Source organism: Vibrio sp. 14N.309.X.WAT.E.F5, assembly GCF_030397615.1.
In the GTDB taxonomy this organism is placed as follows: Bacteria; Pseudomonadota; Gammaproteobacteria; order Enterobacterales; family Vibrionaceae; genus Vibrio; species Vibrio lentus.
Map to the genome: position 1 here is coordinate 1 of NZ_JAPNXR010000014.1, position 57,671 is coordinate 57,671.

Annotated in this window: 45 protein-coding genes; 19 read left to right on the forward strand and 26 right to left on the reverse strand. The window is 45.0% G+C overall.

Annotated elements, in window-relative coordinates; all coding sequences use genetic code 11:
- Positions 1-55: 55 nt before the first annotated feature.
- The 8 genes from yacG to nadC form a co-directional block, all read right to left on the reverse strand.
- A complete protein-coding gene (yacG, locus tag OW495_RS15400; protein WP_017056605.1) occupies positions 56-253 on the reverse strand; it encodes a DNA gyrase inhibitor YacG in 198 nt (65 codons plus the stop codon).
- Positions 254-334: 81 nt separating this feature from the next.
- Positions 335-1,075 (reverse strand): cell division protein ZapD, encoded by a 741-nt coding sequence (gene zapD / locus OW495_RS15405; protein ID WP_017108712.1) that lies wholly within the window; start codon positions 1,073-1,075, stop codon positions 335-337.
- A 26-nt stretch (positions 1,076-1,101) separates the two neighbouring features.
- Positions 1,102-1,716, reverse strand: a complete 615-nt coding sequence (coaE, locus tag OW495_RS15410) for a dephospho-CoA kinase (RefSeq protein ID WP_102339829.1) — start codon at positions 1,714-1,716, stop codon at positions 1,102-1,104.
- Between the two features lie 2 nt (positions 1,717-1,718).
- Positions 1,719-2,588 (reverse strand): A24 family peptidase, encoded by an 870-nt coding sequence (locus OW495_RS15415; protein ID WP_017106882.1) that lies wholly within the window; start codon positions 2,586-2,588, stop codon positions 1,719-1,721.
- Between the two features lie 68 nt (positions 2,589-2,656).
- Entirely contained in the window at positions 2,657-3,886 is a 1,230-nt protein-coding gene (locus OW495_RS15420) for a type II secretion system F family protein (RefSeq protein ID WP_289887313.1), read from the reverse strand.
- 14 nt (positions 3,887-3,900) lie between these two features.
- The gene (gene pilB, locus OW495_RS15425; RefSeq protein WP_289887314.1) at positions 3,901-5,586 is read right to left on the reverse strand and encodes a type IV-A pilus assembly ATPase PilB; all 1,686 of its coding nucleotides are present in this window, start codon (positions 5,584-5,586) and stop codon (positions 3,901-3,903) included.
- A complete protein-coding gene (locus OW495_RS15430; protein WP_289887316.1) occupies positions 5,586-5,999 on the reverse strand; it encodes a prepilin-type N-terminal cleavage/methylation domain-containing protein in 414 nt (137 codons plus the stop codon). Before OW495_RS15430 ends, pilB begins: the two co-directional genes overlap by 1 nt.
- Positions 6,000-6,254: 255 nt before the next feature.
- Positions 6,255-7,145, reverse strand: a complete 891-nt coding sequence (gene nadC / locus OW495_RS15435) for a carboxylating nicotinate-nucleotide diphosphorylase (RefSeq protein WP_289887321.1) — start codon at positions 7,143-7,145, stop codon at positions 6,255-6,257.
- Positions 7,146-7,228: 83 nt separating this feature from the next.
- Here nadC and ampD point away from each other — a divergent pair, with 83 nt between their 5' ends.
- The 5 genes from ampD (at position 7,229) to lpdA (ending at position 15,385) form a co-directional block, all read left to right on the forward strand.
- On the forward strand, positions 7,229-7,828 hold the full coding sequence (gene ampD / locus OW495_RS15440) for a 1,6-anhydro-N-acetylmuramyl-L-alanine amidase AmpD (protein WP_289887322.1): 600 nt from the start codon (positions 7,229-7,231) through the stop codon (positions 7,826-7,828).
- 483 nt (positions 7,829-8,311) lie between these two features.
- Positions 8,312-9,073 (forward strand): pyruvate dehydrogenase complex transcriptional repressor PdhR, encoded by a 762-nt coding sequence (pdhR, locus tag OW495_RS15445; RefSeq protein ID WP_009847596.1) that lies wholly within the window; start codon positions 8,312-8,314, stop codon positions 9,071-9,073.
- Positions 9,074-9,135: 62 nt separating this feature from the next.
- Positions 9,136-11,799: a pyruvate dehydrogenase (acetyl-transferring), homodimeric type gene (gene aceE, locus OW495_RS15450; RefSeq protein ID WP_017108719.1), complete on the forward strand. Its 2,664-nt coding sequence runs from the start codon at positions 9,136-9,138 to the stop codon at positions 11,797-11,799.
- 26 nt (positions 11,800-11,825) lie between these two features.
- Positions 11,826-13,715 carry a pyruvate dehydrogenase complex dihydrolipoyllysine-residue acetyltransferase gene (gene aceF / locus OW495_RS15455; RefSeq protein WP_289887326.1) on the forward strand — a complete coding sequence of 630 codons (1,890 nt, stop codon included), beginning with the start codon at positions 11,826-11,828 and terminating at the stop codon, positions 13,713-13,715.
- Positions 13,716-13,957: 242 nt separating this feature from the next.
- Positions 13,958-15,385, forward strand: a complete 1,428-nt coding sequence (gene lpdA / locus OW495_RS15460) for a dihydrolipoyl dehydrogenase (protein WP_017106891.1) — start codon at positions 13,958-13,960, stop codon at positions 15,383-15,385.
- Between the two features lie 218 nt (positions 15,386-15,603).
- On the opposite strand, the gene OW495_RS15465 is transcribed toward lpdA, so the two are convergent.
- Positions 15,604-16,209: a LuxR/HapR/OpaR family quorum-sensing transcriptional regulator gene (locus OW495_RS15465; protein ID WP_017108721.1), complete on the reverse strand. Its 606-nt coding sequence runs from the start codon at positions 16,207-16,209 to the stop codon at positions 15,604-15,606.
- A 335-nt stretch (positions 16,210-16,544) separates the two neighbouring features.
- On the opposite strand from OW495_RS15465, the gene hpt reads away from it, so the two are divergent.
- Positions 16,545-17,075, forward strand: a complete 531-nt coding sequence (gene hpt, locus OW495_RS15470; RefSeq protein WP_010435974.1) for a hypoxanthine phosphoribosyltransferase — start codon at positions 16,545-16,547, stop codon at positions 17,073-17,075.
- 102 nt (positions 17,076-17,177) lie between these two features.
- On the opposite strand, the gene can is transcribed toward hpt, so the two are convergent.
- Positions 17,178-17,837, reverse strand: a complete 660-nt coding sequence (gene can, locus OW495_RS15475; protein ID WP_017108722.1) for a carbonate dehydratase — start codon at positions 17,835-17,837, stop codon at positions 17,178-17,180.
- A gap of 286 nt (positions 17,838-18,123) precedes the next feature.
- Here can and OW495_RS15480 point away from each other — a divergent pair, with 286 nt between their 5' ends.
- The 3 genes from OW495_RS15480 to OW495_RS15490 all read left to right on the forward strand — a co-directional run bounded on the left by OW495_RS15480 (position 18,124) and on the right by OW495_RS15490 (position 21,765).
- Complete coding sequence (locus tag OW495_RS15480; RefSeq protein ID WP_289887330.1) at positions 18,124-19,755, forward strand: SulP family inorganic anion transporter; 1,632 nt, start codon at positions 18,124-18,126, stop codon at positions 19,753-19,755.
- A gap of 320 nt (positions 19,756-20,075) precedes the next feature.
- Positions 20,076-20,993 carry an ABC transporter ATP-binding protein gene (locus tag OW495_RS15485; protein ID WP_017106896.1) on the forward strand — a complete coding sequence of 306 codons (918 nt, stop codon included), beginning with the start codon at positions 20,076-20,078 and terminating at the stop codon, positions 20,991-20,993.
- A gap of 1 nt (position 20,994) precedes the next feature.
- Positions 20,995-21,765, forward strand: a complete 771-nt coding sequence (locus OW495_RS15490) for an ABC transporter permease (RefSeq protein WP_029223246.1) — start codon at positions 20,995-20,997, stop codon at positions 21,763-21,765.
- 111 nt (positions 21,766-21,876) lie between these two features.
- Here the strand turns inward: OW495_RS15490 and panC are convergent, their stop codons facing one another.
- The 7 genes from panC to sfsA form a co-directional block, all read right to left on the reverse strand.
- Positions 21,877-22,767, reverse strand: a complete 891-nt coding sequence (panC, locus tag OW495_RS15495) for a pantoate--beta-alanine ligase (RefSeq protein WP_017106898.1) — start codon at positions 22,765-22,767, stop codon at positions 21,877-21,879.
- Between the two features lie 8 nt (positions 22,768-22,775).
- Positions 22,776-23,570 carry a 3-methyl-2-oxobutanoate hydroxymethyltransferase gene (panB, locus tag OW495_RS15500; protein ID WP_017106899.1) on the reverse strand — a complete coding sequence of 265 codons (795 nt, stop codon included), beginning with the start codon at positions 23,568-23,570 and terminating at the stop codon, positions 22,776-22,778.
- Between the two features lie 22 nt (positions 23,571-23,592).
- Entirely contained in the window at positions 23,593-24,078 is a 486-nt protein-coding gene (gene folK, locus OW495_RS15505) for a 2-amino-4-hydroxy-6-hydroxymethyldihydropteridine diphosphokinase (RefSeq protein ID WP_289887332.1), read from the reverse strand.
- Entirely contained in the window at positions 24,075-25,430 is a 1,356-nt protein-coding gene (gene pcnB, locus OW495_RS15510; protein ID WP_289887334.1) for a polynucleotide adenylyltransferase PcnB, read from the reverse strand. Before pcnB ends, folK begins: the two co-directional genes overlap by 4 nt.
- 183 nt (positions 25,431-25,613) lie before the next feature.
- On the reverse strand, positions 25,614-26,489 hold the full coding sequence (gene gluQRS / locus OW495_RS15515) for a tRNA glutamyl-Q(34) synthetase GluQRS (protein WP_289887335.1): 876 nt from the start codon (positions 26,487-26,489) through the stop codon (positions 25,614-25,616).
- A gap of 147 nt (positions 26,490-26,636) precedes the next feature.
- A complete protein-coding gene (dksA, locus tag OW495_RS15520; RefSeq protein WP_017108728.1) occupies positions 26,637-27,083 on the reverse strand; it encodes an RNA polymerase-binding protein DksA in 447 nt (148 codons plus the stop codon).
- Positions 27,084-27,218: 135 nt separating this feature from the next.
- Positions 27,219-27,962, reverse strand: a complete 744-nt coding sequence (gene sfsA / locus OW495_RS15525; protein WP_065102980.1) for a DNA/RNA nuclease SfsA — start codon at positions 27,960-27,962, stop codon at positions 27,219-27,221.
- A 34-nt stretch (positions 27,963-27,996) separates the two neighbouring features.
- Between sfsA and hrpB the strand changes: the two genes are divergently transcribed.
- The 10 genes from hrpB (at position 27,997) to OW495_RS15575 (ending at position 44,742) form a co-directional block, all read left to right on the forward strand.
- Positions 27,997-30,495, forward strand: coding sequence for an ATP-dependent helicase HrpB (gene hrpB, locus OW495_RS15530; RefSeq protein WP_289887342.1), 2,499 nt, complete (start codon positions 27,997-27,999; stop codon positions 30,493-30,495).
- Positions 30,492-32,891 (forward strand): penicillin-binding protein 1B, encoded by a 2,400-nt coding sequence (mrcB, locus tag OW495_RS15535; protein ID WP_102314200.1) that lies wholly within the window; start codon positions 30,492-30,494, stop codon positions 32,889-32,891. Before hrpB ends, mrcB begins: the two co-directional genes overlap by 4 nt.
- Positions 32,892-32,929: 38 nt before the next feature.
- On the forward strand, positions 32,930-35,266 hold the full coding sequence (locus tag OW495_RS15540) for a patatin-like phospholipase family protein (protein WP_289887345.1): 2,337 nt from the start codon (positions 32,930-32,932) through the stop codon (positions 35,264-35,266).
- Between the two features lie 274 nt (positions 35,267-35,540).
- Complete coding sequence (gene acnB, locus OW495_RS15545; protein ID WP_289887347.1) at positions 35,541-38,129, forward strand: bifunctional aconitate hydratase 2/2-methylisocitrate dehydratase; 2,589 nt, start codon at positions 35,541-35,543, stop codon at positions 38,127-38,129.
- Between the two features lie 210 nt (positions 38,130-38,339).
- Positions 38,340-38,708 carry a YacL family protein gene (locus OW495_RS15550; RefSeq protein ID WP_029223248.1) on the forward strand — a complete coding sequence of 123 codons (369 nt, stop codon included), beginning with the start codon at positions 38,340-38,342 and terminating at the stop codon, positions 38,706-38,708.
- A gap of 227 nt (positions 38,709-38,935) precedes the next feature.
- Positions 38,936-39,274 carry a P-II family nitrogen regulator gene (glnK, locus tag OW495_RS15555; protein WP_102513035.1) on the forward strand — a complete coding sequence of 113 codons (339 nt, stop codon included), beginning with the start codon at positions 38,936-38,938 and terminating at the stop codon, positions 39,272-39,274.
- Positions 39,275-39,301: 27 nt separating this feature from the next.
- Positions 39,302-40,531, forward strand: coding sequence for an ammonium transporter (locus OW495_RS15560; RefSeq protein WP_102513036.1), 1,230 nt, complete (start codon positions 39,302-39,304; stop codon positions 40,529-40,531).
- Between the two features lie 297 nt (positions 40,532-40,828).
- Positions 40,829-41,842 (forward strand): Fe(3+) ABC transporter substrate-binding protein, encoded by a 1,014-nt coding sequence (locus OW495_RS15565; protein WP_017106911.1) that lies wholly within the window; start codon positions 40,829-40,831, stop codon positions 41,840-41,842.
- A 246-nt stretch (positions 41,843-42,088) separates the two neighbouring features.
- On the forward strand, positions 42,089-43,714 hold the full coding sequence (locus OW495_RS15570; RefSeq protein ID WP_102513037.1) for an iron ABC transporter permease: 1,626 nt from the start codon (positions 42,089-42,091) through the stop codon (positions 43,712-43,714).
- Positions 43,714-44,742: an ABC transporter ATP-binding protein gene (locus tag OW495_RS15575; protein ID WP_102306400.1), complete on the forward strand. Its 1,029-nt coding sequence runs from the start codon at positions 43,714-43,716 to the stop codon at positions 44,740-44,742. Before OW495_RS15570 ends, OW495_RS15575 begins: the two co-directional genes overlap by 1 nt.
- 134 nt (positions 44,743-44,876) lie before the next feature.
- Here the strand turns inward: OW495_RS15575 and OW495_RS15580 are convergent, their stop codons facing one another.
- From OW495_RS15580 to OW495_RS15620, 9 genes are all read right to left on the reverse strand, one after another.
- Complete coding sequence (locus tag OW495_RS15580; protein WP_102513039.1) at positions 44,877-46,289, reverse strand: phosphoglucomutase/phosphomannomutase family protein; 1,413 nt, start codon at positions 46,287-46,289, stop codon at positions 44,877-44,879.
- Positions 46,290-46,363: 74 nt separating this feature from the next.
- On the reverse strand, positions 46,364-48,769 hold the full coding sequence (locus OW495_RS15585; RefSeq protein ID WP_102353248.1) for a N,N'-diacetylchitobiose phosphorylase: 2,406 nt from the start codon (positions 48,767-48,769) through the stop codon (positions 46,364-46,366).
- A gap of 148 nt (positions 48,770-48,917) precedes the next feature.
- Positions 48,918-50,864 carry a family 20 glycosylhydrolase gene (locus tag OW495_RS15590; protein WP_102513040.1) on the reverse strand — a complete coding sequence of 649 codons (1,947 nt, stop codon included), beginning with the start codon at positions 50,862-50,864 and terminating at the stop codon, positions 48,918-48,920.
- Between the two features lie 12 nt (positions 50,865-50,876).
- Positions 50,877-51,761 (reverse strand): N-acetylglucosamine kinase, encoded by an 885-nt coding sequence (locus OW495_RS15595; protein ID WP_102513041.1) that lies wholly within the window; start codon positions 51,759-51,761, stop codon positions 50,877-50,879.
- Positions 51,762-51,763: 2 nt separating this feature from the next.
- A complete protein-coding gene (locus OW495_RS15600; RefSeq protein WP_102513042.1) occupies positions 51,764-53,485 on the reverse strand; it encodes a glycoside hydrolase family 9 protein in 1,722 nt (573 codons plus the stop codon).
- Between the two features lie 97 nt (positions 53,486-53,582).
- Positions 53,583-54,578, reverse strand: coding sequence for an ABC transporter ATP-binding protein (locus OW495_RS15605; RefSeq protein ID WP_017108741.1), 996 nt, complete (start codon positions 54,576-54,578; stop codon positions 53,583-53,585).
- 87 nt (positions 54,579-54,665) lie between these two features.
- The gene (locus OW495_RS15610; RefSeq protein WP_017106919.1) at positions 54,666-55,649 is read right to left on the reverse strand and encodes an ABC transporter ATP-binding protein; all 984 of its coding nucleotides are present in this window, start codon (positions 55,647-55,649) and stop codon (positions 54,666-54,668) included.
- Positions 55,650-55,651: 2 nt separating this feature from the next.
- Positions 55,652-56,677: an ABC transporter permease gene (locus tag OW495_RS15615; RefSeq protein WP_065102991.1), complete on the reverse strand. Its 1,026-nt coding sequence runs from the start codon at positions 56,675-56,677 to the stop codon at positions 55,652-55,654.
- A gap of 2 nt (positions 56,678-56,679) precedes the next feature.
- On the reverse strand, positions 56,680-57,666 hold the full coding sequence (locus OW495_RS15620) for an ABC transporter permease (RefSeq protein ID WP_004734532.1): 987 nt from the start codon (positions 57,664-57,666) through the stop codon (positions 56,680-56,682).
- Between the last annotated feature and the right edge of the window lie 5 nt (positions 57,667-57,671).

The window sequence follows — 57,671 nt, forward strand, 5'->3', positions numbered from 1 at the left end:
TACTCGCTACTCGCTACTCGCTACTCGCTACTCGCTACTCGCTACTCGCTACTCGCTAGTGCGGGTCTTCCGACCAACCATCGCTATCTGACATGTCTGGTGCGCCAGCGATGCTGTTCTCTTCGTCTGCCCATTCACCGAAATCAATCATCTGACATTGCTTGCTGCAAAACGGGCGATGTGGGCTTTGTTCGCCCCATTCAACGTCGGTATTACATTGAGGGCATTTTACGATGGTGATTTTTTTCGACATAGTGATTCTTAATTTGAAGGTGTAATAATACTGAGTTTAGGCTCGAGTGAGGACTCAAGCCAAACTATAAAAGGAAATTAATTATGTGCAGATAGCCAATTCAAATTCGATATCTTGAGTACAGGCTTGGCCGGTTTCAAAACTCATGAATTTAACAGCAAAACGGTTCTTATGGCCCGAGATCATCGGGTAGGCGCCGTATTGCATTGGAATAGAAAGGCGAAGGATATTTGCTTCATCGGCATCGCTCTGGAAGAAGCCAGCACGAGCAATTTGCTCTTTAAAGTGACCAGTCTCTCTGGTGAGCTTTAACCACAGTGTCAGTGCTTCATACAGCGGTTGTAGGCTGTCCATCCATGCTTTGGCATCTCTCATTTTTTTATCGAGAGGTAGGTGCAGCCAATAATGCAGTGCGGGTAAATCAAAGCAGCACGAACCACCGGGTAAATTAAAGCGTTGACGAATTGCGCTCAGGAAGCGGTCTTCTTTTAGAGATTGCCCAAAACGTTCGGCCTGCATCAGTTCGCGATAGATGTTGCCAATATCATTGAGTAATGACGTTAACATCTCTTGATCGACACCTTCAACATCTAACCAACTCTTGTAGGTTACACGTTGTTTCTCAATGTCTTTCGCCAGTTCACTCTTAAGTTGGATCTGTTCGAATATTTCAATCAGATCAAAGATTGAACGGAAAAAGAGTTGATACTGTTGAGCATCAGAAAATGTAGAAGACAGGTGGAGCTGCCTCAAGAGTGATTCAACTCTTAAGTAGATTCTTGTTTTCTCATTTAGAGGATGTTCAAATTTATGGGTGATCATCAAGCAAACCTTCATTCAACATAGTTCTATTCTGACCCATCTACTGTACTGATTGCCAGATACTTTTGATGTAAATCTGTGATTTGAGGCAAAAGTTCTTGGTTTTTAGTATGGTTTTTAATCACGTCATCTGCAACCGCTAAGCGCTGTTCTCTTGAAGCTTGTGATTTTAAAATTGCTGTAACCTGTTCTTTTGAAACATTGTCACGACTCATTGTGCGTTCTATTTGTACTTCTGCCGGCACATCAACGATTAAAACGCGATCGGCCATACCTTGCATTTGGTTTTCAACCAATAGCGGTGCGACTAATAAAGCATAAGGGGATGTGACTTTAGACAGGTCACTGTCAATTTTGTTGCGGATCATTGGGTGAAGTAGTTCATTGAGCCAATGTTTTTCTGTGGGATCAGTGAAGATCACTTCGCGCAGTTTAGCTCGGTTTAGCGCTCCATCTTCGAGCAATACCTCTTCACCAAAATGAGTAGCAATCTGTTTTAGACCTTCACTGCCCAACGCCACCACTTCGCGTGCCACGATATCAGCATCGACAATATCAATATTGAAATGCTCATGGAATAGGTTGGCTACCGTCGTTTTGCCACTGGCGATGCCACCACTTAATCCGATAATGATTGCCATGATTAAATCCCTAGAACAGAAGTGAAATACCAACCCATGATGTCATTGCCCCACAATAGGCTTACCCAACCAGCAATCGCTAGGTATGGGCCAAACGGGAAGGCTTTGTCTATGCCTTGTTGTTTCAAGCGAAGTTGAATCAAGCCGAAAACTAAACCGACCAGCGACGACAAAAGAATGATCATTGGTAGGTGTTGCCAGCCAAGCCATGCACCAAGCGCAGCCAGAAGTTTGAAATCGCCGTAACCCATCCCTTCTTTGCCTGTTAGTAGCTTGAACAGCCAATAAACGGACCACAAGGCTAGGTAGCCAGCCATTGCACCAATCACTGAATCTTGAAGCGATACTGGACTGACGTTAAATAGAGCTAAAGCGATACCAGACCAAACTAAAGGTAAGGTGATTTGATCAGGCAGCAGCATGGTATCGAGATCGATAAAGGTTGCGGTAATCAATGCAAACGTGAAAAAGATCAGAGCGATGGCGTAATAACTGAAACCAAAATGACTAGCGACTGCGGTACAAAGGATTGCGGTAAGCAGTTCGACTAAAGGGTAGCGAGCACTGATTGGGTTAGCACAGCTATGGCATTTGCCTTTTAAGAACAACCAGCTTAATACAGGAATATTGTCGATTACCCTTAATTGGGTTTTGCATTTTGGGCAGGTCGAACGAGGAATGCTGAGATTAAACTTTCCCTCTGGCGCTGGAATTTTATATTGGGAGAAATACTCCGAGCACTCTTGTTGCCATTCTCGTTCCATCATAATCGGTAAACGGTGTATGACGACGTTGAGAAAACTGCCGATGAGAAGGCTAAAAATGAAAGCTAATACGGGGAATAGCCAAGGATAGTAGTGAAATACTTCCATAGTGTCCTTTTACCACTTGATCTATATGAGTAGAGATTGGCTACTCATGGGTGTTTGGTTGCTTTTGGCTATCCTAACACACTCATAAGATTAAAGATCGGTAAGTACATCGCGACAACAAGGCCACCAACAACCGTACCCAAAAAGACAATAATCAGTGGTTCGAGAATTTTACCTAGATTATCGACGGTGTTGTCTACTTCAAACTCGTAAATTGAAGCGACTTTATTGAGCATATCATCGAGGTTTCCGGACTCTTCTCCAATCATCACCATCTGTAAAACCATCTCAGGAAAGGCGTTGGTATTGCGCATTGCAATGTACATCGGCATGCCTGCGGCAGTCTCACGGTGAACCTCGATGATTGCCGATTCATAATGTAGATTACCCACCGTTTTCGCTGTGGTTTTTAGGCTCGTTAAGATAGGGATCCCAGAACTAAAGCTGGTTGATAGCGTCCGGCTGAACTTTGCAATCGATGCCTTGGTGATGACAGCTCCCAAGATAGGAAAGCGTAAACCAAGACGACTGGTTGAAAGTCGAATCGAGTAAGATCTTTGACGTAATTGCTGAATAGATAAAATTAATAAACCAATACCGATGGCAGTATAGAAACTGTAGGCCAGCATCCAATGGGAAAGATAAAGCACTTGCTGAGTGAACCAAGGCAGGTCGGCGCCAAAGCCTGAAAACATCGATTCAAATTCCGGGATGACCATGGTCAGCATTAAATAGGAAACGGTAAGGGCGACCGCAACAACCATAGCGGGGTAGATGAGAGCCTTTATAACCTTAGACTTTAGTTGCTCACTCTTTTCACGGTATGTCGCCAAGCGTTCAAAGACTTGCGCTAGGTTACCTGAGAGTTCTCCCGTCGCAACTAAGTCGGTATACAGTTCATCAAAGTGACGGCTTGCGGTGCGCATGGCTTTTGAAATCGGAGTGCCTGCTTCCACGCCTTTACAGATGCGCGACAGGATAGATTTCATCTCAGCTTTACGATGGTTGTCTGAGACTAACTTGATGGCCTGCACGATAGGGACACCTGTTGCTAACATAGTCGCGAGCTGTCGAGTCAGTACTGTGATGTCTTTGGCCTTAACTCGGTGCGTTAAACGAGTCAGTGCTGAGATGCTCTTCTTTTTGATTTTCTTTATTTGGATATGCTGGTCTTTGAGCTTTTCTCGTACCTCTAATTCCGTCAAGGCTAAGGTTTGCCCTGATACTTTCTTTCCGGAGCTGTTTATTCCCTTCCAATGGTAGTTTTTTAGTTGTGATTGTTTGTTTTTACTACTCATTTTCGCTCCGTGAATTATAGGTACAGAACACGTTGTAGTTCTTGATAGCTGGTGGTGCCTTCCAGCAATTTATCTAGCCCTGATTCTTGCAGTGTTCGCATGCCTTCTCGGCGCGCCAAGTTTTCAATGGCTAACGCGTTCGGTTTGTCGATCAGGCTACTTTTCAGTTGGTCGCTAAACGGCATAACTTCATAGATGCCCACTCGCCCAGAGTATCCCTGGTTACACTCATTACACCCCTGAGGATTGGCTTTGTAGATCGTTTGGCTGTTAGGGATAGAGTGACGCAGAAATATGTCCGGAGAGTCGTCAGCGGCTTTACAGTGGTTGCATAGTCGTCTTGCCAGTCGTTGGGCGATAATCAGGCTTAATGATGAAGCAAGATTAAAGGGTTCAATTCCCATGTGAGCGAGTCGAGTTACGGTTTCTGCGGCGGAGTTGGTGTGCAATGTTGAAAGAACTAGGTGTCCGGTTTGCGATGCTTTGATCGCGATCTCTGCGGTTTCTAAATCGCGGATCTCTCCGACCATTACCACATCGGGGTCTTGTCGTAAAAATGATCGCAATGCTTCAGCAAACCCAAAACCGATTTTGGGTGCGACTTGAACTTGATTGATACCACATAGATTGATCTCGACCGGATCTTCAGCTGTTGAGATGTTGCGCTCAGTGGTGTTAAGCACTCGAAGGCCTGTGTAGAGAGAAACGGTTTTACCACTGCCTGTTGGGCCTGTCATTAAGATCATCCCTTGCGGGCGTTTCAGTGCATTGAGATAGAGTGCTTTTTGATCTTCGCTGTAACCTAACTTATCGATATCTAAATTGGCAGCGCTGCTGTCTAGAAGGCGCAGTACGATCTTTTCTCCCCACAATGTCGGTAGCGTCGATACTCGCATATCGATCGAGAGTTGATCGTTTAACCGCAATTTAATACGACCATCTTGAGGCAAGCGGCGTTCGGCGATATCAAGTTTGGCGAGGATCTTTAAACGAGCCGATAAACGGCGACTTAGATGGGAAGCGGGCTGTTGTATTTCAACAAGGATGCCATCGCAACGTAAGCGGACACGATAGTTTTCTTCATAAGGTTCGAAGTGGATATCGGAAGCGCCTTTACGCACCGCATCAACCAGTATTTGATTGATAAAACGGCTGACAGGGGAGTCGTCTTGGCTGAGGTCTTCAATTGAAGTCATCTCATCGTCAGAGACTTCAACTAGGTTGGCGAGTTCATCTTGGGTGATCTCTTTACGCTTGGAGTCTTGCCCAGAAATAGAGCGTCCATACAGCTTTCGTATTGCGCCTTCTAGTTCAGAGTAGTTAGCGACAATTAATTCGATTTGTAATCCGGTCGCAAAGCGAAAATCGTCTTCAGCCTGTAAGTCGGTTGGGTCGGCCGAGGCGAGTGTAAGAGTTGAGCTAGAAACTGAAATTGGAATAGCGCGATACTTGGTGATCAGTTCGCGAAGCCCTAATTGTTCGCATAAAGCTTCATAGCCCGTATTGGCTAGTTGTACCAATGGCAAACCGAAGATCGCCTGAATGTTATGTGCGAGATTCTCGCTGGTGAAGATGTCTAGAACGAGCAAAGCTTCAGGCGTAGAAACACCTGAAGCTTGAACACGTTCCGCAACGGCTTGTTCTTGAGCCAGGCTAAGGAATCCTGCCTGACGAAGAACGGTTGGGAGGTTGGTGAGCATTATAAATAGGAAGAGCAGTTACCTGCATCTGTTGTTAGAGACCATGTCATTAATCCGCCTGATATGGCAGGTCCGTACACGAAAGTATCTATGGTGCCATTTTCATTGCAATCGACATTTGGTGCGAGGCTTATCGCCCCATCTGTTATACCTGTTACTTTGCTTGCTGCTGAAGGTACGCCAGATAACCCTTCGTCACATCCCCCTAAAGATCCGGTTTCTTGATAGCATAAAGCGACAGCGATTTTATAAGGTGAAGCTTCTGAAATAGTCGCAATTACATTTGATTTTACTGTGTAATTTTTATATGCAGGCACAGCTATCGCCGATAACACACCAATAATCGCCACCACAATCATTAATTCAATCAGCGTGAAACCTTTCTGATTTGTTCTTCTATTTTTGTTATTCATTGTTCTATTCCATTGTTTAGTTTGTTTCAGTGCAGGCACTGGTTGATGGAGAGAATAGAAGTCGGAATGGGGAAGTGGAATGGTAATCAGGTGCGGTCGCGAGTGGTTTTGTATTTATTAGTGTGGTGTTTCATATGGCGCGCAAATTTATGCGATCAACTTAAATAAGTGATTGAAATACTGATAATTTAGGCAATAAAAAAGGCACGGTAGTTAACTGTGCCTTTATGAATAAGTTATTTATATTTCAATAAATTAAGCTTTGAATCTCATTGATAAATCCATCGCCTTTAAGTGCTTAGTGAGTGCACCAACAGAGATGTAATCAACACCCGTTTCAGCGAACTCTGCGATAGTGTCTAGAGTGACGTTACCTGAGTTTTCTAATGCTGCACGGCCAGCGTTGATCTTTACAGCTTCACGCATCATGTCTGTAGTAAAGTTGTCTAGCATGATTATGTCTGCACCCGCGTTGATTGCTTGCTCTAGCTCTTCTAGGCTCTCAGTTTCAACTTCTACAGGCTTACCTGGGTTAAGCTCTTTTGCTGTCGAGATCGCTTTCTCAATACCACCACATGCGATGATGTGGTTTTCTTTGATTAGGTAAGCATCAAAAACGCCAATACGGTGGTTGAAACCGCCACCACAAGCAACAGCGTATTTTAGTGCGCTGCGAAGGCCTGGAATGGTTTTACGAGTGTCTAGCAAGCGGCATTCTGTGTGCTTAATTTTGTCTGCGTAGATAGCTGTTGTAGTCGCACAACCCGATAGCGTTTGAATAAAGTTCATTGCATTACGCTCACCAGTTAATAGTGCACGTGCTGGGCCAGTTAAGCTGCAAAGCGTTTGGTTTGGTTCAACCTTGTCGCCATCTTCTACGTTCCACTCGATAGTGACTTCACCGCCCAATTGCTTAAACACTTCATCAGCCCAAGCTTTACCACAGAACACACCGTGCTCACGTGTAATGATGGTTGCGCTGTTGATTGCGTCTGCTGGGATTAGACTTGCCGTGATATCAGCCGCTGGATCTAACGTTCCGCCTAGATCTTCTTTGATGGTCTCAGCCACTGAGCGAGTGATCTCTAGCGGCAGTTGCTCTTTTAAGTAATCAAGGCGTTGGTGGCTGTTATGTGTGTTTTTCATCGCAAATCTAATCTTGAAAGGGAGTGGGAATGGAATGATACTCTTGCTTAACTTCAAATTAAAGAGGCTAGCGCGACTGCTCTATGGGCAAGGTCACATCTTATTGTGCTAGCAGAAAAGAAAGTGAGACTAAGATGACGATCAGCTCCAACGGATGGTATAACAACGCTCGGCATGTTCCTTCCCCTTATTTTGATGTAAGGCCAAAGGGGGACGATATCTCTTTGCTGGTGGTCCACAATATCAGTTTACCACCGGGTCAATTTGGTGGGCCTCACATCGAACAGTTTTTTACGGGAAAACTTGACCCCGCTGAGCATCCGTTTTTTAAGGTGATTCATCAAATGGGCGTCTCGGCGCATTGCTTGATTCGTCGCGATGGGGAAGTAGTGCAGTTCGTTTCTTTCTTAGACCGAGCTTGGCATGCGGGTCAATCGAGCTTCGCTGGCCGTGAAAGATGTAATGACTACTCGATTGGCATTGAATTGGAAGGTAGTGACTTTGTTGCTTATACCGAGCTGCAATATCAATCTTTGACTCAATTGACGAATACATTGATGTCGAGGTTCCCGCAGATTACGCGCCAGCGTATCACTGGCCATCAATACATCGCCCCGCTACGAAAAACTGACCCCGGTTTGGTTTTTGATTGGAAGAAATATCAAGGTCAACTGAGCTTCTAAATTCGAATTCACAATAAGACTTTGCTCATTGAAGGGCTCTAGATAATCAATGATGAGCATAATTGTTTGTGAATTTTTGTTGTGCTTTTGTAAAGGAAGTGGTCGGGCGGTGAGCATCAATAAATCGAGAGTGTGACGAGCTTATCAAACGCCTTAATGTTAAGACTTATGAACAGGATTTCTGCCTCTAATGTGCACTTGGTTCGATTTTTAATCAAGTGGCGCTAATCTTTCTGAAACAATTCATTTTTATCCTGAAACTTTCTAGCACGAATACTCCCCAAAAGTATTACCCCTGTAAATGGTAAGACCAATTTGGTTGCTGTTTTAAATTTCATTTGTTAAATCGTGGTTAATTCACACTGCGTTCTATGATGCAGGTCAACTTTAGACTGGACAGTGGCGTTTTAATTATGTTAATTTCTGCCCAACTTAAAATTGGTATTACCAATTATCAGCGAAGAAAAAGAAGAATAACAAACTATGGCTTATCAAAGGATTCGTCAGCCAAAACTCTCGGACGTTATCGAACAAGAGTTAGAAAGGTTGATAGTGGAAGGAACACTGGCTCCAGGGCAGCAGCTGCCGCCTGAGCGCGAACTGGCGAAACAGTTCGATGTGTCTCGTCCTTCAATCCGAGAAGCTATACAACGTTTAGAAGCAAAACGCTTGCTTACTCGCCGTCAAGGTGGAGGTACGTTTGTTAGTGAAAATATCTGGAAAAGCTTTTCAGATCCTTTGCTTAATTTGTTGTCCTCCCATTCTGAAACCCAACTAGACTTGTTGGAATCGCGTCATGCGATGGAAGGGATTTCGGCTTACTTCGCGGCATTGCGTGGCACTGATGAAGACTTTGCTCGAATTCAAGCATGCCAAGAAAAAATTCGCGGTGCGCAAGATAAAGGTGATATTGAAGCCGAATCTGCAGCGGTGATGGCTTTTCTTATTGCTTTAACAGAGGCAGCACACAATGTGGTGTTATTGCACATTGTTCGTAGCTTGGCTCCGTTACTCGAACAAAACGTCTTAGAAAATTTAAAGCTGTTGCATCGTCGTAAAGACGTTGTGGAGAAAGTGAGTATACATCGAGCTAACATTGTGGATGCGATCGTTTCAGGACAGCCAGAACAGGCTCGTGAAATGTCACACTCTCATTTAGCTTACATCGAAGAAACATTGATGGATTTGACCAAAGAAGAATCGCGCCGCGAACGTTCTTTACGTCGAATCCAACAGGGTAAATAGCCGTAATACTTCGGCTTTTTACGTGTTTAGTAGAATCCAACTAACAAAAAGGATAGATCGCCATGTCTGACATGAAGCATGACGTTGATGCTCTGGAAACTCAAGATTGGTTAGAAGCTCTTGAGTCAGTAGTACGTGAAGAAGGTGTAGAACGTGCACAGTTTTTACTAGAACAAGTTCTAGATAAAGCGCGTTTAGATGGTGTTGATATGGCTACAGGCATCAACACGAACTACATCAACACAATTCCAGCAGCACAAGAGCCAGCTTACCCTGGTGACGTAACTCTTGAGCGTCGTATTCGTTCGATTATTCGCTGGAACGCAATCATGATCGTATTGCGTGCTTCTAAGAAAGACCTAGACCTTGGTGGTCACATGGCTTCTTACCAGTCAGCTGCAGCATTCTACGAAGTATGTTTCAACCACTTCTTCCGTGCTCCAAATGAGACGGACGGTGGCGATCTAGTTTATTACCAAGGTCACATCTCTCCGGGTATCTACTCTCGTGCATTCGTTGAAGGTCGTCTAACTGAAGAACAGCTAGATAACTTCCGTCAAGAAGTTGATGGTAAAGGTATCCCTTCTTACCCGCACCCGAAACTGATGCCTGAGTTCTGGCAGTTCCCTACTGTATCTATGGGTCTTGGTCCTATCTCTGCGATCTACCAAGCGCGCTTCCTTAAGTACCTTGACGGCCGTGGCCTGAAAGAAACTTCAGCGCAACGCGTATACGCGTTCCTAGGTGACGGTGAGATGGATGAGCCAGAATCACGTGGTGCTATCTCTTTCGCTGCGCGTGAGAAGCTAGACAACCTATGTTTCCTAATCAACTGTAACCTACAGCGTCTAGATGGCCCTGTAATGGGTAACGGCAGCATCATTCAAGAACTTGAAGGCCTATTTAAAGGCGCAGGTTGGAACGTTGTTAAAGTTATCTGGGGTAGCAACTGGGATTCTCTACTGGCTAAAGACACGACTGGTAAGCTTCTTCAACTAATGAACGAAACTATCGATGGTGACTACCAGACATTCAAATCTAAAGATGGCGCATACGTACGTGAGCACTTCTTTGGTAAGTACCCAGAAACAGCTGCACTAGTTGCAGACATGACTGATGACGAAATCTTCGCTCTTAAGCGTGGTGGTCACGATTCTTCTAAACTGTTTGCTGCATTCAACAATGCAAAAGAAACAAACGGTAAGCCAACTGTAATCCTAGCTAAGACTGTTAAAGGTTACGGCATGGGTGATGCAGCTGAAGGTAAGAACATTGCACACGGTGTTAAGAAAATGGACATGACTCATGTTCAACACCTGCGTGATCGCCTAGGCCTAGAAGACCTACTATCAGATGAGAAAATCGCTGAACTTCCATACCTAAAACTGGAAGAAGGTTCTGCTGAATACGAATACATGCACGCTCGTCGTAACGCTCTTCACGGTTACACACCTGCACGTCTTCCTAAGTTTACTCAAGAGTTCAAGGTTCCTGAGCTGGACGCATTCGCACCTCTACTAGGTGAACAGAAGCGTGATATCTCTACAACTATGGCTTACGTACGTACGCTAAACATCCTTCTTAAAGATAAGAACATTGGTAAGAACATCGTTCCTATCATCTGTGATGAAGCTCGTACATTCGGTATGGAAGGTCTATTCCGTCAGGTTGGTATCTACAACCCACACGGTCAAGAATACACACCTGAAGATAAAGGCATCGTTTCTTACTACAAAGAAGCAACGTCTGGTCAAGTTCTTCAAGAAGGCATCAACGAACTAGGTTCTATGGCTTCATGGGTTGCTGCTGCAACTTCATACAGCACAAACGATCTACCGATGATCCCGTTCTACATCTACTACTCAATGTTCGGTTTCCAACGTATTGGCGACATGGCTTGGTTAGCAGGCGACCAACAAGCTCGTGGCTTCCTATTAGGTGCTACTGCAGGTCGTACAACACTGAATGGTGAAGGTCTACAGCACGAAGATGGTCACTCGCACATTCAAGCGAACACGATCCCTAACTGTATCTCTTACGACCCAACGTTTGCTTACGAGCTAGCGGTTATCATGCAAGACGGTATCCGTCGCATGTACGGTGAGAACCAAGAGAACGTTTACTACTACCTAACAGTAATGAACGAGAACTACGCAATGCCAGCAATGCCAGAAGGCGCTGAAGAAGGCATTCGTAAGGGTATCTACAAGCTTGAATCTCACGCTGGTGCTAAGGGCAAAGTTCAACTAATGAGCTCTGGTACTATCATGAACGAAGCGCGTAAAGCCGCTGAAATTCTAAGCGAAGAGTACGGCGTAGCATCTGACGTATTCTCTGTAACGTCGTTCAACGAACTAACTCGTGACGGCCAAGCGGTAGAGCGTGACAACATGCTTCACCCAGAAGCTGAAGAGAAAGTACCGTACATCACGACTGTTCTTGGTAAAGAACCTGCAATTGCAGTGACTGACTACATGAAGAACTACGCTGAGCAAGTACGTGCGTACATGCCAACTGAGTCTTACAAAGTACTTGGTACAGATGGTTTCGGCCGTTCTGACAGCCGTGCAAACCTACGTCGTCACTTCGAAGTTAACGCTGGCTACATCGTAGTTGCAGCTCTAACTGAACTGGCTAAACGTGGTGATATCGAGAAGTCTGTTGTTGCTGAAGCAATTGCTAAGTTCGATATCGACACTGAAAAAACTAACCCGCAATACGCATAAGACTGGCATTAAGGTAGGTAAATACAATGACAATCGAAATTAATGTACCAGACATCGGTGCTGACGAGGTTGAAGTAACTGAGATTCTTGTAAACGTTGGCGACAAGGTTGAAGAAGAACAGTCACTGATTACTGTTGAAGGCGACAAAGCTTCAATGGAAGTTCCTGCGTCTCAAGCGGGTATCGTTAAAGAAATCAAGATTTCAGAAGGTGATTCTGTTTCTACTGGTTCTCTTATCATGATCTTCGAAGCGGAAGGTGCTGCAGCAGCACCTGCTGCGCCAGCAGTTGAAGCGGCGGCACCAGTTGCTGCTGCTCCTGCTGCGGCAGCTGAGCTTAAAGAAGTTCACGTTCCTGATATCGGCGGTGATGAAGTTGAAGTAACTGAAATCATGGTAGCTATTGGCGACGCAGTAGAAGAAGAGCAATCTCTTCTTACTGTTGAAGGTGATAAGGCTTCAATGGAAGTACCTGCACCATTCGCTGGTATCGTTAAAGAAATCAAGATCGCTTCTGGTGACTCAGTGTCTACTGGTTCTCTAGTAATGGTATTTGAAGTGGCAGGTTCTGGCGCTCCAGTTGCAGCAGCTCCTGCTCCAGCACCAGTTGCAGCGGCTCCAGCAGCATCTGCTGAGAAAGAAGTGAACGTTCCTGATATCGGTGGCGACGAAGTAGAAGTTACTGAAATCATGGTAGCGGTTGGCGATACAGTAGAAGAAGAGCAATCTCTAATTACTGTTGAAGGCGACAAAGCTTCAATGGAAGTTCCTGCACCATTCGCTGGTACAGTAAAAGAAATCAAGATTGCAGCTGGCGACAAAGTGTCAACGGGCTCTTCAATCATGACGTTCGTTGTTGAAGGCGCAGCACCAGTTGCAGCGGCACCAGCACAAGCGGCAGCTCCTGTAGCAGCTCCGGCAGCAGCACCTGCACCTAAAGCAGAAGCAGTAGCTCCAGCTGCTGGCGACTTCCAAGAGAACGGTGACTACGCGCACGCTTCTCCAGTTGTTCGTCGTCTTGCTCGCGAATTTGGCGTTAATCTTTCTAAGGTTAAAGGTACTGGTCGTAAGAGCCGTATCCTTAAAGAAGACGTTCAGTCTTACGTTAAAGATGCACTTAAGCGTCTAGAGTCTGGTGCTGCAGCATCTGGCAAAGGCGGCGACGGTTCTGCTCTTGGTCTACTACCGTGGCCAAAAGTTGACTTCAGCAAGTTCGGTGAAACTGAAGTTCAGAAGCTTTCTAAGATTAAGAAGATCTCTGGCGCTAACCTACACCGTAACTGGGTAATGATCCCGCACGTTACACAGTGGGACAACGCAGACATCACAGAGCTAGAAGCATTCCGTAAAGAACAGAACGCAATCGAAGCGAAGAAAGACACTGGCATGAAGATCACTCCACTTGTGTTCATCATGAAAGCTGTTGCTAAAGCGCTAGAAGCATTCCCTGCATTCAACTCGTCTCTATCTGACGATGGCGAAAGCATCATTCTTAAGAAGTACGTAAACGTGGGTATCGCAGTTGATACACCAAACGGCTTAGTTGTTCCTGTTTTCAAAGACGTGAACAAGAAAGGCATTTACGAGCTATCTGAAGAACTAATGGTTGTTTCTAAGAAAGCACGCTCTGGTAAGCTAACAGCGGCAGACATGCAAGGCGGTTGTTTCACAATCTCTAGCCTTGGTGGTATTGGCGGTACTGCATTTACACCAATCGTAAATGCTCCAGAAGTAGGTATCCTAGGTGTATCTAAGTCTGAGATTAAGCCAGTTTGGAATGGTAAAGAGTTCCAACCACGTCTACAGCTTCCACTGTCTCTATCATACGATCACCGCGTGATCGATGGTGCTGAAGGTGCACGCTTCATTACTTTCCTAAACAGCGCACTATCTGACATTCGTCGTCTAGTACTGTAATTGAGAAAGTAATTATTAAGGTGACTTTCGGGTCACCTTAATTCTTTATATAAAGACTATTTTTAGAGAACAGTTTCCGGCATTTCTCATAAACTGCGGGGGAATTGTTGTCTAGCTCACAGGCTAACTTAAAGCTACTTTCACACTGTTAACATCTCTGTAAAATGTTTCCTGTTTGAAAGCCCAATAATTTTAAGAACATCTACTCAGCCTGTTAGGGATAATGACTACAAGAGGTCACAATGAGCAAAGAAATTAAAGCCCAAGTTGTTGTACTTGGTTCAGGTCCTGCTGGCTACTCAGCGGCATTCCGTTGTGCGGATTTAGGTCTAGAAACAGTACTAGTTGAACGTTACAGCACTCTTGGTGGTGTATGTCTAAACGTTGGTTGTATTCCATCAAAAGCACTTCTTCACGTATCTAAAGTAATTGAAGAAGCAAAAGCGATGGCAGAGCACGGCGTTGTATTCGGCGAGCCACAAACGGACATCAACAAAGTTCGTATCTGGAAAGACAAAGTAGTTGATCAACTGACTGGCGGTCTTGGCGGTATGGCTAAGATGCGTAATGTTACTGTTGTTAACGGTTTCGGTAAGTTTACTGGTCCTAACAGCATCGAAGTTGTTGGCGAAGAAACGACAACAATTAACTTTGATAATGCAATCATTGCAGCGGGTTCTCGCCCAATCAAACTTCCTTTCATCCCACATGAAGACCCACGTATTTGGGATTCTACGGATGCACTAGAACTAAACGAAGTACCAGAAAAACTGCTTATCATGGGCGGCGGTATCATCGGTCTTGAGATGGGTACGGTTTACCACTCTCTAGGTTCTAAAGTTGAAGTTGTTGAGATGTTCGATCAAGTTATCCCTGCTGCGGATAAAGACATCGTTAAAGTCTTCACTAAACGCATTAAGAACAAGTTCAAGCTAATGCTTGAAACTAAAGTGACTGCAGTTGAAGCGAAAGAAGACGGTATCTACGTTTCAATGGAAGGCAAAAAAGCACCAGCTGAAGCTGAGCGCTACGATGCTGTTCTTGTTGCTATCGGTCGTGTTCCAAACGGTGCACTTATCGACGCTGAAAAAGCGGGTATCGAAGTTGATGAGCGCGGTTTCATCAATGTTGATAAGCAAATGCGTACTAACGTTCCCCACATCCACGCGATCGGTGACGTTGTTGGTCAACCAATGCTTGCTCACAAAGGTGTGCATGAAGGTCACGTAGCTGCTGAAGTTATCTCTGGTAAGAAGCACTACTTCGATCCTAAAGTAATCCCATCAATTGCGTACACTGAGCCAGAAGTTGCTTGGGTAGGTAAGACTGAGAAAGAAGCGAAAGCGGAAGGCCTGAACTACGAAGTTGCTACTTTCCCTTGGGCTGCTTCTGGTCGTGCAATCGCTTCTGACTGTGCTGACGGTATGACTAAGATGATCTTCGATAAAGAGACTCATCGCGTAATCGGTGGTGCTGTTGTTGGTACTAACGGTGGTGAACTTCTTGGCGAAATCGGCCTAGCAATCGAAATGGGTTGTGATGCAGAAGATATCGCACTTACTATCCACGCTCACCCAACTCTACACGAGTCTGTTGGTCTTGCTGCGGAAGTATTCGAAGGTTCAATCACTGACCTTCCAAACAAAAAAGCAGTGAAAAAGAAGAAGTAATTCTTCTTTAGCCACTCGCTAATGTTTTTAAAAGCCGCTGATTCGTCAGCGGCTTTTTTATGTCTCAAGTAAGGAGTAGGAACGTTTCACTCCGAGATGCGAGTACGCTGCGCTCGGGATGCGAAGAGCCATTCCATTCTACAAAAAAGGGTTGACCGCTTAGGCCAACCCTTAAATTATTTACTCGAATCTCGAATCTCGAATCTCGAATCTCGAATCTACTTATAAATGCACAGCATGTTCAAGTAGCTATCCGTCAAGGTCGAAAGTTCTTCTTGTGTATCTACACGTTTCGCTTGGATGAATAGTGAGTAACAAATGCCGTGGAATAGGTTCGCAAGATGTTTAGGATCGTGATCGTCGCAAACTTCGCCGCGTTCAATCGCTTTGCTAAACATGTTTTGTACTAACATCTGGTTAGTGCGGTTAGTGGTTACAAACAGAGGCCACACTTCATCACGAGTCGAAGCGCTCCATTCAAACCATACGTTCAACCAATGGCTATCTTGAGCCACTAACGTCACCATTTCAGTCGCAATATTATGTAGGTTTTCTTTTGCGTGAATATCTAAGTCGATATTGTCTGAAAGGAAGTTAGAGAATTGGCGAACTACGTGATTAAGCACTTCATCAACCAGGTCTTCTCGGGTTGGGAAGTAGTTAAATACAGTTGCAACTGATACTTGAGCAATGTCTGCTATGTCTGCATGACCGCCACGGCCAATGCCACGACGAGAGAAAACTTCAAGAGCGATCTCCATCAATTGCAGTTTTCTTTTTAGGGGTGAAAGCCTAGTTCTAGGTCTCTTAGAGATTGAGTCCATTTTATTTTCCTTGCCAACGAATTTTTATATTAATGATTTTATTATTATTTAAGCCAAGATGAGTGTAATGGTGCATATGCGAATGGTCAATCCTTTGAGCTTATTTTATAGGCAGTTACATCAAACTTGATCCATAAAGCGTGATCAGGATTGATGTGAAAGGAAGCGACTATTGAACAAGGCATCAGCGCACACTTCGTTGAGAATGTATGAGTAAATTCGAACCAGAAGGTGGTGTGGGTATTTGAGCAATGCTAGACTTACTCACAAAATTGAGCGGCACCAATGACAAACTGTCTACACTTGTCGCAATCACCAAATAAAATGAGAGCAGTATGAAGCATACAGTTGAAGTCATGATCTCCGAGCAAGAAGTTCAGGATCGAGTGAATGAACTAGGTAAACAGATCACGGAACATTACAACGGTAGTGAAGATCTAGTTCTAGTTGGCTTATTACGTGGATCTTTTGTCTTTATGGCCGATCTTGCTCGTGCTATCGATTTAACTCACCAAGTGGATTTCATGACCGCATCTAGCTACGGCAACGGCATGGAAAGTTCGCGTGACGTTCGTATTTTGAAAGACCTTGATGACGACATCCAAGGTAAAGACGTTCTACTTGTAGAAGACATTATCGATACAGGTAACACTCTGACTAAAGTGAAAGAGATTCTAAGCCTACGTGGTCCTAAATCTATCGAGATTTGTACTCTTTTAGACAAGCCTTCTCGCCGTGAAGTGATTGTAGATACTAAGTGGATTGGTTTTGAAATTCCTGACGAATTCGTTGTTGGTGTGGGCATCGACTACGCGCAAAAGTATCGTCACCTACCGTACATCGGTAAAGTTGTACCTCAAGAGTAATTATTACTCTGTTAAGACTGACAAACAAAAAGGCTCGCACAATGCGAGCCTTTCTTATATCTAGTGATTAAAGGATAAGGTTTAAGTCTTAAACCTTAATAATTAACCAAGAATTGGAGACGATAGGATTTTATCAAGCGCATCTAAGTGACTATTTTCTAACGTGTCATTACTTGAACAACGCACACCAAGGTCTTGTAGCTTGCCGTTACCAATACCATAAACTACGCCGTGGATTTCAATATCTTGTCCCCGTTCCCATGCGCTTTGCATGATGGTTGAGTTACCAAGGTTGTAGACTTGCTCTGCAACGTTAATTTCGCACAACTTGTCACCCCATTGTTCACGAGGTAGAGATTCAATTTGCTTACGGTACTTAAGGTAGTTATCGCGAATGTGGAGTAGCCAGTTGTTGATAAGGCCAAGTTTAGGGTTATCAATCGCTGCATTAACACCACCACAGCCATAGTGACCGCATACAATGATGTGTTTAACTTTGAGTACGTCAACGGCGTACTGCACAACAGACAGGCAGTTTAGGTCGGTATGAACCACTTGGTTTGCTACATTTCGATGAACAAACAGTTCGCCAGAATACAAACCAGTGAGACGCTCGGCCGGTACACGGCTATCAGAGCAGCCGATCCATAGGAAACCAGGGTTTTGACCCTCTTCAAGCGTTGTAAAATACTCTGGTCTTTGAGAACGAATTTCTTCAGACCATTTAGAGTTGTTTTCAAAAAGCTGTTTAATCTCTGGCATTTTGCGTCTTACGTCCCTTAATTAAGAGTTATAACTATACACAATGTTACAAATTCAATCTCGTAAAAACTGTGTCAACTCGCACTCATCTGACGTGTTCTAGCTGTTAAAATCATTAACTTAGCGTAGAAGCTAGTATCTGGTTATAAGACATGAATAATGTGATTGAATTAACACTTTCTGTGTTACAGACTCATTTGTTAAAGTAATAAGGTTTGTCATTTCATCATCAGGAAGGTGTGTTTTGTTTGGAAGTCGTTTTTCGGATATCAATCTCAAAGGAGATATGTTTGGCGGTGTCACTACAGCCATCATCTCACTGCCTTTAGCGTTAGCATTTGGTGTTGCTTCTGGAGCGGGTGCGGAAGCGGGCTTATGGGGCGCCATTATGGTTGGCCTGTTTGCAGCATTATTTGGCGGTTCCAGCAGTTTGATCTCAGAGCCTACCGGACCAATGACGGTGATCATGACGGCGGTGATGACCAGCATGGTCGCTAAATATCCTGAAACTGGAATGGCAATGACCTTTACCGTCGTGATGATGGCGGGTGCATTTCAGATATTACTTGGGACATTAAAGCTCGGTAAATACGTTACTTTGATGCCATATAGCGTGATCTCCGGCTTTATGTCAGGTATTGGCGTTATTCTGATTATCTTGCAACTGTCTCCATTGTTAGGACACGCAGCACCATCGGGTGGCGTGATGGGGACGCTTTCTGCGCTTCCCGATACGCTGGCAAATCTGAAGTTCAGCGAGCTGGTTTTAGGTGTATTAACGCTCGGTATCCTTTTTGGTTTTCCGACTCAATACCGTAAGTATGTCCCTGCACAATTGGTTGCCCTAGTTGTTGTGACTTTATTATCGGTCATTATCTTCGATACGGATTCTATCCGTCGTATTGGTGAAATCCCGGCTGGCTTACCTTCTTTAGTTATTCCAACGATTAGCCCTGAACTGTTCACAACTATGGTAATCGATGCCTTGGTGCTGGGTACGTTAGGTTGTATCGATACGCTGCTTACCGCGGTGATAGGGGACTCATTAACTCGTAAAGAGCATGACTCTGATAAGGAACTTCGCGGACAGGGTATCGCCAATATGATTTCTGGCTTGTTCGGCGCTTTGCCGGGCGCAGGCGCTACCATGGGCACAGTAACGAATATCCAAGTAGGTGCTCGTTCTCCACTTTCAGGTGTTATTCGTGCATTAGTTCTGGCGCTGGTGGTATTAGTCGCGGGTGGTTTGACCGAACCGATCCCAATGGCTGTGCTTGCGGGTATCGCCATGTATGTCGGCTTCAATATTCTTGATTGGAGTTTTATTCAGCGTGCTCACAAGGTGAGTTATGCAGGCATGGGTGTGATGTATGGCGTGATGCTCCTTACCGTATTTGTTGATTTGATTATTGCCGTTGGTCTTGGTGTCTTTATATCGAACATCCTGATTATTGAACGTTTGAGCCGTGAACAAGCCAGACAAGTAAAGTCCATCAGTGATGGTGATGACGAAGACGATATCCCGCTGACGGACAGCGAACGTCAGCTGTTAGATACTGCTAACGGTAAAGTCTTGTTCTTCTATCTTTCTGGGCCGATGATTTTCAGTGTTTCGAAGGCGATATCGCGTCAGCACTCAAGTATCTCTGATTACGAAGCGATGATCTTAGATCTGACGGATGTGCCAATGATTGATGTGACGGTTGGCCTCGCGCTAGAAAACGCAATCAAAGATGCCCTCGATGCTGAATGTGAGGTTTATCTGTTGTGTCCAAACGAGAATACCCGTCAGCAGCTAGAGAAATTCCACGTGCTTGATCTTGTGCCGGAATCCAACACCTATCGATTCAGATATGAAGCCCTGACAGCTGCAACAAGCTATGTTGATAGAGATGAACATCAATTTGAGTCAGTTTAATTTTCAGCAATAATCTGACATGAATCAGTTATAGACGCCAAATCTAATATTTGTGATTAATGCCGTTAAGTGAATAACTTAACGGCATTTTTATGTTTACTGAACACTGAATTGGTCTTCACATAGCTAATATCCTTATTCGCTTTCGAAAGAAACTCTCACTCGGTATTTGTATTAATCGTTAATCAACGATAAACTTGCTTGCAAAATGGCCGAGTAAACAAGTTTTGGGTTAGGTTCAACTAGCTCGTTTTAAGTTTCACTCTCTTCCTCATATTCGGTCATCAACATCTATCTATCGCAAATGGCAGTCTATCTCTATGTATGCATTAGAAATTGAGCAATTAAGAAAAACTTATGCTGGGGGCTTTGAGGCTCTCAAAGGCATCAGTTTACAAGTAAAAAAGGGCGATTTTTACGCGCTTCTTGGTCCAAATGGTGCGGGTAAATCTACGACCATTGGCGTTATTTCTTCTCTGGTTAATAAAACATCCGGCAAGGTTAAGGTGTTCGGTTACGACATTGATACCGATCTGGAGTTAGCGAAACAAAACTTAGGCTTAGTACCGCAAGAATTTAACTTTAACCCTTTCGAAACCGTTGAGCAGATTGTACTGCAACAAGCGGGTTATTACGGCGTGACTAAAGCTCTTGCTAAAGAACGCGCGAAAAAGTACTTATCTCAACTCGATTTGTGGGAAAAGCGTGGCGAACGTGCGCGTAACTTGTCTGGTGGTATGAAGCGTCGTTTGATGATCGCTCGTGCACTGATGCATGAACCTCATTTGCTGATCCTTGATGAACCAACAGCGGGTGTTGATATTGAGCTGCGTCGTTCTATGTGGGAATTCCTGAAAGAGATCAACGAGAAGCAAGGCATTACCATTATCTTGACCACGCACTACCTAGAAGAAGCGGAAATGCTGTGTCGCAATATCGGTATTATTAACCGTGGCGAGTTGATTGAGAATACGACCATGAAAGCGCTGCTGGGTAAGTTAAGTGCTGAGACGTTTATTCTTGATCTTGAAGAGGGCACTGCAGAGCCTAAGCTTGATGGCGTCAATAGCCAAGTAATGGTCAATGGCTCGCTAGAGATCGAAATCGACAAGAACTTAGGTTTAAACGCTATCTTTGCTCAACTGACAGAACAACAGGTAAAAGTCCTTTCTATGCGTAATAAAGCGAACCGTCTAGAAGAGCTATTTGTGAGCATCGTGCGTGAGGGGAGCAAGTAATATGCATAAATTATATTGGACAGCCTTTTGTAGCTTGTTGACCAAAGAGGTGAACAGATTCACTCGAATTTGGGTGCAAACACTGGTTCCACCTGCGATCACTATGACACTTTACTTCATCATCTTCGGCAACTTGATTGGTGCTCGTATCGGTGAAATGAACGGTTTTAGTTACATGGAATACATTGTGCCGGGTTTGATTATGATGTCGGTGATCACCAACTCATACTCTAATGTCGCTTCATCGTTTTTTAGTGCCAAATTCCAGAAGAACATTGAAGAGCTGCTTGTAGCGCCAGTTCCTAACTATGTGATTATTGCTGGTTTCGTGATGGGCGGTGTAGTGCGTGGCTTGTTAGTGGGTACCATAGTCACATTCGTATCGCTTTTCTTTGTCGACTTGCAAGTTGATCATTGGGGCGTGATTATTGCGACTGTATTTCTAACGTCGATTGTGTTCGCTCTGGGTGGCTTAATCAACGCTGTATTTGCACGCACGTTCGACGATATTTCTATTATCCCAACGTTTATTCTGACACCGCTAACATACCTTGGGGGTGTGTTTTACTCGATCAGTCTATTGCCTGAATTTTGGCAAGGTGTGTCGAAACTGAACCCAATTGTGTACATGGTTAACGCATTCAGATATGGCTTCTTGGGAGTGTCTGATGTTGGTATTGTAACGTCGTTTACTGTATTGGGTGTGTTTATCGTAGCGCTGTATGGCGTTGCACACTACCTAGTGACTAAGGGCATCGGCTTACGTAGCTAATGTCTTCCTTGTAAGTCTTGGAATGACAGGCAAAGAAAAAGGTCGATATTACATCGACCTTTTTTATGTTCTGCGTTTTGGGCTTTTTTTCGCATTTAGAGAAGAGAGCGATTATTCCGCTGTTTCTTCTTTCACTTCTTCTTTCGTTTCCGTGACCAAATCGAGAACTTGGTTGTCGATAAGGCGAGTCTTACCTAAGAAAGCTGACATCAAGATAACTGCTTGAGTCGATTCTGAAGTGATGGCTTGCAGCGTTTTAGCATCGCAAATGAAAATCTCATCAGGTTGCAGGTCTGCAGCTCGAAGTTGGTCGGTTGCGTCTTCAATGACAGATGCGTAATCGTCACGGCCGCCACGAATAGCACTACTGATCCAACGCATAGTACGAGCAAGCACAGGTGCGCGCTGGCGTTCGTCGATAGTCAGATTGCTATTGCGAGAGCTCATCGCAAGTCCATCCATCTCACGAACGGTTGGTACGCCGATAATTTGGATATCTAAAGCAAGATCCGTCGTCATATGACTAATGACTGCAAGCTGTTGGAAGTCTTTCTCGCCGAAGCATGCAAAGTCTGGCTGAACGATATTAAATAGCTTAGCAACAATCGTCGCCACACCACGGAAGTGGCCTGGGCGAGATGCCCCTTCAAGCATGTGCGAAATACCAGGTACTTCAACAAACGTCTGTTTGTCTAGTCCATCTGGGTACATCACTTCTGGCGTTGGAGTAAACACAAGCTCAACACCTTCGCCTGTTAGCTTGCTTAAATCAGCTTCTAACGTCCGAGGGTAATTGTTCAGGTCGTCAGCACGGTCAAACTGCATTGGGTTAACAAAAATGCTCACCACAACAATGTCTGCTAATTCACGCGCTTTTTTTACCAGCGTCAGGTGGCCTTCATGAAGGTTTCCCATTGTTGGTACAAAAGCAACGGTACGTCCATCACGCTTAAACTGTTTAATCTGCTCGCGAAGAGCCGCTATTTCAGCAAAAGTTTGCATAGTAACTCCTAAGCTATTGTATGAGCTTCATCAGGGAAACGCGCGCTCTCTACTTCTTCTTTGTATAGAGCGACGGCTTTACGCATATCGCCTGTTTCAGCTAAGAAATTCTTAGAGAACTTTGGCATATAAGTCGCAGAGATACCGAACATGTCATGCATCACTAAGATCTGACCATCGGTAACGTTGCCTGCGCCAATACCAATCACTGGTACATCACAAGCTTCAGTGATGCGTTTGGCTAATGATGCCGGAACACATTCAAGTAATACGATTTGAGCGCCAGCATTTTGCAGAGCTAGAGCATCAGCAACCATTTTGTCCGCTTGTTCGTCGTCACGGCCTTGAACTTTGTAACCACCAAAGATGTTCACTGATTGAGGTGTTAACCCCAAGTGAGCACAAACGGGAACCGCGCGCTCTGTTAGCATCTTCACGGTATCAACCAACCAGCTTCCGCCTTCGATTTTAACCATGTTTGCACCAGCACGCATTATGGTTGCAGCGCTCTCACAAGCTTGCTCAGGTGTGGCATAGCTCATGAACGGCATATCAGCCATAAGAAGACAGTTTGGGCTACCAGCACGCACTGAGCGAGTGTGGTAAGCAATTTCGTCGACTGTCACTGGCAATGTGTCAGTTTGGCCTTGTAAAACCATGCCTAGTGAATCACCGACAAGTAATACAGGGATCTCTTGGCTTTCGAATAATTGAGCAAAGCTCGCATCATAAGCTGTCGACGTCGCGAATTTACGGCCTTCTTGTTTGCACTTGATAAGGTCGTTAATGGTTACTTTTTTCATTGGGTTTCCTTAATGCGCTTGGCTATTGTTGCCAAACATTGAGCCCATTTTGATCGACTACTTTGAGTAGTTCGTTCAGCTCAGTCCCATCAGGGAGTTGTAAACTTGGTGCGATTTCAGCAAGCGGGTAGAGTACAAACTCTCGTTCTTTCATTCCATAATGAGGAACGGTTAAGCGCTCTGAATCGATCACCTCATTGCCGTAAAGTACAATGTCGAGATCCAAGGTTCTTGGTCCCCAACGTTCGTCTTTACGGACACGCCCTTGCTCTAACTCGATTTTTTGAGTGCAATCAAGCAGTTCAATTGGCGTTAATTCGGTTTGGATTGCCACTACCGCGTTGATGTAGTCGGGTTGATTTTGCGGCCCCATCGGAGTGCTACTATATAGCTTGGAGGTCGCAATAAACGTTGATCGCGGTAGGCTTTTTAGTGTTTCGATAGCCAAATTTGCTTGGTTAACTGGGTCGGCAAGGTTGCTGCCGACCGCAATATAAGCCGTTATCATTCGGATTGCTTACTTTTTTTATTACGGTAAGTCTTACGGCGACGATGACCTGATTTTGATGGTGCGGCAACGTCATTAGCCATGGCTTGGCGCATATTGCGACCGGCTGTTTGATAACGCTCCCACCATTTTGCCAACTCTTTGGTTTCGCCACCCTCGATTTCGCCACGCATTTCTAGGAAATCGTAGCCTGCACGGAATTTGTTCAGTTCCATTAGGCGTACAGCACGTTTACCGTTGCGGCGTGGAAGTCGAACTTGCAGCTGCCAAATTTCACGAATAGTCGCGGTATGACGACGAGGAATAGCAATCGACTTTACTTGTTGATCAAGGATGATGTTACTTGCTTCCATGATTGCATCGTAGTGCGCCATGCCTTGTTCAGCGACTAGCTTGTCCGCTAGCTTATTCATTGGGTACCAAAGAATTGCAGCAAACATGAAGGCTGGGTTTACTCGCTTGCCATCGTCGATACGAAGGTCAGTTGAATCGAGCACTAAATCAAGCATCTGCTCGGTATGAGAATCATAACCTTCAGTGAAGTGCTCTGCCACGGCTGGGAACATCTGTTGGAATAGATTGTACTCACGCATTAAGTGGTAAGTTTCTAAGCCGTGTCCTGATTGCAGCAACTTAAGTGATTCTTCGTAAAGGCGCGCAGCTGGGATATCTTTTAGAAGGTGTGCTAACTCTTCGATTGGGTCGGCAGTATCTTCTTCAATATCGAAATCCAGTTTAGCGGCGAAACGCATAGCACGTAGCATGCGTACCGGGTCTTCACGGTAACGAGTTTCAGGATCGCCAATCAAACGGATCAGCTTATCTTCTAAATCTTCGATACCACCCGCGTAGTCGTGGATGCTGTAATCGGCAATGTTGTAGTACATCGCATTAATAGTGAAGTCACGACGCTCTGCATCTTCATCAACATTGCCGTACACGTTATCGCGTAGCAACATGCCTTCATCAGATTGCGCAGACACGTTTTTCGATGGCTCTTGATGGTGGCCACGGAAAGTTGCAACTTCGATGATGTCGCGACCAAACATGATATGTGCCAAGCGGAAACGACGGCCAATTAGGCGGCAGTTTCTAAACAGGTTTTTGATCTGTTCTGGCGTAGCGTTGGTTGCGATATCAAAATCTTTTGGTTGAGAACCCAATAAGATGTCGCGCACACCACCACCGACTAAAAATGCATCAAAACCCGCCCCATTTAGGCGATATAATACTTTTAGTGCGTTGTCGCTGATCTGCTTGCGTGAAATATTGTGCTCTTGACGAGTATAAATATTCAGTGCTAATTCGTGGAATCCGCGTTGTTCGCTTGGGGTATTGTCGTTTGTATTCATTAGTTTAGAACAAAGTAGGTATCGCCAACTTTGTTTTTCTCTTAGTCCAAAGTGGTAGTGCAGAGTTTAATTGCGGCTAATAATAGCTTAGCGCGAGCCATTTGAGAACATCGTCTGCTTAACCACAGTTGTTGGTTATGGCATTTTTATGTGTCGTTTTTGCTATTTAGCTCTGAACTCGGGTTAATCACGGTGTTCTTTTTGTAAACTATCAGGCAATTGAGCAATGCTCCATTGCTGGCAGCCCCAAAATAAAATCTCGTCAATAGAAGCACTCAAAAGGGCTTCGGTGATATCAAAACCTAAGAATCGCATCGCGTTAATTAGCGTCGGTTTCGGATTGTCGAGATCTATCGCAGTTGCATGATTTTGTTTTGACAGTTTATTACCCAAGCCATCGGTTGCCAATGGTAAGTGCAAGTAACTGACGGTTTTTTGTTTGAGTGTTTTATACAAACTAATTTGACGGCCTGTCGGCTCAATCAAATCCGCTCCTCGTACAACCTCTGTGATGCCTTGGTCAATATCATCAAGCACAACCGCCAAGTTGTAAGCAAACAAGCCATCTCTACGCTTAATGATGAAATCTTCTTCAGCCAGTGCTTTCGGTATATGAATGTCACCGTGGCGAATGTCGGTAAATGATTCAATAGGGTGCGCCATAAGTAAGCGAACGGCTTGGTCACCTGAATCCATTAACTCAGCATTGCGGCAAGTCCCAGTATAAAAGCCGCCAAGGGCTTTGATCTGTTTACGAGTGCATTGGCAATAGTAGGCTTGGTTATCGGCTACCCATGCATCTATTTGAGCTTGGTACAAATCATGACGCTGGCTTTGATACACCACATCGCCATCCCAAAATAGATGGTAAGCCTCAAGTGTTTTGAGGATGAGTTCTGCGGCGCCAGCCATTTCTCTCGGTGGATCAAGATCTTCCATACGAACCAACCATTGTCCTTGGTTTGATTTCGCTTGAAAGTAGCTGCCAAGTGCGGCAACCAGTGAGCCAAAATGAAGAGGACCTGACGGTGATGGTGCAAAGCGCCCGATATAACTCATGAGTGAAAACCTAGTCTAGATAGAACAACAGTAACCGTTTGTTGGTATTGGTAGCTATTTGATGACAATGAGATAGCGCATGTTGAAAATAGCTTTCAATACAAACAAAAAAGGGAGCGAAAGCTCCCTTTTTTACATCAGCAAGAATTAACCTTGCATTTGTTTCTCTTTGATCTCTGCAAGTGTTTTACAGTCAATACAAAGGTCAGCTGTTGGACGAGCTTCAAGGCGACGAATGCCGATCTCAACACCACAAGAATCGCAGAAGCCAAAATCATCTTCTTCAATCTTATCTAGTGTCTTTTCAATCTTCTTGATAAGACGACGCTCACGGTCACGGTTACGTAACTCTAGGCTGAACTCTTCTTCTTGAGAAGCACGGTCAACTGGGTCTGGGAAATTCGCTGCTTCGTCCTGCATGTGGTGCACAGTACGATCAACTTCTTCCCTGAGCTGGTTGCGCCAAGCTGCTAAAATTTTTGTAAAATGTTCCGTTTGCTCAGGTGACATGTACTCTTCACCTGGCTTTTCTTGGTACGGTTCAACACCTGCGATGGCTAGGATGCCTAGCGCTTTTTTCTTAGATTCTGGCATACAGCATCTCCTATTTACACCTAGTCAACTGCAAAGCAGCTAATTTTAAGGCGGGTATCTATAGCAGAAAGATCTGGTTCTGGCAAATACTCTTATCCAAACTTGTAGTCAAAGTGATTACTTCATCATCTTTGTCTAGCTATTGATAAATTCAACAGCCTGTTTTAGTTGTATTTGAGTACTGCTGAGCTCTGCTTTATAGCAAAGCACTTCAACCCCAGCGTCTTGTGCTTGTTTTAGTAATAACGAATATTTGGCGTCTATATGGTGTGCTGCAGATACTTTTTCAATACCTGAATGTAAAACAGTGAATAAAAGTACGGCTCTATTTCCAGATTCTGCCATTTCTGTGAGTTCACGCAGGTGTTTTTGACCTCTGGTGGTGACTGCATCAGGGAAAAAGCCTTGTCCTTTGGTTGAGGTCCCTTGCTTAGTTGATGTTTGTTGCTCATCAAGCAAAGTGACACTTTTTACTTCGATATAACAAGGTGGCTTTTCACTGTCTTCCAGCAGAATATCAATTCGACTATTCTCACTGCCATATTTCACTTCAGTTCGTAAAGCGTCATAGCCTAAGAGTTCAACTATAGTCTTATTTTCAATTGCTTCCACTGCTAGCTGGTTCGCTCGCGCAGTATTTACACAAATTCGATGACCTTTATCTGTTTCTGAGATCTCCCAACTGTTTGGGTATTTTCGCTTTGCATTATCTGAGGTTGAATACCAAACCGTGTTACCGGGTGTGGCGCAGCCAGTCATGGCTCCCGTGTTCGCACAATGGATCGTGCGCTCACTGTCGTCAGGCAATGTGATATCAGCGAGAAAACGTTTATAGCGTTTAATAAGAGTCGCTGGCTCTAAAGGGGGATTGAAGTGCATATTACTTATTTAGACAGGTGGGTTTTTATGTACAATGTTGCCAACATTACACCACAAGGTTCTCCCATTGCCACAACTGCCCATAGAAGCTGTGATGCCAGATCTGCTCACTGGCGTAGAAACACATACTCAACTTATTCTAAAGGCTGCTCCCGGTGCGGGTAAGTCAACGTTTTTCCCTCTGCAGTTAGTTACGACTAATGCTGTTAAAGGGAAAATTATCATGCTCGAACCAAGGCGCTTAGCGGCTAGGAATATTGCGACTTACTTAGCGAGTCAACTGGGAGAGAAGGTGGGAGAGAGCATTGGTTTTAGAGTTCGTGGTGAATCTAAAACCAGTAGTGCAACGCGTTTGGAAATCGTCACTGAAGGGATCATGACTAGAATGATCCAAAGCGACCCTGAATTGACCGGTGTGGACATGGTGATCTTTGATGAATTTCATGAGCGCAGCATTCATGCCGATACCGCATTAGCGTTTAGTTTAGAGATCCAAGAAGCGCTGAGAGATGATCTCAAGGTGATCGTGATGTCGGCGACATTGGATCAACACTCGCTGCAATCTTTGCTGCCTGATGCCAAGTATGTTGAATCACAAGGCCGAACTTTCCCTGTCGATTTCCGTTATCAGCCGCTAGGCTCGAATGAATATTTAGCGCCTAAAATGGCCAAGGTGATCCAATCTCTGATGGAGAAAGAATCGGGCTCACTTTTGGCTTTCTTACCGGGTGTCTCGGCGATAAAACAAGTGGAATCACAGCTTGGACAACTTGCTAGTGATATTGATGTGTGTCCGTTGTATGGCCAGTTGAGTTTTGAACAGCAACAGAGAGCCATTGCGCCGTCAAAGCAAGGTCGCCGAAAAGTGGTGTTAGCCACCAATATCGCGGAAACTTCTTTGACGATTGAGGGGACTCGCTTAGTTGTTGATTCGGGATTGGAAAGGGTCGCAAAGTTCGATCTTAAAACTGGAATCACCAAACTTGAGCAAGTAAAAATCTCACAATCCTCAGCGGAACAAAGAGCGGGTCGTGCTGGGCGAATCGAAGAGGGCTTATGTGTTCGCTTGTACAGTGAAACACAGTTGATGCAACAACCATCCGTTCCAGAACCTGAAATACTCCATTCTGATCTCTCTTCGCTGGTGGCTGAATTGACGCAATGGGGAGCAAGTAGTGCCGATGAGCTTCATTGGTTAGATGTTCCGCCACAGGCATCGATTGAGCAAGCGACAGAGCTGTTACAAGGGCTTGATTTATTAGATAGTAATGGGCAATTTACTCCAGTCGGAAAGCAAGCTCAGCGTTTAGGCATTGAGCCGCGTATCGCCAGTATGCTGATCAAAGCGCAGCAAAACAGCCAAGCCTTGTTGAATGTCGCGATTGTCGCTGCCGCTTTACTCGAAGAGCCTGAACGTAACGTGACGGATATTCAGCATTCGCTACATCGACTTAAGCAAAGAAAGCACTCGAAAAACAGTGTTGTGATGCAGCGAGCGAAAAGTCTCGCAAGCAAACTCAATCATCACCTGGATTTGTCACAAGTCGATGAATCATTGCTACCATTAGTGCTTTGCTTGGCCTTTCCAGACCGAATTGCCCAATCGAGAAGTGCGACTGGCTGTGCATTTCGTCTTGCCAATGGCCATGGAGCTGAGGTTCGTGATGATGATCCGCTGGTAAACAACGAATACATCGTGGTGATTGATTTGATGCGGACGGCAGGGCGAGCAAGTCAGATCTTTTTAGCGACACCGATTGATATAGTGCAGCTTGAGGCTTCATTCTCCGGTCTTTTTACACGCGAAGATTATGCTGATTGGGATGAAAAACGCGGTCGCTTGGTTGCTGAAGAAAGAGTATTACTGGGTAAGCTGATTATCAGCACTAAACCTTTGCCAGAGCCTGATTCCGCTCAGATAAGCCAAGCGTTACTGAATTATATCGCTCGACGCGGACTTGAAAGTTTAAATTGGACGGCTTCTGCTAAACAGCTGGTTGAACGCGTGCGCTGTGCTGAGTTGTGGCTGCCTGAACAGCAATGGCCTCAAATGGATGAAGCGAGCTTATTGCGTCATCTTGATGATTGGCTTTTACCTTATTTGAATGGCATTAAGTCGGCAAAAGGACTGACGAGTATCTCGGTCGAGCAAGCATTGTCGGCTTATCTTGGCTGGCCTCTTAATCAAGAAATTGATCAATGGCTGCCTACGAATTACCTGATGCCAACAGGCAGTAAGAAGTCGATTCGATACCAATATCAATCTGAGCCAATGATCTCTGTTCGAATGCAGGAGGTCTTTGGTGAACAAGATTCACCCTTGATTGCTCAAGGGCGTAAAAAAGTGGTGCTTGAGTTATTGTCTCCTGCGCAACGACCACTGCAAATTACTCAGGATTTAGCTGGCTTTTGGGCTGGCGCGTATAAAGAAGTTCAAAAAGAAATGAAAGGCCGTTACCCCAAACATCCTTGGCCGGATGACCCTGCTAATCATGTAGCAACCACTAAAACTAAACGACAGTTGAACCGATGATGACCAAAATGTTAACGCCGAAAAAGGCACCACCTAAAAAAGCGCCAGCAAAGAAGTCACCAACGACCAAAGCCAAGCCAAGAAAGCCTAGAGCAGCCGCGAAGAAAGGTAAGGCAAAGACCAAGAAAACGGGCAACAGAGGTTGGCTGAAGATCCTATGGGGTATCGCTTGGAAGGTGGGTTTAGCAACGGCAGCTCTGTTGTTGTTCGTTGGGATCTATTTGGATTCGGTGGTTAAGCAGCGTTTTGAAGGTCAGCTTTTTGATCTGCCAACCGTTGTTTATGCTCGTGTATTGGATCTATCTCCGGGTACAGCCGTTAGTTTGGTACAAGTCAAAAATGAATTGGATGTGCTGAATTACCGTAAAGTGAATTCCCCTCGTCACCCTGGTGAGTACTCTTCTTCTTCAACCAAGATTGAAATGATTCGTCGTCCGTTCGAGTTTGTCGATGGGCCAGAAGCCGATCGTCATGTGATGCTGCACTTTAATGGCAACGAGCTAACTCGTATCCAGTCATTGGAGAAGAAAGGCGACATGGGTTACTTGCGTGTCGAACCTAAAATGCTCGGTATGCTTGAGAAAAGTAACGATGAGCAGCGTTTGTTCTTAAAACGCAATCAGTTCCCTGAAGTGATGGTTGACGCATTGCTGGCAACCGAAGACCGAAACTTCTATCAGCATGATGGGGTTTCACCATTGGCGATCGCTCGTGCAATGGTAGTGAACATCAAGGCAGGACGAACGGTTCAAGGTGGCAGTACGTTGACTCAACAGTTGGCGAAAAACCTGTTCTTATCGAGTGAACGTACTTTGTGGCGTAAGGTGCGTGAAGCGTATATCGCACTTATCTTGGATCATCGTTACAGCAAAGATCGAATCTTAGAAGCGTATCTGAACGAGGTTTATCTTGGGCAGAATGGTGGTGAAGCGATTCATGGTTTCGGCTTGGCATCTCGTTTGTATTTCGGTCAGCCTATTCAAGAGTTAAGAATTGACCAGTTGGCACTGCTTGTTGGTATGGTGAAGGGACCTTCGTATTACAACCCTGTTCGCTACCCGGAACGTGCTAAGACTCGACGAGATCTGGTTCTTCGTTTGTTGATGCAGCAAGACATCTTGACTCCGCGACAATATGAAGAAGCAGCAAGTCGTGATTTAGATATTCAAGACAACCCTCGTATTGCCAGCCGTCAGCCAGCTTACTTCCAACAAGTAAACATTGAGCTGAAGAAGTATGTGGGTGATCGATTTGAAGCTCAGAAAGGTATTCGAGTCTTTACCTCTCTAGATCCGGTTTCTCAAGATAAGCTAGAGAAATCGATTGCTCGTAAGGTGCCTGATCTGTCTAAAACGGCAGGTAACAAATTGGAAGCGGCTGCGATTGCTGTTGATAGAAATACCGGAGAAATCCGAGCGATGGTCGGCGGTAAACGTACCGGTTACGATGGTTTTAACCGTGCACTGAATGCGAGTCGTCCTATTGGTTCTTTGGTTAAGCCTGCAATCTACTTAACCGCATTAGAACAACCCGAAAAGTACACGTTAGCGACGACTTTGATGGACACCCCACTGAGTTTGAAAGGCAGTAAAGGAAGCGTATGGAGCCCAAGAAACTTCGACCGTAAGTTTCGCGGAGACGTGCCGCTGTATGTGGCGCTTTCTAAGTCTTACAACGTGCCGACCGTTCGTTTAGGGATGCAGTTAGGTATTGATAGTGTCTCGGATACGATTGGCAAACTGGGGGTTGATAAAAACGAAATTCGCCCAGTTCCATCCATGTTCTTGGGTTCATTCTCGCTAACACCGTTTCAGGTAGCACAGATGTACCAAACGATTACCAACTCTGGCCGTATCGCGCCATTGTCTGCGCTTCGCTCTGTGATTGATAGTGAAGGTGAGGTGTTGTATCAATCGATTCCTCGTGTTTCACAAAGCGTTGATCAGCAAGCGGCTTGGTTAACTACGTATGCGATGAAGCGTGGTGTGTCTGAAGGCACAGGTCGTTTCCTACAAGGTCAGTTTGCATGGGCAGGATTAGCCGGTAAAACCGGTACCAGTAACGATAGTCGAGACAGTTGGTTTGTTGGTGTTGATGGCCGTGAAGTAACGACGATTTGGTTAGGTCGAGATGATAATAAACCGACTAAACTAACAGGTTCTAGTGGTGCGTTGCGTGTCTATGCTGATTACCTGAAACAAAGAACACCAGAACAGCTATTGTTGCCTTGGCCAACAGGAATTGCGACTGCTAGCTTTACTCGAACTTCTGAAGGGGCGTTAGAGTTTGACTGTGATGGTACGGTGAAATTACCGGTTTGGGATGAGAGTGGCAGTATTAAAAAGGGCTGTGAAAGTCAACCAAAACAGTGGCTAAAGAAGCTTTTTCAGTGGTAAAGTCATAACAGAAAAGAATGACAAGGATAGTTTAGATAATGATTTCTCGTTGGTTAGTGAGTAGCTTAGGTATTGTCGGTACAGTGATCAGTTTTCAACTGTTTGCAGCTACTGCAGCACAGGTAGATTCATCAGAACATGTTGAACTTAAACAAGCTCATAAAAGGCCAACCGTTGCTGTCGTGCTCGCTGGTGGAGGCGCTAAAGGTGCAGCCCACATTGGCGTGCTTAAAGCTTTGGAAGAGATGCAGATTCCGGTTGATTACATTACCGGTACTAGTATGGGGGCATACGTTGGTGGTCTTTATGCGACAGGGATGAGCGCAGATGAGATCGAAAGTTTTATTTATACGGTTGATTGGAATCGCGGTTACCGTGATCGCGTTAACCGTAGCGATCGCCGAGTGCGTGACAAAGAGTATGAAGACCGTTACCAACTGAATACCGACCTCGGTTTAGGTTGGGGTGAAATCAAAGCCAGAAAAGGTGTGGTTCAAGGCCAGAATATGTTGCGTATTCTGCGTGAGACGACCGGTAACTTATCTCCACTTGATTCTTTCGACAACCTTGCTATTCCATATCGTTCTGTCGCAACCGACATCATCGATCTTGAAGAAGTGGTCATCGATCATGGTCATCTTGTTGATGCGATGATGGCGAGTATGTCAGTACCCGGTGCGCTTCCTCCTTATGAAGTGGAAGGGCGCATGCTAGTCGATGGTGGTGTCACCAATAACATGCCAGTGGATGTTGCTCGAGCAATGGGAGCCGACATCGTTATTGCCGTAGATATCAGCACTAACTACAAAAGCAAAGAAGACTTCACTAACTTTTTAGCCGCAGCAGACCAACTTTCTAATTACCTTGTTCAACGCAGTACGCAAGAGCAAGCCGCGACGTTAACAGACGATGATTTTTTCCTACGTCCTGATGTGGGGCAAATGGAAACCACAGACTTCGATAAAATGCCGACGGCTTACCATGCTGGATACGAAGCAACAAGGCAGTATCGGGATCAGCTTTCTAAGTTGGCGCTCTCGAATGCGGACTACCAACATTATATTGATGACAAGCAGAAAGCTCGAAAGCAGCTCAAGCATGGTGATAAAACGGTGGTGGATAAGGTCGTTATCAATAATAACACCCACTATTCAGATAAGTTGATTGCCAATCGTTTGAACCTCGACTCTGGAAAAGTCCTTAAAACCAGTGAAATTGAATCTCAGGTTAAAGACCTGTATGCGCTCGATCGTTTTGAACTGGTCACCTATGAATTTGACAATGTCGATGGTGAAGACCAACTGCAGGTCGATGTAAATGAAAAATCATGGGGCCCTAATTACCTCAACTTTCGATTCTACCTTGAAGATGACTTTGCAACCGAGAGCCAATATTCAATCGGTATGTCGGCTAATTTTACGGATATTAACTCGCATGGCGCAGAGTTAAGAACGAATGTAGAAATGGGCACTGATAAGCTCATCGAGGCTGAGTTATATTCTCCTTTTTTCTCAAGCCAGAAGTTATTTACATCGGCATCACTTGTTTACAGCAATCAGAAAAGAAACTTACCTGCCAATATTGACGATATCGAAGAGCCTACTCTCGACGTAACGAAAGACTACTTACCAATGACTTATCAAGAGTATATTGGTGAACTGGCATTAGGTTACCAGCCAACATTGTGGCAAGAATTTAAAGTGGGTGCTCGATACACCGATGGTGACATTGAGGTCGCCTCGCTACCGTCTTTAGGTAGCGGTGGATATACACGTATTGGCGGGTTTATGAGTTATCGATTGGATACCTTAGATAATTTCAGTTTGCCGACCAAAGGTTACTTTGTTGATCTGGAATATCTCATTTCCCACGATGATTTTGATAACGACTCTTCTCTGGCCGATTCCGAGTTTAACTCTGAAAGCGACACAGTTTATGAGATTTCGGCTAATTTCATGGCGGCACAGAGTATTGAAAAGCATACTTTAGTCGCAAAGTTCGACTTTGGCATGGTAGAGAGTAAAAACTCCGTGTTCCCTATTGACCCAAAGGAGCTTGGAGGCTTCTTAAACTTATCGGGAATACCAAGAAACAGTCTTATTGGACAAAACTTAGCATACGGCAGTTTAATCTATCGCTATAAATGGTTTGAAAATGACTTCGGCTTGTTTGAGTCGCCATTTTACATAGGCGCATCTCTAGAACATGGCGGCGTTTGGTCGAACAACGACTTGTCATTGGATGAAGCGCCGATGTTTACTGCTGGGTCACTCTTTGCTGGCGTAGATTCACCAATCGGGCCAATCATTTTGGCTTATGGTAAAACAGAAGGTAACTACGATTCTGTTTATTTAATCATCGGTACATCTTACTAATAATAATGCGCGGGATAGCTTTTTTTCTGACTAAATAGGCAAAAATCGTAGGACTTTCGTCTTAACTTGCTATGTTGGTCAAAATGATAAGATTTTAATTTATCGTTAAATTTGCTATTCTGTCGCCCACAGTTTGGCCTCTATGACGCCGCTCATCAATACAAATTGAATGACAAAAATGGCAATGGAGAGCCAAGTTTCCAAGGATGTTCGCTTCTTTATTTTACTAATAATTACCAATGTAAAGAAGGAACCGCAATGAGAGGAAAAAGTCGTGCTTGAAGCCTACCGTAAACACGTCGCAGAGCGTGCTGCCGAAGGAGTTGTTCCTAGACCATTAGATGCTGAACAAGTAGCAGGCCTAGTTGAACTTTTAAAGAACCCGCCCCAAGGTGAAGAAGCTGTTATTCTTGACCTACTAGAAAACCGTATTCCACCAGGTGTAGATGAAGCTGCTTACGTTAAAGCGGGCTTCCTAACGGCTATCACTAAAGGTGAAGTTGAATCTCCACTAGTAAGCAAAGCTAAAGCTGCGGAACTACTTGGCACAATGCAAGGTGGTTACAACATCGAATCTCTAGTTTCTTTACTGGATGATGCAGAGCTTGCTCCTATCGCTGTTAAAGCGCTTTCTCATACTCTATTGATGTTTGACGCATTCTACGACGTAGAAGAAAAAGCAAAAGCTGGCAATGCTTCTGCTCAGCAAGTTCTTCAGTCTTGGGCTGATGCTGAGTGGTTTACAGCTAAAGAGAAAGTAGCGGAAAAAATTACCGTTAAAGTATTCAAAGTCACTGGTGAAACAAACACCGATGACCTATCTCCAGCGCCAGATGCATGGTCACGTCCTGATATCCCAGTACACGCAAAAGCGATGCTGAAGATGGAACGCGATGGCATTACTCCTGATGAGCAGGGTAGCGTTGGTCCAATTACTCAAATTGAAGAAATGCAAAAAGACCGCATTCCACTGGCTTACGTTGGTGATGTTGTTGGTACCGGTTCTTCGCGTAAATCAGCAACAAACTCAGTGCTTTGGTTCATGGGCGAAGATATCCCATTCGTACCAAACAAGCGTACTGGCGGTGTTTGTCTTGGTGGTAAAATTGCACCGATCTTCTACAACACGATGGAAGACTCAGGCGCGCTACCAATTGAGCTGAACGTACAAGACATGAACATGGGTGATGTGATTGATATCTATCCTTATGAAGGTGTTGTTCGTAAAGACGGTGCAGATATCTCAAGCTTTGAACTAGGCAAAGTGCTTCTAGATGAAGTGCGTGCTGGTGGTCGTATTCCATTGATCATCGGTCGTGGCTTAACGGGCCGTGCTCGTGATGCTTTAGGTCTAGCTGAAACTGATCTGTTTGCTAAGCCAATCGACCCTTCTGCTTCTGATAAAGGCTACACGTTAGCTCAGAAGATGGTAGGTAAAGCGTGTGGCGTTGAAGGTGTGCGTGCGGGTCAGTACTGCGAACCTAAAATGACAACGGTAGGCTCTCAGGATACTACGGGTCCTATGACACGTGATGAGCTGAAAGATCTGGCTTGTCTTGGCTTCTCTGCGGATCTTGTGATGCAGTCTTTCTGTCACACATCTGCATACCCGAAACCAGTTGATGTAAACACTCACCATACACTGCCTGATTTCATCATGAACCGTGCGGGTGTTTCACTTCGTCCGGGCGACGGTGTTATTCACTCATGGCTAAACCGTATGCTTCTGCCTGATACTGTTGGTACAGGTGGTGACTCGCATACTCGTTTCCCTCTAGGTATTTCATTCCCAGCAGGTTCTGGCTTAGTCGCATTTGCTGCAGCAACAGGTGTTATGCCTCTTGATATGCCTGAATCAATCTTGGTTCGCTTTAAAGGTGAAATGCAGCCGGGTATCACGCTACGTGACCTAGTACATGCCATTCCTCTTTACGGTATCAAGCAAGGTCTATTGACTGTAGAAAAAGCTGGTAAGATCAATGAATTCTCTGGTCGTGTACTAGAGATTGAAGGTGTTGACCACCTTTCTGTTGAGCAAGCATTTGAACTTTCAGATGCATCGGCAGAGCGTTCAGCTGCTGGTTGTACTGTTAAGCTTTCTCAAGAGTCTATCGAAGAGTACCTGAACTCGAACATCGTTATGCTTAAGTGGATGATCGCTGAAGGTTACGGTGATGTTCGTACTATCGAGCGTCGTATTACGGCAATGGAAGAGTGGCTAGCGAACCCTGAGTTGCTTGCTGCTGATTCAGATGCTGAATACGCTCATGTTATCGAGATTGACCTTGCTGACATCGATCAGCCAATCCTATGTGCACCAAACGATCCAGATGATGCTCGTCTTCTTTCTGACGTTCAAGGCACTGAGATTCAAGAAGTGTTCATCGGTTCTTGTATGACCAACATCGGTCACTTCCGTGCTGCAGGTAAGATGCTTGAAGAGTTTAATGGCTCTTTGAATACTCGCCTATGGGTTGCTCCGCCAACTAAGATGGATAAAGACCAACTGACAGAAGAAGGCTACTACGGCATCTTCGGTCGTGCTGGGGTTCGTATTGAAACTCCAGGTTGTTCATTATGTATGGGTAACCAAGCGCGTGTTGCTGACGCTTCGACGGTTATGTCTACGTCTACTCGTAACTTCCCGAACCGTTTGGGTAATGGTGCGAATGTTTATCTAGCTTCTGCTGAACTTTCTGCTGTTGGTGCGATTCTTGGTCGTATCCCAACGAAGGAAGAGTACTTAGCGTACGCAGAGAAGATTAATGCAACCGCTGCCGATACTTACCGTTACTTGAACTTCCATAAAATGGGTCAGTACACGGATAAAGCAGACACGGTTATCTTCCAAGAGCCTGCATAAGCGGTTAATGGAGTGCGATAAAGTGCTTACTGCGTTGCAGTAAAGTACTCGCTGCTAATACAACGCCTTCTCTTTGTGAGAAGGCGTTTTTGTTTCTGCGTTCTAATAGTTCGTTTGATGTTGAATGAATCAAGCTCGATCTCCAATAGACTTCGCTATATACTCTCGCCTCATTTTTTACCCTATCTGTCATTAGTGCGCGGAGCCTTTATGGAATTTGAATTTACACGAAACACTTTAATGGGCGAGTACTATGTAAAGTGCAGCATGGGTCATGAAATTGTTGGCCGCTGGCTTCAAGAAGAGATCGGGAAAGATAAGCAGAAACTGGATCATGTGATGGCGTTGATTGAGCAATCTCGACAAGATCTGAACAATGAAGTGACGCTACTAGGCAAAGAGATCAGCCTAGCGATCAATGAAGACGACGTAACCATTCAAGAAAATGTGCTAGGGCACGAGCAAGAGATGGAAGAGGGCAGTGAGTTCGATTTCTATAATTGTGAAAGCGAAGCAAGCTGCGGAATCGATGATTTCGAGTTGCTAATCGAACGTTGGATTGATTTTTTAGGTTACTAGTTGCCAATGGTTTTGCATCGTGAAAGTTTCGTTGCCCAAAAACTAGAGCAACGACAGTGCAACGCATTAAGATAGTGAAAAGGCCGCACCATATTGGTGCGGCCTTTTTCATTTCTAAAACGGTATTGTTTCTATTTTTTTAAAAATCAATAACTTAAATTTCTGGCACGCTACTTGGATTGTAATAAGAGTATTAACGGATTAAGTGAAGAATTTAAGGAAAGAATATGAAATTAATAAACGCCATAGTTAAACCATTTAAATTGGATGATGTTCGAGAAGCGCTCTCTGATGTTGGTATTGAAGGTATGACTGTTTCTGAAGTGAAAGGATTTGGTCGTCAAAAAGGACACACTGAGTTGTATCGTGGTGCAGAGTACCAAGTTGATTTCCTACCAAAGGTAAAGCTAGAGATTGCAACCCAAGCTGAAAATGTTGACCGAGTTGTTGAAGCGATTAGCCAAGCGGCACACACCGGAAAAATCGGCGATGGCAAAATTTTTGTGTATGACCTAAGCCAAGCCGTACGAATTCGTACCGGTGAAATGGATGTTGAAGCACTTTAAAGAATTACAAGGACTGGAGACTTTAATATGGAACTTACAACAACAGTAACGGAACTACGTTACGCACTAGACACTTTTTTCTTCCTCATTTCAGGTGCGTTGGTAATGTGGATGGCTGCAGGCTTCGCGATGTTAGAAGCTGGCCTTGTTCGTTCGAAGAACACCACAGAAATTTTAACTAAGAACATTTGTTTGTACGCGATTGCTTGTACGACTTTCTTAGTCGTTGGTTACAACATTATGTATGTCGATAACGGCGAAGGTGGCTGGTTACCGTCATTTGGTACTCTGATTGGTACTCAAGGTGAAGGTGCAGACCACTCATTAGAATCAGACTTCTTCTTTCAAGTAGTTTTCGTTGCAACAGCAATGTCTGTGGTATCAGGTGCAGTTGCTGAGCGAATGAAACTTTGGTCATTCCTTATCTTCTCTGTCGTGCTAACAGCATTCATCTACCCAATGGAAGGTTACTGGACTTGGGGCGGTGGTTTCCTATCAGAAGCCGGTTTCAGTGACTTTGCTGGTTCAGGTATCGTACATATGGCTGGTGCTTCAGCAGCCTTAGCGGGTGTACTTCTACTGGGTGCTCGTAAAGGTAAATATGGTAAGAACGGTGAAATCTACCCAATTCCCGGTTCAAACATGCCACTGGCAACGCTAGGTACATTTATCCTTTGGTTTGGTTGGTTCGGTTTCAACGGTGGTTCTCAACTTATGGTTTCTGACTTTGAGAACGCGACAGCGGTTGGTCAAATCTTCCTTAACACCAACGCAGCAGCAGCAGCAGGCGCGATTGCAGCACTACTAGTATGTAAAACGACTTGGGGCAAAGCTGACTTAACAATGATTCTTAACGGCGCGTTAGCTGGCCTAGTAGCAATCACTGCAGATCCTTTATCTCCATCACCACTATTTTCAGTAGCGATTGGTTCTGTATCTGGTGCGTTGGTTGTATTCAGTATCATTGCCCTAGATAAAGCTAAGATTGATGATCCAGTGGGTGCTATCTCTGTGCACGGTGTGTGTGGTTTCTTCGGCCTAATGGCTGTTCCACTAAGCAATGCTGATGCAACATTTGGTTCTCAACTACTGGGTGCTGCCGTTATCTTTGCATGGGTATTTGGTGCTAGCTTAGCGGTATGGGCAGTGCTTAAAGCAACAATCGGTATTCGTGTCAGTGAAGATGAAGAACTTGAAGGTATGGACATGCACGATTGTGGTGTAGGCGCTTACCCTGAGTTTGTATCAGTAAAATAATCAACAGTAACCGCCTAACCTGAATGGGTTCGGCAGTTCAAAGAAAACCCTGCAACGAACCGTTGTGGGGTTTTGTTGTATTTGGAGCAGAGCATTGTAAGCGAGCTTGTCATGATTACAGGGAGCTATGTGAAAGCCTTATGACGGGCATAATTACTGAAATGCTTTGTTACAAAAGTGAGAGTTTAAATGGTCTGAGTAGACGGATTTTTTGTCGGTCGTCATTGTAATTATGTTAATGATGAATATAATAACGCAACTGATAGACATTATCATTTCGATATAAAGGATTTTAAAATGAAGAAACTGCTAACACTTTCAGCTCTAGCGTGTGGCGTAATTGCCCCAACAGCAATGGCTGCGGAAGAAGTAAATGTATACTCTTACCGCCAACCTTTCCTTGTTGAGCCAATGTTCAAAGAGTTCACGAAAGAGACTGGTATTAAAGTAAACGTTAAGTTTGCTAAAAAAGGTTTAGCAGAGAAGTTAGCTCAAGAGGGTGAATACAGCCCTGCTGATGTTGTCTTAACTGTCGATATTAGCCGTCTATCTGAGCTAACTAAACAAGGTCTAGTTCAATCAGTTGAAAGCGATGTACTTGAAAAGAACATCCCTGCTCAGTACCAAGATACTGCTAACGAGTGGTTTGCTCTAACAACTCGTACACGTAGCGTTTATTCTTCACGTGACCGCGTTGGTCGTCTAGGTGAAGAGTTCACTTACGAAGATCTAACTAAGCCTGAATTTAAAGGCAAGATCTGTACTCGTAGCGGTAAGCACCCATACAATGTTTCTCTTGTTTCTTCGATGATTGCTCACAAAGGTGAAGCTGAAACGAAAGAATGGCTAGAAGGCGTAAAAGCAAACCTAGCACGTAAGCCTCAAGGTAACGACCGCGCACAAGTTAAAGCGATTAAAGAAGGTCTATGTGATGTTGCTCTTGGTAACAGCTACTACCTAGGCAAAATGATTAATGATAAAGAGCAAAAAGCTTGGGCTGACTCTGTTTACATTAACTTCCCTAACCAAGAGACAACAGGTACTCATGTAAACATCTCTGGTATGGCGATGGCTAAATACTCTCCAAACGAAGAGAATGCCGTTAAGCTGATGGAATTCCTATCTGGTAATACTGCACAAAGCATGTACGCAGAAGTGAACTACGAATACCCAGTGAAAGCAGATGTTAAGCCTTCTGAGCTTGTTGCTTCATGGGGTGAGTTCAAAGCAGATACTATTTCTCTAGATGAAATTGCAAACCATCACGCGGCTGCAATCAAGCTATTAGATGAAGTTAAGTTCGATCTATAATTTATTATTGTAGGCTTCGGCCCGCATAAAATTACAACCTCAAGTTGCTACTTTTTGGCTACTTGGGGTTGTTTGTTTTTGGGAAATCACTTTTTGATACAAAGCTCTCTGTTGATCCCTTGAGTTATGTGCATCTCACCTTGAAGTCATTAGAGTATATGGGTATAAATAACCCCACCATTAAAAGGACATGAGATGTATTTGCAAATGCATATGTATTTCATTAAGCCTCGTTGTAGTTAGGCGATGAAAGAAAAGAATTATTTATGGAACACCAGTAGCGGCATAATCGCTGTACTACTCGTTTTACCAATCTTAGCGATATTCACGACTGCTGTTGGAGAAACAGATGAGCTATTTTCTCATCTGATGTCCACAGTAATGCCCACCTATGCCTACAATACGGTGGTTTTAGTCATAGGAACCATGTTCCTGTCTTTAATTTTTGGTATTCCATCTGCATGGATCATGGCAATGTGCCGTGTCCCTGGAGAGCGTGTTTTGCAATGGGCGCTCGTGCTGCCATTAGCAATGCCTGGTTATATCGTGGGTTATATCTTTACCGACTGGTTTGACTTTGCTGGCCCTGTTCAGATTCTCTTGCGAGATCTAACGGGCTGGGGGCCTGGTGAGTATTGGTTCCCCGATATTAGAACCCTGTCCGGTGCCATTATTGTTCTGTCTCTCGTTCTTTATCCTTATATTTATTTGCTCTGCCGCGCAGCGTTCATGGAGCAAAACGTATCCCTATTACAATCCGCTCGCTTATTAAAATGTTCTCCTTGGGAAAGCTTTCGTCGTATTTCATTACCGCTCGTGCGCCCCTCGATGGCGGTCGGTTTGTCTCTTGTTGCGATGGAAACCATCGGTGACTTCGGTACCGTGAGTTACTTTGCTGTAAACACATTAACGACCGCGGTTTACGATACTTGGTTAGGCTATTCGAGCTTAACGGCCGCAGCAAAAATATCGGCAATCATGCTGGTTATCGTCATTCTATTATTGAGTACCGAGCGATACAGCCGTCGTAAGCAGAAATTATTTCAGAATCAGTTCAGTAGCCGTGAAGACTTTCGTTATGAGCTAATTGGTTGGAAGAAGTGGTTGGCACTATTTTGGTGTTGGGGATTGGTGTGTATTGCGTTCTTATTCCCTCTCGCGCAGTTGATCATATATGCCTACAAGTATTTTGCCCAAAGCTGGACCCCAGAGTTCAGAGAGTATGCGCTTAATAGCCTTTATGTCTCTGTTGTTGCAGCGATTATTGGTGTGATCGTTGCGTTGATTGTTAACTTTAATCAACGTGTTAGCCCAGGTAAGAAAAACCTAGCTTACATGAGATTCGCATCTATGGGCTATGCGGTTCCTGGAACCGTGTTGGCGATAGGTGTCATGGTGCCAGTGCTGTTCATGGACCACTTAGTTAATGACATAGCGAAAGCGATGGAGTGGGGCCGACCTGGTTTGATCTTCTCTGGTTCTATGTTTGCTCTGATATTTGCCATGGTGGTGCGTTTTTCTGCTGTTGCTATTGGTAGTATCGAAAGTAGCTTAAGTAAGGTGTCACCGTCATTGGATATGGCATCTAAAACAATGGGTTGTAATACCAATCAGATGTTACGTCGTGTGCATCTTCCTCTGATTAAGCGTGGTGCACTGATTGCAGGCTTATTGGTGTTTATCGAATCAATGAAAGAGTTGAATGCGGCATTGTTGCTGCGTCCTTTCAATTTCGAAACGCTCGCGACTTATGTTTATAACTATGCGTCAGATGAGCATCTTGAATTAGCAGCCATGCCTGCTGTGTTGTTAGTCTTGGTGGGTTTAATTCCGCTGATCATCGTAAACCGTTCCTTGGAGCAGAAACACTAATGAGTTGTGCATTATCAATTAAAGATCTGACTTGTAAGTACGAGTCCCAAACTATTTTGGAATCTCTTTCTTTAGAAGTTGAGCATGGTGAAATTGTTTGTCTGCTTGGTGCCAGTGGCTGTGGTAAGACGACACTGCTTAAAGCGATTGCCGGCCTGCTTCCATTAAGCTGTGGTGTCATGAGCCTGAACTGCCAAGTGATTGATGACGCTGCGAATTGGTTACCACCAGAGCAGCGCAACATTGGTATGATCTTCCAGGACTATGCTCTGTTCCCACACCTTACTGTGAATCAGAACGTGGCATTTGGTCTGCGTGATATGTCTGAGCAAGATAAGGCTGCGAAAGTTAAAGAGATGCTTGAGCTTGTTCATCTTGACCAATTTGGCGATCGTTATCCTCATCAACTATCTGGTGGACAACAGCAACGTGTCGCGATTGCGCGCTCTTTGGCATATAAGCCAGACCTGCTGCTATTGGATGAACCGTTTTCTAACATTGATACCCAAGTACGTCATGAGCTGATTTCTCAGATTCGTAAAATCTTTAAGAAGCAGGGTGTGACGGCTATTTTTGTGACTCACAGTCGTGAAGAAGCGTTTGCTTTTGCTGACAAGATGGCAGTAATGAATCATGGTGTCATCGAACAATACGGCTCGGCGTCAGAATTGTACTTCCACCCATCAAGCAAGTTTGTTGCAGATTTCTTGGGCGGCGGTAGTTATTTAGGTGCACAACGTATTTCTGAACATGAGTTTGAGACAAGCTTAGGTTTGATTGAAGCGAAAGCACAGACTCAGATCGAAATTGGTGCTGAATGTGCGTTGTTGTTAAGGCCTCAGCACATTGTGGCGAGCCACGATGTCGACAGTAACCTGTCTGTATTGGAACAGCAGTTTATGGGTGACCACTGTCGTTATGTGATTGAAGCGAATGGCCAGAAATTGCTAGCAACGTCCTCTGAAGCGCTTGAGTTCGGTATGCCAGTAACGGTTAAAGTCGACACCAAAGGCGTATTGGCGTTCTAACAAAGCCCAACTCGAAATTATAGTGAAAAAAAGCCCAGCACTTTAATCAAGTACTGGGCAAGAGTTCTTCACTTATAGGCGTTAACAAGGCAGTGATTTGTTAAATCCTATACAAAGCTGCTGCACTCTAAAGCCTATAGAGAGAGGAAGTCTTTCACTTTTTGAAGAACATGTTCTGCAGTGTCTTTATCTTCCATTTCTGCGAAGATTCGTAGCAATGGCTCAGTTCCTGAGAAACGAGCAATGACCCAGCCGCCATTCTTGAAGTACACCTTAGCGCCATCTTCATAGCTTACTTTTTCAATTTCGTATTCAAATTCAGGCAGTTGTTTCTCGACGTAGATCTTGGTGTAGAGCGCCTCTTTCTCTGAAGGTTTGAATTTGCAATCCCCTTCTGCCGTGTACGCGTAGCCGTACTTAGAGTAGATTTCATCAAGCAACTCAGACAGCTTCTTGCCTGTCACACTGATCATCTCAACCAATAAACTCGATGCAAATACGCCATCCTTGCCTTTGATGTGGCCACGAATGGTTAAACCACCCGAACTTTCACCACCAATCAGTGAATCGTCGGCTTCCATTTGAGAACTGATATGCTTGAAGCCTACAGGAACCTCAAAGCTCTTTTCACCATGATCCGCAGCGACTTTATCAAGCAGGTGTGTGGTTGCGATATTACGAACGACAGAGCCTTTCCAACCCTTATATTCAAGTAAGTAGTAGTAAAGAAGTAGCAGCACTTCGTTAGGGTGAATGAAGTGACCTTTTTCATCGATGATGCCCAAGCGGTCGGCATCGCCATCGGTACCAATACCAATGTCATAACCTTCAGCCGCAACTAAGTGCTTCAAGCGATACAGCGTTGCTGCACTTGGAGAAGGCATCAAGCCGCCGAAGTCTGGGTTTTTACCATCATTGATTACATCAACATCACAGCGAGCGCTAATTAACACGGTTTGCAGTGCGTTTTTTGCTACACCAAACATTGGGTCGATCAGGACTCTTAGGTTGGCTTGTTTAATCGATTTGATATCAATAGCGTTGATGATCGAGTCAACAAAGGCGTTCATCGGATTGATGATTTCAATTTCTTTGTCATTCAATGCTTGTTCAAAATCGACTCTGACGACATCTTCACTGGTTAGGGTCGAAATCTGTTGTTCGATCTTTTCTGTGATAATCTCATCAGCATCACGGCCACCTTCAATGAAGATCTTTATGCCGTTATAGTCTGCTGGGTTGTGAGAAGCGGTAATACACGCAGAGTAAACACATCCCATTTCCTTCGCTTGGAACATCACGATAGGAGTCGGAACGAACTTGTCGATAAAGCTCACTTTGATGTTGTTGGCGGCCAATACTTCAGCAAACCAGCACGCGGCTTTATCTGAAAGGAAGCGGCGGTCATAGCCGATAACGAAGCCGTTTTTCGCTGCATCTTCATTATTGATGATGTTAGAGAGTGCTTGTGCCACTAAGCGGACGTTTTCTCTAGTGAACTCTTCACCAATAAACGCGCGCCAGCCGCCAGTACCAAATTTAATCATTAGAAAATCCTTTTAGTCTCACTATCTCAAGCCAGTAAAGACTTGAGATAGGAGCTGTTCATCAAATTAAGTGATTAGCCGAGTACAACGATAACTTCGTTCACGCTGCCTTCTGCTTGTACTGGGATTGCGCCTTCAATCTGCTCACCGTTAATCGTGATAGAGGCAACGCCCTTACTTACTGAATTCGGGTTTTGAACTGTGATGTTGTAAGTCGCACCGCGCCATTGACGAGTTACCTCGAATTCTGGCCAATCAGTTGGGATACAAGGATCTACGGTTAAACCTTCAAAGCCTGTGCGAACACCAAGAATGAAGTTGGTTACCGCAAAGTAAGCCCAACCCGACGTACCTGTTAACCAAGGGTGGTTTGCACGGCCGTGGTCTTGGTGGTCTTTACCCATGATGAACTGCACGTACGAGTATGGTTCTGCGTAGCGTGTTTCAATCATGTCGTTTTGGTTGTATGGGTTTAGTGCGTCGTAGAACTTCATCGCACGGTCACCACGGCCTAGCTTCGCTTCGGCTACCCAAGCCCATGGGTTCGGGTGAGAGAAGATAGCGCCGTTCTCTTTAACGCCTTGGTAAACGCGAGTCACAAAGCCGATATCGTCATTTGGTGTAGCAAATGATGGAGAGTTTAGGTGTAAGCCGTATTCAGAGAATAAGTTCTCATCAACAGCGTCCATTGCTTTCTCGCCACGCTCTTGAGATACCGCACCAGATAAAACCGCTAGCGTGTTTGACTCAAGGTGAACTCGACCTTCAGTTTGTTGAGCTGTTCCGATCTTGTCGCCATTTTTAGTCAGGCCACGGATGTACCAGCCACCCTCGTCATCCCAAAGGTGTGTTTCACACGCTTCACGAACGTTAGCTGCCATTTCTGTGTATTTAGCGACATCAGCATCGTTATTACGGAACTTAGCCAGATCTAAGAATTCTTGTAGAGCCCAGAAATGTAGGAATGAAACCATTGAAGATTCACCGCCACCTAGGTTCAAACAGTCATTCCAGTCAGCACGAAGACCCTTACAGATACCCGTTTGTCCCACGTATTCTGCAGAGAAGTTCAGTGCCGCTTTCATGTGTTCGTAAACGGTCGCTTCGCCACCGTCTGCGTATGGAATTACTTCGTCAAAGAAATCGTGTTCACCGGTTTCCATCACGTACTTGATGATGGTCGGAACGATCCACAAGTGATCATCAGAACAAGTATCGTCAATGCCGTGGATCTTGTCGTCATCTGACGGTGTAGGAACAACCGTTGGCGATTTTGAAGGCTCAACGTCAGCTTTCTCTGGATCGAACCAGTCAGGATCGAACAAGTGTAGACCGTAGCCCGCTTTTACTTGGCCACGTAGCAGGTCGATAATACGTTTCTTAGTCATTTGTGGGTTGGCATGAGGCACTGAGATCGCGTCTTGCGCAGTATCACGGTAACCAAGGCCAGTACGGCCACCGACTTCAATGAATGATGCAAAGCGCGACCACACCACACAAGTTTCTGCTTGGTATAGTGTCCACGTGTTGATCATGGTGTCTAAGCCTTCGTTTGGAGACTTAACTTGGAACTTGTTGCAGCGCTCATCCCAGTGATCTTTGATGCCTTGGAAAGCCGCGTCTACGTTGGCTGTGTCTTGGTATTTCTCACGTAGGCGCTCACCGTTGCCTTTGCCGATACCTAGTACGTACGCAAAGCGAACCTCTTCACCCGGTTGAATTGTAAATTGCTTATGCAGAGAACCACAGTGGTTGTAACAAGTTTGAGCGCTGTTAGAACACTTGCCATTTTCAACCGCAATTGGGTTTGCTTCGTCACGGTACATACCAAGGAAGTTGTCACGTTGTCCGTCGTAGCTGTCTGGAGAGAAGGTTGATGCTAGGTAGTAGAAGCCTTCAAAGTCGTTGGTGTTGTAGTACAAGTCGTATTCCAGAACACCTTCTTGGTAAGACGTACCCGCAGAGTACAAAGACATCTGATGGTTCTGGTTATCTGATTGAATATGACTGAAAGAGAACTCAACAAATGAGAAAGTGCTGATGGTTCTTGGCTTGTCAGTGTTGTTCTTCAGCACGACATCCCAAACTTCCGCATCTTCACCTTTAGGAACGAATAGCGTTTTAGTTGCCGTAATACCGCTGTATTCACATTTGAACTTTGAGTATGACAGACCATGACGAACTTCGTAGTTCGCTTCATCTAGGCTTTTTGCCACTGGCTGCCAAGAGATAGACCAGTAATCACCGGTCTCATCATCACGCAGGTAAACATAGTGCCCTGGACGGTCGAATGTGCCGTTTGGACGGAACTTAGTAACACGGTTGTATTCCGGAGAATTGTAGAACGAGTAACCGCCCGCATTGTGCGAAATTACGGTACAAAATTTTTCAGTACCTAGGTAGTTGGTCCAAGGTGCTGGTACATCAGGGCGAGTGATGACGTATTCGCGATTGTCGTTATCGAAATAGCCGTATTTCATTGTCATTTCCTTTTTAACAAACTGCATCTATGCAGCTAATTTTTTTAAATAGTGATGCTGAGTCTTATCTGACTGAGCACCTTAATTTGAGTTAGTAACTTAATTTGAATCAGCAATCGCTCGATATGAGTGTCGCTTTGGTTTTGTTTTATTGAGCTTTCCAAGGGTTGCGATAATCAACATTGAGTCTGTCGAGTAATGGCAGGTGGCCCTTTAGGCGAGATAGGTAATCTAGCCAATTTCGGTTGTTTTTATGTGTCCAACATCCTTCAGCTAAAGCGCTAATTCTTGGAAATACCATGTAATCCATACGCTTTTGATTGGTGACGATCTCACACCATAGAGCACACTGAATTCCGCGGATCCGCTTACGAATTGGGTCGGTGTCGGATATCTCAGCAAGCGCTTCGTAGGTATAAGCTTGTTCTAATGGGATAACGGCAGCCCAATCGACGCCAGGCTCTTCCGGTGCATAATCTTGGGTCATGTCGAGATAGGTAAACTGTGCTGGTTGCAGCACCACATCAAAGCCTTGGCGAGCGCAATTCACTGCAGCCTCTTCACTGAGCCACGAGTAGATGATGGTCTCTTTGCTCACCTTGTCGCCGTGCTGTGCTTCTTCCCAGCCCACCATGCGCTTGCCGAGTTGCTTAAGTTTGTTCTCGGCATAGCGGAATAGGTGACCTTGCAAGTCTTTACTGTCTTGGTACTGGTGTTCTTTCATCAGTGCTTGAGCGGCAGGGCTGTTAGTCCACACGCCCGGTGGTACTTCATCTGCGCCCATGTGAATCAATTCGCTAGGGAATAGCTCTGTGACTTCTTCAATAACCGCATCTAAGAATTGGTAAGTACCTGGCAAGCCTGGGTTTAGCACGTTGTCGTTGTAGTGCTGAATACTCTTGTATTGAGTGGTATCGGCTTGCTCTACCAGCATGTCAGGCAGTGACTTAATCGCAGCGCGACAGTGTCCTGGGATATCGATCTCTGGGATCACCGTGATGCTGCGTTGTTCTGCGTATTCAATCACTTCACGAATTTGTTGCTGCGTGTAGAAGCCGCCATAGTTTTCAGCAAGGTGCGTGTATTGTGGCTCTAATGCATGGTCAGGGCCGCGCCAAGCGCCGATTTCAGTCAGCTGAGGCAGGCTCTTAATCTCAATTCTCCAACCTTCATCGTCAGTTAGGTGCCAATGAAATACGTTGAACTTGTAGTGTGCCAATTGGTTGATTAGACGCTTCACTTGCTCTACCGAGTGGAAGTGACGAGCGCAGTCCAACATCATACCGCGGTACTTGAAACGAGGTTGATCGGCGATTTTGCAACATGGTACAGAGAAGATCTCGGCGTCCAGTTGCTGTACCAATTGAATCAAGCTTGCCACGGCGTGTGTGAAGCCTGACTGGCTGCCTGATTCAACCATTATCTGTTGTGCTGTGACGGTCAGCTTGTACTCGGCTTCGTCTAAAGTCGGATTGCTGCGAAATAGAATGTCGCCGCTTTCGCCTTTTGAAAGTTCAGTTGAAGGCTTATTCGAAAGAGATATTTCGAAGGTAGAAAGCAATTCTTGTTGAAGCCAAGACGCTGCTTTATCAGCAAGGTGGGATTGAATCTCAATCTTGGATTCACAGCTTAGTGCGAAGCTACCTTGCTTGAGTTCGATCTGATTCGGCTGAGGAATCAATGCCACTTCAGCTGCGCTCACTTCAGGAATTTGATTGCGTTCACGATATGGTGAAGCCAGAACAATCGGTGATATTGCGACAGGCAGTACCGATGTTTCTCCTTGGTGATGTGATTGGATAAAGGCATCATTCAAGCCATCCGAATAGAAGCGGAATGGGGCGCTTTGAATACTGAATTCGAGGTAGTAATGGTTATTGGCCTTTAACACTGGCGAACTTGGTTTGAACGAGCAAAAGCTTCCTACTTGAGTCAGTTCACCTTGCGATAAACTCTCTGGAAGGATGAATCGGTCAAAGGCAAAGTGCAGTGACCAATCTTTTACGTCGAGGTCACTTAAGTTATGTACCGTAAGGCCAAATCGGCAGTTATTTTTTTGTTCAGAAAGAACAGCTAAGTCGATGCGATAATTCATATAACTTCCCTGCTAAGCCTGTTGATACAAGTTGTGTTGTGGTTTTCCGGCAAACATCAATGCGCCTTCAATAGCGTCAAATTGAGGTTCAACGATCCATTGTTGTACTGGTGGCGATAGCCAGTTGAGAATACGCTCAGCGATACTTCCCATTAAGCACACCTTGTCAGCGCCTTTTCGATGAAGTGCTAATACAAACATTTCGATATCGGCTGCAGTCTGCTTAAGCATCTCAATAGCCAGTTCATCTCCTTCATTCGCCAATTGAAAAATGACTGGAGAAAATTGACCGTAATCTTTTGGAATTGCGCCTTTCGACCACGCCACAATCGCATCCACATCATTATTGAAATGGTTCATAACGTGTTGAGTCAGCGAAGTTTTGTTACGAATGCCATCTTCAGCGAGTAGAACTTGCTGAATTAAACGAAGGCCCATAACTGCGCCGCCGCCTTGGTCTGAAATTGGGAATTCACGACCGCCAACAACGTGTTGCTCGCCGTTGTTTAAGTAGATGCCACACGAACCTGTGCCACCGATCATGATTGCACCGTCTTGGCCATTGTGAGCACCAATGCAAGCACCGTAAGCGTCGGTATTAAGTGTCATGCTTGCGAAAGGGTGTGTCTGTGCCATGAAGTCGAGCCATGCCGACTTCTGTTCAGCACCAGCTAGCGCCAAACCAACATGCATATTAGAAAAATTGTTAGAGTCGAGTTGCCCTTGTTGTGCGGCTTTGGCAATGGCATCAATAATAGAGTTCATCGCAACATCAACGCCCAATAGGATGTTGGCACTGCCGCTCTTAGCTTCACCAATCAGTTTGTCTTGGTCATCTCTAATTCGAGCTCGGCAAGAAGTGCCTCCACCATCAATACCTACGTAGTAAAGAGTCATGATTATTGCTCCTTACACTGTGCTAAATGATTGAATTGGGCCGCTGTCGCCAGTAAGTACCACGCGCCATGAGGAATCCATTGTTCGCCCCAACGCCAGTTTTGGAGCATGTCATCTTTCTGCGCTGGTGGATTGAATGCGATGTCTTGTTCATCGTCAAAGCCCGCCGTGATGCCATTGCAGATCCCGCCTTTGGCATTGAAGAAACCAAGCTGTGGTAGGTAGTCTGGGTTGTTATGACCGTGACCATCGAGCATGCACATGTGGTAAGGATTCAATCCTAAAATCCAATCAAGGCTGTTTTGTGAAAGCTGGATTAAACGCTTTTGAAGATCGGCATCTTGAATGTGTGGTTGAACTAAGTACGCCATGGTCGCAATTGAGCCAAGACGCGCGTTTTCACCTTGCCACCAGTAGCCAGTTTCGTTTTGTTGAGCGACAAAGAAGGCATCGCGCTTATCACCATCGACAGACTTAACGTACTGTCTTGGGTAGCCAAATGGATTGATGACTTTATCGGTGATGCTGATTTCGAACTGACAAGCTTGCTCAACAACGGTGCGAGCTCGTTCTTTCAGCTCTGTATCGGTTTCATTGTCGATGTATTCGCACAGGGCAATTACTGGTAATCCAGCTTCAGCGGCGTGGAAGTATGGGCGAGAGCCATTAGCATTAGCTGACCAAAAGTGCTCAAATGAATCATCAGATTGCTGACGTGCGATCAAGCGGCTCGCCCAAGTTCTTGCTTCTGAAAGGTATTGTTCGTCTTGTGTTACTCGGTAAAGCTCATTGGCTGCGAGTAGGGCGCAATACTCATCGATGATGTTCTCTTCACCGTCATTTAGGTATTGCAGGTTGTACTCTTTTAGATGCCAGTAACCTTTCGCGGCTGTATCAAGGTAGGTTTGGCTAGAGTAACTGCCAGAGGTTTCAAGCTCAGAAGCTGCGGCCAATGCTGCAATAGCAACACCGGCACCTTGTCTATAGCCCGCTTGTAAGTCTGTTGATTTATGACCTTCTTGAGTGGCATAAGCGCAGATGTCGCGCTGATTGATATCTTTGCTCCACTTATCGAATACCGTCATATAGAAGTATCCAGCTGCGTCTTGCATGCGCACTAAGAAGTCCGCACCGAATAGCGCTTCTTCCGTCAAACGGGTCATGGAGAATTTCGGGAAGTTTGGATTATTCCAGGTTAAGCGCACGCTTTTGAGCATGTTCCAAACAACCATCGGGATCTGTTGAGGATTGAGGTAGTTACCATAAGATAGGTGGCTAAAGTACTTACTTACATCACCCGATGCGTCGTACCAACCTCCATGAACATCGACGTATCTGTCGGTACCTAGAATCTGTGCTTGTCGATCTTTTTTGTCGAAAGTACCGCCACAACGTTGTGACTTAAAGTAATGAAGCACATCAGAAAACGTTTGGTTCATTAATAGGTTGCTACCAATCTCAAATACTTCAGAGCGTAGGTTGTCAAAACGTAGATAGTAGCGACCAGCTTCTGTGAATGAACTGAAATCAATAGTGAAGAATTGCCCTTGATGCCAATTTGCTACGCGGCCTTGCTTTACAACATCGAAGTTACCCACGGTAATATGGTTGTCGGCACACACCAAAAGTGCAGTCGTACTTGATATGCGAGCTTTCTTTGTTTGCAGGATAGCTTGCTTTGGAGCCGTGGATTCGTAGCCAATATGGTTGGTCAATAACAGCATCAATATTCTCCAAAAGTCCTAGTTTCTTATGGCTAGGTACCTGAAATTTTTTAGGATAAATAGTTAGGGTCCGCAGACCCTAACGGGCATTTATTGCTTAGCTTTCGTGTAGGTAACAACGTACAAAGTGGTTATCTGCGAGTTGAGTGACACCCGGTAATTGCTCTTTACACTTATCCATTGCGTGAGTACAACGGCCTGCAAATGGGCAACCCGCTGATACTGGTGTCCAAAGAGGGATCTCGCCTTTGTTACCTGCTAATTGATCGTGGATAGATTTCTTAGGGTCTGGAACCGCAGAAACAAGCAGTTGGGTGTAAGGGTGTTGAGGGTTCGCAATCACGTCATCGGTATCGCCCCATTCCACCATGTGTCCAACGTACATTACGGAAATATCTTCAGCGATGTAGCGAGCCGTTGCGATATCGTGAGTGATGTAAAGCAGAGACATTTGCTTCTCAAACTTCATCTCTTCCATCAGGTTCAAAACACCAGCACGAATCGATACATCAAGCATCGATGTTGGTTCATCGGCTAATACAACCTCTGCACCTACCGCGATGTTACGGGCTAGGTTGACACGTTGACGTTGACCACCTGAAAGTTGGTGAGGGTATTTTTCTGCTGTTGCTTGCGGCGGTACTAAGCCCACTTGCTCTAGAAGATCGTACACACGTTCCTGTAACTCTTTCTTGTTGCCTGGAGATACTTTTTTGTGGATCAACAATGGGCGAGCAATGTGGTGGAAGATGTTATGTGTCGGGTTCAGGGAACCAAACGGGTCTTGCCATACCATCTGCACGCCTTCACGGTAATGCATAAGATCTTTTCTGCTTGAGATCTCTTGGATATCACGACCTTTGTATTCGATCGTGCCGCCCGAAGGCGCGTACATTTTTGCGATCATTTTTGCTGTTGTTGATTTGCCTGAACCAGACTCACCAACCACAGCTAGACCGCGGCTTTTGTACATCTTGAATGACACGTCGTTAATCGCACGCATCATTGGGGTTTGAATTGTGGTACTGCTTATTGGGAAGTCTTTTACGACATTCTTGCCTTCTACCAATAATTGACCGAAATCTTTGCTCATAATTGTCTCCAGAATCCTTATTCGCTTTGCTTGCATTTCGGCGGGCGAGCCGCCTTATTCGTTATTCACGCTGAATCAGCGTGCAAGCTATAGCTTCCTTTGTACTATTGGGTCACCGTACAGGTGGCAGTTAGACAAATGTCCCGGTTCGATTGAACGCAGCTTGGTTGGCACCTTGGTACATGTTTCATGCACACGGTCACAACGAGCTTGGAAACGACACCCTTCAGGAATCTCTAACAGGTTCAAAGGGTTGCCCGGAATACCCGTTAGTTTTGTCTTTGGCCCTGTCAGTGGTGGGAAAGAACTCCCCAGCCCTTTTGTGTAAGGGTGGTAAGGGTTTTCTAGAATATCTTGAGAGTTTGCGACCTCGATAAGCTCACCTGAATACATGATGCCGATACGGTCAGAGAACTCGACCATCAATGACAAGTCATGGGTGATGAACAGGATTGAGAAACCAAACTCTTCTTTCAGTGCATAGATCTTTTGTAGAATTTCACGTTGAACAACCACATCAAGCGCGGTCGTTGGCTCATCCATAATGATCAACTTTGGGTTCAATGCTAAAGCGATAGCAATAACCAAGCGTTGGCGCATGCCGCCAGAGAATTGGTGAGGGTAGTCACTCAATCGGCTTGGGTGAATATCTACGATTTCAAGTAGACCTTCAGCGCGTTGCTTAGCTTGCTCACGAGTCATGTTGGTGTGACGCATGATTACGTCACAGAACTGCTCTTCCATTGGAAGTACAGGGTTGAGTGCGTTCATCGCACTCTGGAATACCATCGACATCTCGCTCCAGCGGAACGACTGCATACGTTCGTCACTGTATTCAAGGATGTTCTCACCATTGAAGATGACTTCACCACCACTGATGTAAGCGGGCGGCTTATGCAGACGCATAAGAGAGAAAGCGACCGTTGATTTACCACAGCCAGATTCACCAGCTAGGCCAAATACTTCACCTGGAGCGATGTCGAAACTTACGTTATTACACGCGCGAACATCTCCAGACTCTGTGATGTAATCCACGCATAAGTTGCGGATAGAAATTAGTGGTTCAGACATGATTATTTATCTCCGCTCCAAAGTGCATTTTGTGGTGGTAGTTCTGGTTCACGTTCTTCTTTGTCTTGAGCTGCTAGTTTCTTCCAACGCTTCATGCCTTTGTGAGAACGCAGTTGCGGGTTAGCAATTTCATCGACAGCGAAGTTAAGTAGAGCAAGACCAGTTACAAGTAGTGTCAATGCGATACAAGGAGCCAACAGTTCCCACCAAGCGCCAATCAGCATTGATGAAGAGGTTTGAACGTTGTACAGCATGATGCCCCAGCTGATTGTGTTCGGGTCACCAAGACCTAGGAACGAAATCGTAGCTTCCATCATGATTGCGTACATCACCGAACCGATGAAGCTCGCACCAACGATAGAGATAAGGTTTGGCAGAATCTCTACGAAGATGATACGGAATGAAGATTCACCCAAAACTTCAGCGGCTTTTACAAACTCTTTTTCACGCAGTGCCAAGGTTTGGGAACGAACAACACGCGCGCCCCAAGCCCAGGACATAAAGCCGATAACTAAGGTTATGGTGAGTGGCCCTGCCTCACCGATAAAGGCTGCAACGACGAACAGTAATGGGTATTGAGGAATAACCAGCATGATGTTCATTGCGGCTGTCAAAATGTCATCGACACGGCCGCCAAAGTAGCCTGCAGAAACACCGATAACCGTTGCTAGTAAACATACGGTAAGGCCCGCACCAAAACCTACAGCCAGAGATACACGAGCGCCGTATACCACTTGTGACCAAACGTCACGACCCATACGAGTTGTCCCTAGTACGTGGTCTGCCTTCTTAGACATGATAAGTGTGCGGCGGTCGTCTGCTAGGTTTTGAGCAACCCAGCTATCCGGGTTCGTTTGTGCAGATTTAACGACAAAGCCAGGGTATTCGTGTGGATTACCGGTACGCTTGTCTGGTACATGTTTGGTGATCAATGGAGCTGCAATAGCACCAAGAATAAAAATACTTAGGATGATGACACCGGTTAGGGCCATCGGGTTACGCCAAATGAGTTTTAGAATATCTTTCATGATTATTTACCACCCTTACGAAGACGAGGGTCAAGAACAACGTAAAGCATGTCTGCAACTAGGTTAAAGAACAGCATGAATAGCGTCATGATAAGCAGTTGGCCTTGTAATACTTGGTAGTCACGAGCGTTAATTGCGTTGAAAAGTACGCTACCAAGACCTGGGTAGTTAAAGATGATTTCGATAATTAACTGACCACCGATTGCCATACCTAAAGACATTGAAAGGGCTGTCACACTTGGTAGCATCGCGTTACGAGCTGCATAATTGAATACCACTCGGTTTTCGCTAAGGCCTTTGCCTTTCGCCATTGTGATGTAGTCTTCTGCGAGTAGGTTGATCATGTTGTTACGCATGTTGACTAGGAAGCCACCAATTTGAACAACCGAAGCACATACCAAAGGTAAGAAAGCGTGGTAAGCAACGTCTTTGATGAATGCCCAACTTGTCCAGTCAGGTATCGTACCTGCGGTATAGGCGTAGCCAGTTGGGAACCATTTCAAACCAATTGCGAAGGTAAATAGTGCAAGCATGGCAATAACAACTTGAGGAACGGCTTGTAGAATAAGCATTCCTGGAGTCACAAAGGCATCGTATTTGCTGCCACGTTTCCACGCTGCAAAAATACCTAGGATTGAACCAATAGAGAAAGAAAGAATAACTGCGGTGCCAGCTAAGAAAAGCGACCAACCGAATGCGCCACCTAACAGTGTGTTTACTGAAAGTGGGTAGAACTGGATTGATGTACCAAGCTCCCAGCTTAGAATGTTCTTCATGTATGCGCCGTATTGAACCAGTAAGCCGCCATCAACGAAGCCTAATAGTTCTTTCATTGCAGCAATACGCTCAGGAGTAACTTGTACAGAAGCGTTCGCAAACATCATGGTAACTGGGTCACCAGGCATTGCTCTTGGAATAATAAAGTTTAACGTCGCTGCAACTAATAGCGCGACAAAATAAAATGACAAACGTCTTAAAAAATAACCCATAACTC

Excerpts from the sequence above, each read along its gene's own strand:
- yacG (WP_017056605.1), bottom strand. The coding sequence starts at position 253 with ATGTCGAAAAAAATCACCATCGTAAAATGCCCTCAATGTAATACCGAC.
- zapD (WP_017108712.1), bottom strand. The coding sequence starts at position 1,075 with ATGATCACCCATAAATTTGAACATCCTCTAAATGAGAAAACAAGAATC.
- coaE (WP_102339829.1), bottom strand. The coding sequence starts at position 1,716 with ATGGCAATCATTATCGGATTAAGTGGTGGCATCGCCAGTGGCAAAACG.
- OW495_RS15415 (WP_017106882.1), bottom strand. The coding sequence starts at position 2,588 with ATGGAAGTATTTCACTACTATCCTTGGCTATTCCCCGTATTAGCTTTC.
- OW495_RS15420 (WP_289887313.1), bottom strand. The coding sequence starts at position 3,886 with ATGAGTAGTAAAAACAAACAATCACAACTAAAAAACTACCATTGGAAG.
- pilB (WP_289887314.1), bottom strand. The coding sequence starts at position 5,586 with ATGCTCACCAACCTCCCAACCGTTCTTCGTCAGGCAGGATTCCTTAGC.
- OW495_RS15430 (WP_289887316.1), bottom strand. The coding sequence starts at position 5,999 with ATGAATAACAAAAATAGAAGAACAAATCAGAAAGGTTTCACGCTGATT.
- nadC (WP_289887321.1), bottom strand. The coding sequence starts at position 7,145 with ATGAAAAACACACATAACAGCCACCAACGCCTTGATTACTTAAAAGAG.
- ampD (WP_289887322.1), top strand. The coding sequence starts at position 7,229 with ATGGGCAAGGTCACATCTTATTGTGCTAGCAGAAAAGAAAGTGAGACT.
- pdhR (WP_009847596.1), top strand. The coding sequence starts at position 8,312 with ATGGCTTATCAAAGGATTCGTCAGCCAAAACTCTCGGACGTTATCGAA.
- aceE (WP_017108719.1), top strand. The coding sequence starts at position 9,136 with ATGTCTGACATGAAGCATGACGTTGATGCTCTGGAAACTCAAGATTGG.
- aceF (WP_289887326.1), top strand. The coding sequence starts at position 11,826 with ATGACAATCGAAATTAATGTACCAGACATCGGTGCTGACGAGGTTGAA.
- lpdA (WP_017106891.1), top strand. The coding sequence starts at position 13,958 with ATGAGCAAAGAAATTAAAGCCCAAGTTGTTGTACTTGGTTCAGGTCCT.
- OW495_RS15465 (WP_017108721.1), bottom strand. The coding sequence starts at position 16,209 with ATGGACTCAATCTCTAAGAGACCTAGAACTAGGCTTTCACCCCTAAAA.
- hpt (WP_010435974.1), top strand. The coding sequence starts at position 16,545 with ATGAAGCATACAGTTGAAGTCATGATCTCCGAGCAAGAAGTTCAGGAT.
- can (WP_017108722.1), bottom strand. The coding sequence starts at position 17,837 with ATGCCAGAGATTAAACAGCTTTTTGAAAACAACTCTAAATGGTCTGAA.
- OW495_RS15480 (WP_289887330.1), top strand. The coding sequence starts at position 18,124 with ATGTTTGGCGGTGTCACTACAGCCATCATCTCACTGCCTTTAGCGTTA.
- OW495_RS15485 (WP_017106896.1), top strand. The coding sequence starts at position 20,076 with ATGTATGCATTAGAAATTGAGCAATTAAGAAAAACTTATGCTGGGGGC.
- OW495_RS15490 (WP_029223246.1), top strand. The coding sequence starts at position 20,995 with ATGCATAAATTATATTGGACAGCCTTTTGTAGCTTGTTGACCAAAGAG.
- panC (WP_017106898.1), bottom strand. The coding sequence starts at position 22,767 with ATGCAAACTTTTGCTGAAATAGCGGCTCTTCGCGAGCAGATTAAACAG.
- panB (WP_017106899.1), bottom strand. The coding sequence starts at position 23,570 with ATGAAAAAAGTAACCATTAACGACCTTATCAAGTGCAAACAAGAAGGC.
- folK (WP_289887332.1), bottom strand. The coding sequence starts at position 24,078 with ATGATAACGGCTTATATTGCGGTCGGCAGCAACCTTGCCGACCCAGTT.
- pcnB (WP_289887334.1), bottom strand. The coding sequence starts at position 25,430 with ATGAATACAAACGACAATACCCCAAGCGAACAACGCGGATTCCACGAA.
- gluQRS (WP_289887335.1), bottom strand. The coding sequence starts at position 26,489 with ATGAGTTATATCGGGCGCTTTGCACCATCACCGTCAGGTCCTCTTCAT.
- dksA (WP_017108728.1), bottom strand. The coding sequence starts at position 27,083 with ATGCCAGAATCTAAGAAAAAAGCGCTAGGCATCCTAGCCATCGCAGGT.
- sfsA (WP_065102980.1), bottom strand. The coding sequence starts at position 27,962 with ATGCACTTCAATCCCCCTTTAGAGCCAGCGACTCTTATTAAACGCTAT.
- hrpB (WP_289887342.1), top strand. The coding sequence starts at position 27,997 with ATGTTGCCAACATTACACCACAAGGTTCTCCCATTGCCACAACTGCCC.
- mrcB (WP_102314200.1), top strand. The coding sequence starts at position 30,492 with ATGATGACCAAAATGTTAACGCCGAAAAAGGCACCACCTAAAAAAGCG.
- OW495_RS15540 (WP_289887345.1), top strand. The coding sequence starts at position 32,930 with ATGATTTCTCGTTGGTTAGTGAGTAGCTTAGGTATTGTCGGTACAGTG.
- OW495_RS15550 (WP_029223248.1), top strand. The coding sequence starts at position 38,340 with ATGGAATTTGAATTTACACGAAACACTTTAATGGGCGAGTACTATGTA.
- glnK (WP_102513035.1), top strand. The coding sequence starts at position 38,936 with ATGAAATTAATAAACGCCATAGTTAAACCATTTAAATTGGATGATGTT.
- OW495_RS15560 (WP_102513036.1), top strand. The coding sequence starts at position 39,302 with ATGGAACTTACAACAACAGTAACGGAACTACGTTACGCACTAGACACT.
- OW495_RS15565 (WP_017106911.1), top strand. The coding sequence starts at position 40,829 with ATGAAGAAACTGCTAACACTTTCAGCTCTAGCGTGTGGCGTAATTGCC.
- OW495_RS15570 (WP_102513037.1), top strand. The coding sequence starts at position 42,089 with ATGAAAGAAAAGAATTATTTATGGAACACCAGTAGCGGCATAATCGCT.
- OW495_RS15575 (WP_102306400.1), top strand. The coding sequence starts at position 43,714 with ATGAGTTGTGCATTATCAATTAAAGATCTGACTTGTAAGTACGAGTCC.
- OW495_RS15580 (WP_102513039.1), bottom strand. The coding sequence starts at position 46,289 with ATGATTAAATTTGGTACTGGCGGCTGGCGCGCGTTTATTGGTGAAGAG.
- OW495_RS15585 (WP_102353248.1), bottom strand. The coding sequence starts at position 48,769 with ATGAAATACGGCTATTTCGATAACGACAATCGCGAATACGTCATCACT.
- OW495_RS15590 (WP_102513040.1), bottom strand. The coding sequence starts at position 50,864 with ATGAATTATCGCATCGACTTAGCTGTTCTTTCTGAACAAAAAAATAAC.
- OW495_RS15595 (WP_102513041.1), bottom strand. The coding sequence starts at position 51,761 with ATGACTCTTTACTACGTAGGTATTGATGGTGGAGGCACTTCTTGCCGA.
- OW495_RS15600 (WP_102513042.1), bottom strand. The coding sequence starts at position 53,485 with ATGCTGTTATTGACCAACCATATTGGCTACGAATCCACGGCTCCAAAG.
- OW495_RS15605 (WP_017108741.1), bottom strand. The coding sequence starts at position 54,578 with ATGAGCAAAGATTTCGGTCAATTATTGGTAGAAGGCAAGAATGTCGTA.
- OW495_RS15610 (WP_017106919.1), bottom strand. The coding sequence starts at position 55,649 with ATGTCTGAACCACTAATTTCTATCCGCAACTTATGCGTGGATTACATC.
- OW495_RS15615 (WP_065102991.1), bottom strand. The coding sequence starts at position 56,677 with ATGAAAGATATTCTAAAACTCATTTGGCGTAACCCGATGGCCCTAACC.
- OW495_RS15620 (WP_004734532.1), bottom strand. The coding sequence starts at position 57,666 with ATGGGTTATTTTTTAAGACGTTTGTCATTTTATTTTGTCGCGCTATTA.